The organism is Arthrobacter sp. Y3223166, from assembly GCF_059090935.1.
Map to the genome: position 1 here is coordinate 1 of NZ_JBNHGE010000013.1, position 55,392 is coordinate 55,392.

Consider the following 55,392-nt stretch of genomic DNA (forward strand, 5'->3'; position numbering starts at 1 on the left):
CCGGCACCGGCCGGCGGCGGTTTCGGCAAGGGCGGCCGCGGACGCGGCGGTACCCAGGGCGCCTTCGGCAAGGGAGGCGCCGGCCGCGGCAAGCAGCGCAAGTCCAAGCGCGCGAAGCGCCAGGAACTGGAGCAGATGAGCGCACCGTCGCTGGGCGGCGTCTCGGTACCCCGCGGCGACGGCAGCACCGTTGTCCGGCTGCGCCGCGGCTCCTCCATCACCGACTTCGCCGACAAGATCGAGGCGAATCCGGCAGCGCTGGTGACCGTGCTGTTCCACCTCGGCGAGATGGCCACCGCCACGCAGTCGCTGGACGAGGACACCTTCGAGCTGCTCGGTGTTGAACTGGGTTACAAGATCCAGGTTGTCTCCCCGGAGGACGAAGAGCGCGAACTGCTTGACTCGTTCGACATCGACCTCGACGCCGAACTCGAGGCAGAGGGCGAAGCCGACCTCGAGCGGCGCCCCGCCGTCGTGACGGTCATGGGTCACGTGGACCACGGTAAGACCCGCCTGTTGGACGCCATCCGCAACACCCGGGTGGGCGAAGGCGAACACGGCGGCATTACCCAGCACATCGGTGCCTACCAGATCGACTTCCAGCACGATGACCGGGACCGGAAGATCACCTTCATTGACACCCCGGGCCACGAGGCGTTCACCGCCATGCGTGCCCGTGGCGCGAAGGTCACCGACATCGCCATCCTGGTGGTGGCCGCGGACGACGGCGTCATGCCGCAGACCGTGGAAGCGCTGAACCACGCGCAGGCTGCCGGCGTGCCCATCGTCGTCGCCGTGAACAAGATCGACAAGGAAGGCGCCAACCCGGAGAAGATCCGCGGCCAGCTGACCGAGTACGGCCTGGTTCCGGAGGAATACGGCGGCGACACCATGTTCGTGGACGTCTCGGCACGCGAGGGCCTGCACATCGAGGATCTCCTCTCGGCCGTGCTGCTGACCGCCGACGCCGCCCTGGACCTGCGGGCCAACCCGAACAAGGACGCCCGCGGCATCGCGATCGAGGCGAACCTGGACAAGGGCCGCGGCGCAGTGGCGACCGTGCTGGTCCAGTCCGGAACGCTGCGGGTGGGCGACGCCATCGTCACCGGCAGCGCGCACGGCCGCGTCCGTGCCATGTTCGATGAAGACGGCGCATCCGTCACCGAGGCCGAACCGTCGCGTCCGGTCCAGGTGCTGGGTCTGTCCACCGTCCCGCGCGCCGGCGACACCTTCCTGGTGACCGACGATGAGCGCACCGCCCGCCAGATCGCCGAGAAGCGTGAAGCCGCGGACCGCAACGCAGCCCTGGCCAAGCGCCGCAAGCGCATCAGCCTCGAGGACTTCGACAAGGCCGTGGCCGAGGGCAAGGTCGACACCCTCAACCTCATCCTCAAGGGCGACGTGTCCGGTGCCGTGGAGGCGCTGGAAGACTCGCTGCTCAAGATCGATGTGGGCGAGGATGTGCAGCTGCGCGTTATCCACCGCGGTGTCGGTGCCATCACGCAGAACGACGTCAACCTGGCCACCGTGGACAATGCCATCATCATCGGCTTCAACGTCAAGCCGGCCGAGCGGGTGGCCGAACTGGCCGACCGCGAGGGCGTGGACATGCGCTTCTACTCGGTCATCTACGCGGCGATCGATGATATCGAACTCGCGCTGAAGGGCATGCTGAAGCCGGAGTACGAAGAGGCACAGCTGGGCACGGCCGAAATCCGCGAGATCTTCCGTTCGTCCAAGTTCGGGAACATCGCCGGCTCCATCGTCCGCTCGGGCACGATCCGCCGCAATACCAAGGCGCGCGTCACCCGCGACGGCAAGGTCATCGGCGAGAACCTCACCGTTGACTCGCTCAAGCGGTTCAAGGACGACGCGACCGAGGTCCGCGAAGGATTCGAATGTGGCATCGGACTTGGGTCGTTCAACGACCTCAAGGAAGGCGACATCATCGAGACCTTCGAAATGCGCGAAAAGCCGCGCGTCTAGCAGTCGGCCTGCAGCGGGCGTCCGGTGGCATCGCCGCCGGGCGCCCGCTGTTCCGCCATCAACACGAGAATTTGAGGAGGGGTCATGGCAGACCCAGCACGCGCCGCCAAGATGGCCGACCGGATCAAAGTAGTGGTCGCCCAGGCGCTAGAGCGCCGGGTCAAGGATCCCCGTTTGGGATTTGTGACCATCACGGACGCCCGGGTGACCAACGACCTGCAGCACGCCACCGTCTACTACACGGTGTTCGGCGACGCCGAAGAGCAGGACGGGACCCGCAAGGCACTGGAGTCCGCCAAGGGCGTCCTGCGGGCGGAAGTGGGCCGGAACATCACCGCCCGGCTCACGCCCACGCTGGAATTCGTCGCGGACGAGATTCCGGTGAACGCCAGCCACCTGGAGGAGCTGTTGCGGGCCGCGAAGGCCAAGGACGCCGAGGTCGCGGCCCTGGCCGAAGGCGCCGCCTTTGCCGGCGAAGAGGACCCGTACCGCAAGCCCGAAGACGAGGACGAGGACGAGGACGACGCCGGCCGCGGAACGCGTCCGGAATAGCGGCTAACGACCGCTGCACGGCCCGACGGCCGTTGCACCAAAGGGCGGGCCACCTGCTGTGCGCAGGTGGCCCGCCCTTTTTTCCGGTCCCGGCAGCCGCGGATCAGTGCAGCCGGATCTTGATGACCTTGCCGTCGGGAGGTGTCTTCCCGGTGAAGTCAGGGAGCGCATTCGTTGTGGCGTAGAGCCGGTCGCCGCGGATCTCCAGCGCACCCGGGGCAGTGGTCTCGAAGAACGTCCGCACCTTGTCGTGGCCCTTCTTCAGCACGGAAATCTTGTTGCCGAACATCTCGGCAATGTAGATGTCGCCGCGTGAGCTGACCGCCAGGTTGGTGGCGCCGGACAGGCCCCCCGCCAACTGCACGACCTTCCCGGTGTGGGCATGGACCTTGAAGACGCGGCCGAGCGCGCCGATGCTCCCGTCTTCGGGACCGCCCGGCAGCGAGGTGACGTACAGCCAGCCGTGCCGGCCAAACTCAACGTCCGTAGGCACCGGCTCCAGATAGTACTTCTGGCCGACCACGCAATCCGGCAGGCCCATGCCTGCCGCCAGCGCAGCGGTCACCCGGAAGGATGCCGGCGGCAGCACCGCAACCGTGCTGACCCGCTTGCTGTGCTTGTCGACCTTCAGGATGGCGTTGCCGCCGGCGTCGGCGACATAAATGCTCTGCCTGTTGGCGGCCGTGGCATAGGCGTTGGAGTCGACGTTGCCCTTGTACTTGGCCGGGATCCCCTCCGGAATCTTGTCCAGGCACTGCCGGTCCTTCACATGGCGGAAGCCGTAGGTGACGCGGCCGTCCGGGTTGTGCTTCTTCTCATAGGCCGCCACGTCGGCGATCTTCCGAGGCGCGGCCCCGTCGTCGTGCAGGTCCAACGACTTGATCCACTGCACGTTCGGCAGCCCGTCCATGCCGCCGGCACCGGTGCCCTCGGAGAAGTAGACCGTGTGCCTGTAGAGGGAGGCGGACGCGACCTGGGGTCCGCCGGAGCGGTACAGGACTTCGGGATCGCCATGGCGCTTGATCCGGTTCAGGACGCCGGCGAAGTTCTGGGTCACAAACAGGCCGTGCCGGCCGGCCGCAAGACTCAGCGGCGATTGCAGCCCCTCGGCCAGCACGGTCGCCGACGGAGGCTCCGGGCTCTCCCGGTGGGCCGATGACGGTGCCAGGCCGGTGCCGAACGCAAGTCCGAGCGCCAAGGGAAGGGCGAGATACAGCGATGGTTTTTTCACGATGAAGCTCCTGAAGAGAGCCGCGGGGCACCCCGGACGACTCGCAGGCCGGCGGAGTGGCCGGAGAACAAGGGCAAGTGATGCCGAAGAGGCGACTGTGCCGCTGGCCTGCTGAAATCCCTTGGAGGCCGCATCCACGGCACGCAGTGTGCCCAAAATATTGCAGCCCCCGGAGGCTGTCAACGATGCACGCTTTAAGCCCCGACCGGCCGTATCCCCGGGACGCCATATACTGAAAGGCGTGACTTCTGGCCTGCTCCGTTCCGGATTGATACTCGTCGACAAGCCGCAGGGGTGGACCAGCCACGACGTTGTCGGCCGCATGCGCCGCCTGGCCGGAACGCGGAAGGTCGGCCACGCCGGCACCCTGGACCCCATGGCCACGGGCGTGCTGGTGGTCGGCGTCAATAAGGCCACCCGGCTGCTGACCTACATCGTCGGCGCCCCCAAGACGTATGACGCCACCATCCGGCTCGGCCAGTCCACGGTGACCGACGACGCCGAGGGCGACGTCACGGCGGAAACCATCGCCGCTGCCGTGACGGAACAGCAGATCAGGGACGGCGTCGCCGAACTGACCGGGGAGATCCTGCAGGTACCGAGCAGCGTCTCGGCCATCAAGGTCAACGGTCAGCGGTCCTACGCGCGCGTGCGCTCCGGACAGGACGTGGTGTTGGCCGCCCGGCCGGTCACGATCCACCGGTTCGAGGTCCACGGCATTCGGCGCGGCCGCGGCGGGAAGGTGCAGGACGTGGACGTCACCGTCGAATGCTCGTCGGGAACCTACATCCGTGCGCTGGCGCGCGATCTCGGGCAGCGGTTGGGCGTCGGCGGGCACTTGACGGCCCTGCGCCGGACCCGGGTGGGTCCGTTCCGGATCGAAAACGCAGCCACGTTGGATGAACTGGCCGAAGACCTGCAGATGACGGGCCTCGACGAGGCCGCCCGCGTACTGTTCCCGGTCCGGGAACTCAGCGCCACCGAGGCCGACGACGTCTCACATGGCCGACGCATCCCGGCCGCCGGAGCACCCGGCGCGACGGCGGCGTTCGCCCCGGACGGATCGCTGGTGGCGCTGCTGGAAGACAACGATGCGCAAGCCAGGCCCCTGCTGGTGTTCGCACCGGGAAACGAGGCGGACGCACAGTGATCATCGACGGTTTTTTCATCGCCGGCACGGTGGTCACCCTGCTTGCCGCGGTCATCTGCGTGGTTGCCGCCCTCCTGAAACACGGTCCCAACGACGTCACGATTCTCTCGGTCGCCGCGGTGGAGCTGTTTCTGCTCGTCTACGGGGCGGCCGGTATCATCAGACAGGCTTCCGGTGAGCCCGTCAGCGGGGAAACCTGGGAATTTTGGGGCTACCTGATCACCGCCTTGCTGGTTCCGGTAGCAGCCTTCTGGTGGGCCATCATGGACCGCAGCCGGTGGAGCAACCTGGTGCTGGGGGCGGCGGGAATCACGGTATTCGTCATGCTGGTGAGAATGGAACAAATTTGGGACGGAGCGATCGCCGTATGAAACCCGGCCAGGAACAACAACGGGCAAGGCATACCCGGGACGTGAGCGCCGCCGCCGGCCGCGCCACCGGTCCCGGGCGGCTCCTGGTGGCGGTCTACGGGGTCTTCGCGCTCTCCGCCACCGCCCGGGCGGGCTATCAGATAGCAACCAAGTTCTCGGAAGCGCCGGTGGCCTACCTGCTGTCCGCCTTCGCCGCCGTCGTGTACATCCTGGCGACCGTTACGCTGGCCAGGTCCGGGACCCGCTCCTACTGGCTGTCGGTGGCCGCCGTGAGCATCGAACTCGTGGGAGTCCTGGCCGTCGGGCTGCTGAGCGTGCTGGATCCCCAGCTGCTTCCGCAGGACACGGTGTGGTCGGGCTTCGGCAAGGGATACGGATACGTCCCCCTGCTGCTGCCGGTCATCGGCCTGTGGTGGCTCTGGCGGCACCGGCCGGCGGCGGGCGCGAAGCCCCCCGGAGGTCGTCCATAATGGAAGGGGTCCCGGCGACGGGTCCGCACCCGCTGAAGGCCCCGATCGACGAGGAGTTTACTGTGCACTACTGGAAAGACCTGGCCGACGTACCCCGCGGCTATGGTCCGTCAGTGGTGACACTGGGAAATTTCGACGGCGTCCACCGCGGCCACCAGCAGGTGCTGCGCCGCCTGGTGGAGACCGCGTCCGCCCGCGGGACCCGCGCGGTGGCGATTTCTTTCGATCCGCATCCTTCCCAGGTCCATCGGCCGGACGCCGCCCCGCAGCTCATCATGGGACTGCAGGACCGGGTCGAGGCGCTGGAGGCCAGCGGCCTGGACGGGCTGCTGATGATGACCTACACGCTGGAACTGGCCGGCGAAACCCCTGAGGAGTTCGTCCGCAAAGTCTTCGTGGAGACCCTCGGCGCCACCGCGGTCGTGATCGGCCACGACACGCGGTTTGGGAAGAACAACGCGGGCGACCTGAACACCATGCAGGAACTGGGCCGGCAGTTCGGCTTCACCGTCGAGGTCGTCGACGAATATGAAACCGATGCGGACCTCGGCGCCGCGGGCAGCGGCCGGCGCTACTCGTCGTCCTGGGTCCGGGAAGCCCTCGCCGCGGGGGATGTCGCCACGGCGGCGGAGGTGCTCGGACGCACCCACCGGATGCGCGGCGAAGTCGTGCACGGCGACGCCCGCGGCCGGGAACTGGGTTTTCCCACCGCGAACCTGTCCAAGCATGCAACGGGCATGATCCCCGGCGACGGCGTCTACGCCGGCTGGCTGGTGGACCAGCACGGCACCAGGTGGCAGGCCGCCATCTCGGTGGGCTCGAATCCGACCTTCGAGGGCGCCAGCCGCCGGGTCGAGGCGCACGTCATCGACCGGCCGCAGGAGGACACGGACGACTTCGATCTCTACGGGCAGCAGGTGGTGGTCGAGTTCGTGGAACGCCTGCGCGGCATGGTGGCCTACACCGGCCCCGAGGCCCTGATCGCCCAAATGCGCGACGACGTGGTGCGTACCCGAAGCCTGCTTTCGACAGACCAAGCCCGCAACAGGTAAACTGGCCGATGGATTCGGCTGCGGTCCGTGGCGGCTGTATCCCTCCGTGCTCTGCTGCCGGCAAGCCTCTGGCGGCCGGCGGAGACTGCGGAGCCCCCGGCAGCGAAGTGCTGACTCGGGCCTCACGGCACAACTTCTAGGAGTTACTGTGGCATTAGACGCCGCGCTCAAGCAGGAAATCATCAAGGAATACGCCACGCACGAGGGCGACACGGGTTCTCCCGAGGTTCAGATCGCTGTTCTGTCCCGTCGCATCTCCGACCTGACGGAACACCTGAAGATGCACAAGCACGACCACCACACCCGCCGGGGCCTCATGGCACTGGTCGGCCGCCGTCGTCGCATGCTCACCTACCTGCGTGACACCGACATCACGCGCTACCGTGCGCTCATCGAGCGCCTCGGCCTGCGCCGCTAGTCAGTGACGGAGGCGGCTCTTCCGTCCACTGCGAGACGGGGACAGGAGAGCCGCCTTTTTCCTACCGCGCCGGTTTGCGGCGCGGCAGGAGCACGGCCGCCGGGAGACTGTCGGCCGATAACTACATCAACTGGAGACTTTCGGTATCGCGGCATTCGCGGTCCTCGGTAGTGGCTTCCGGGACGCCCTTAAGGGCTTGCCCGTAGGTCTCGATCGAAGACCGGGTGGCGTACAGGCAGGCTGGCCGTGAAGCGGCCTCGCAGGTTTGGGCAGATACCGGCGGCCTCCGCACTCGAAGAAACGGAGGTGGCTCTCTTGGAGGGTCCCGAAATTCAGTACTCAGAAGCTGTCATCGACAACGGCCGGTTCGGCCAGCGCGTGGTCAGGTTCGAAACCGGCCGCGTGGCCCAGCAGGCGGCCGGCTCGGCAATGGTCTACATCGACGAAGACACCGCACTGCTCTCCGCCACCACGGCGGGCAAGTCCCCGCGCGAAGGCTTCGACTTCTTCCCGCTGACCGTCGACGTGGAAGAGCGGATGTACGCCGCCGGCCGCATCCCGGGCTCGTTCTTCCGCCGCGAAGGCCGCCCGTCCACCGAAGCGATCCTGGCCTGCCGCCTGATGGACCGCCCGCTGCGCCCCGCCTTCGTCAAGGGGCTGCGCAACGAGGTCCAGGTAGTGGTGACCGTGTTGGCCATCAATCCCGACGTCATGTACGACGTCGTCGCGATCAACGCCTCCTCGATGTCCACCCAGCTGAGCGGCCTGCCGTTCTCCGGCCCGATCGGCGGCGTCCGCGTGGCGCTCGTGGACGGCCAGTGGGTGGCCTTCCCCAAGCACTCCGAACTGGAGCGCGCCGTGTTCAGCATGGTGGTGGCCGGCCGCATCGCCGCCGGCAACGACATCGCCATCATGATGGTCGAGGCCGAGGCCACCGACAACGCCTGGAACCTGATCAAGGAAGAGGGCGCCACCGCGCCCACCGAAGAGGTCGTGGCCGAGGGCCTCGAGGCCGCCAAGCCGTTCATTCGGGCGCTGTGCGAGGCTCAGTCCGACCTGGCCGCCCGCGCGGCCAAGCCGACGGTCGAATTCCCGATCTTCAAGGACTACGAGGACGATGCCTTCGCCGCCGTAGAGTCCGCCGCAGCTGCCAAGCTGACGGAAATCTTCTCGATCGGCGACAAGCAGCAGCGCAACGAGGCCGCAGACGCGTTCAAGGCCGAGATCCTGGCGCAGTTGGCCGGCACCGAGACGGCGGAATTCGCCGGTCGCGAGAAGGAAGTTTCCGCGGCATTCAACGCCGTGACCAAGAAGGTTGTCCGCCAGCGCATCCTCACCGAGCAGGTGCGCATCGACGGCCGCGGGCTGAGCGACATCCGCAAGCTGACCGCCGAGGTCGAGGTCCTGCCCCGCGTCCACGGCTCAGCCATTTTCGAGCGCGGCGAAACCCAGATCCTGGGCGTCACCACGCTGAACATGCTGAAGATGGAGCAGCAGATCGATTCGCTGTCGCCGGTGACGCGCAAGCGCTACATGCACAACTACAACTTCCCGCCGTACTCCACCGGTGAGACCGGCCGCGTGGGCTCGCCCAAGCGCCGTGAAATCGGCCACGGCGCACTGGCCGAGCGCGCCTTGGTGCCGGTGCTGCCGTCGCGTGAAGAGTTCCCGTACGCCATCCGCCAGGTCTCCGAGGCGCTGAGCTCCAACGGCTCCACCTCCATGGGCTCGGTCTGCGCCTCCACCCTGTCCCTGCTCAACGCCGGCGTGCCGCTGAAGGCCCCGGTCGCCGGCATCGCCATGGGACTTGTCTCCGACCAGGTCGACGGTGAAACCCGCTACGCGGCGCTCACCGACATCCTGGGTGCCGAGGACGCCATGGGCGACATGGACTTCAAGGTCGCCGGTACCTCGGAGTTCGTCACCGCCATCCAGCTCGATACCAAGCTCGACGGCATCCCGGCGTCCGTGCTGGCCGCCGCCCTGAAGCAGGCCCGCGAGGCACGGCTTCACATTCTCGGCGTGATCAATGCCGCGATCGACCAGCCGGACGAAATGAGCGAATTCGCCCCGCGGATCATCTCGGTCAAGATCCCGGTGGACAAGATCGGCGAGGTCATCGGCCCGAAGGGCAAGATGATCAACCAGATCCAGGAAGACACCGGCGCGGACATCTCCATCGAGGACGACGGCACCGTGCTGATCGGCGCGACCGACGGTGCGGCCGCCGAAGCCGCCCGCGCCGCCGTCAACGCGATCGCCAACCCGCAGATCCCCGAGGTGGGCGAGCGCTACCTGGGCACGGTCGTGAAGACCACCACCTTCGGTGCCTTCGTGTCGCTGACCCCGGGCAAGGACGGCCTGCTGCACATCTCCGAGCTGCGCAAGCTGGCCGGCGGCAAGCGCGTGGACAACGTCGACGACGTGGTGTCGGTGGGCCAGAAGGTCCAGGTCGAGATCACCAAGATCGACGACCGCGGCAAGCTGTCCCTCGCCCCCGTGGTGGCCGAGGACGCCGCAGCCGACGAGGCGTCGGCCGAAGAGGCCGTGGCCGAGTAAGCATGACCGTCGTCGCCCTGCCGCTGGTCGGCAGCATGCAGCATGCCGACGCCACCGAGCTCGGCGGGTCGGACCCCACACTGGTCCACGGCGAACCGGGCGGCGCCATCGTGCGCCGCTCGGTGCTGCCCGGGGGAGTGCGGGTGCTGACCGAAGCGATGCCCGGCCAGCGGTCGGCGACGATCGGATTCTGGGTCGGTGTTGGCTCGCGGGATGAAGCCGCGGGCCAACACGGCTCGACCCACTTTCTGGAGCATCTGCTCTTCAAGGGCACCAGGCGCCGGACGGCGCTGGACATCGCCTCCGCCTTCGACGAGGTCGGCGGCGAATCCAATGCGGCCACGGCCAAGGAAAGCACGTGCTACTACGCCCGCGTCCTGGATTCGGACCTGCCGATGGCCATCGACGTGATCGCCGACATGATCACCTCCGCGGTCCTTGACCCGCAGGAGCTGGAGCAGGAACGCGGAGTCATCCTCGAAGAGATCGCCATGGACAATGACGATCCCGCGGACGTGTGCCACGAAAAATTTGTTGAGGCGGTGCTCGGCGGGCACCCCCTGGGCCGGCCGATCGGCGGGACGCCGGAGGCGATCAAGGCGGTGGCCCGCGACTCGGTCTGGGCCCACTACCAGCGCTACTACCGGCCCGACGAGCTGGTGGTCACCGCGGCCGGCGGGCTGGACCACGACGCGGTGTGCGCGCAGGTGCTCGCCGCCCTGGAGTCGGCCGGCTGGCACCTCGAGGCCGGTGCGGTCCCGGTGCCGAGGCGGGAGACCGCGGCCGCGGCCATCGCCCCGGTCGCCGGCACCTACGTGCACCGCCGCCCGGTCGAGCAGGCCAACATCGTCATGGGCTGCCCGTCCATCAACGCCACCGACGAGCGCCGCTTCGTCATGAGCGTGCTCAATGCCGTGCTGGGCGGCGGCATGTCCTCCCGGCTCTTCCAGGAGATCCGGGAGAAACGGGGCCTGGCCTACGCCACCTATTCGTTCTCCGGCGCCTACGCCGATGCGGGCTACTTCGGCATGTATGCCGGTTGTTCGCCGGCCAAGACCGGCCAGGTCATCGACCTGCTCGGGGCCGAACTCGACCGGCTGGCGGCCGACGGCATCTCCGCCGACGAGCTGCGCCGCGCCGTCGGCCAGCTTTCCGGCGGCATCGTGATGGCCCTGGAAGACAGCGGCTCCCGGATGTCGCGGCTGGGCCGGGCCGAGCTGGTGTCGGGGGAGTTCTTGGACATCGACGAGTCGCTTGCCCGGATCGAGGCCGTGACCGCCGCGCAGGTCCGGGAGCTCGCCGGCGAGCTGGCCGCGGCGCCGCGCGTGGTCACCGTCGTCGGCCCCTTCGACTCGGCAGCGGACTTCGGCCGGTAGAACCGGCCCCGGCCCGCCCCGGCGGCCGGGGACCGGCCGTCGTCCGCCTCCTTGGGGATGAGGGGGGCGCGGTCAGCCGCCGGCGAACGGCGGCAGGATGTCAATCACGTCGTCTGCCGCCAGCGGTGCCTGCCGGTCCTTCCACGCCACCTCGTTGCGCAGGAAACTGCTCCGGGCGAGGACCGACTCCATGGAGGGAGCGGACGACCTGCCGGGTGCGGCAGGCATCGGACGCCCGCCTCCAGCCGAGGGGACGGCCCCGGCACCGGCGGGCACCGGTTCCTTCGCCGCCGCGGTGCTGTGCCGGGCGATGACCTCGCGCAGCACCGCCTCCAGCGTGCTGCCGTCGGGCAGCGGCAGGGATTCCTCCTCGACGCCGGCGGCGGCCTGCGCCGCCCCGAAATACCGGATGATCATCTATCCGCCTATCGCACTCATGGTCCGGTCCGGCTGGACGAAGTCCGTGCCGCCCAGACCCGCATGATCCATACCGTGGGCCTTGGGTTTGCCCCACATCGCATGCCGCCACCGTTCCGCCACTGCCTCGTCGTCCGCGCCGGAGCGCAGGAGGTCCAGCAGGTCAGTTTCCTCGTGCGAGAACAGGCAGGAGCGCACCTTGCCCTCGGCCGTGACCCGGGTGCGGCGGCAGTCGGCACAGAACGGCTCGGTTACGGAGGCGATGATTCCCACGGTGCCGGCGACGACGCCGGGGCGGTCCCGCCGCCGCACCTCCCACCGTTCAGCCGGGGCGCCGTCGCGTGAGCGCGGGTCCGGGGAGAGCAGGAAGACCGGCTCCAACAGGGCGCGGATCTCGGCGGCGGACAGCATGTTCTGCCGGGTCCAGCCATGGTCCGCGTCCAGCGGCATCTGTTCGATGAACCTCAGCTCGTAGCCCCGTTCCACCGCCCAGTCCAGCAGCGCGGGCGCCTCGGCGTCGTTGATGCCGCGCATCAGCACCGCGTTGATCTTCAGCAGGCCCAGGCCGGCCGCGTCGGCGGCTTCGATGCCGGCGAGCACCCGGTCCAGGAACGGGCGGCGGGTCAGCTGCTCAAACGTCTCCGGGTGCAGCGAGTCCAGCGAGACGTTGATCCGGGTCAGGCCGGCCGCCTTCAGGGCGGCCGCCTTCTTCTCCAGCCCGAGGGCGTTGGTGGTCAGCGACACGGGCAGGTCGGGGTGGTTATTGCGGACGGCAGCGATGATGTTCACCAGCCCTGCACGCACCAGGGGTTCGCCGCCGGTCAGGCGCAGCTCGCGCACGCCCAGCCGCCCGACGGCGATCCGGACCAGCCGGACCACCTCGTCGTCGCTGAGGACCTGTTCCTTGGCCAGCCAGTCCAAGCCTTCGGCCGGCATGCAATACGTGCAGCGGAGATTGCACTTGTCGGTCAGCGAGATCCGCAGGTCGGTGGCCACCCGGCCAAAGCGGTCCACCAGCGCCGGGCCGGTCCCTGCGGGGCGCGCCGGGGCCGCGGCGGACGCGGTCCCGCCGGGAACCTGCGGCATTCCCAGATCAACGCTCATACCTCGAGGGTACCCGGCGGAGGGCCGCGGATGCGGGATGGCCCCGGCAGGGGCGACACCGGACGCAACCCGAACCTGCCAGGTTCCGCATTTGCGGAACTATACTGCTTTCCATGACGCAGATACGCATCTCGGATGCTGCGCGCTTCCTGGGGGTCAGCGACGATACCCTGCGCCGCTGGATCGACGCCGGCGCCCTGGCCAAGCACCGGGACGCCTCCGGCCGGGCGACGGTGGAGGGCGCGGAGCTGGCCGCCCTGGCCCGGGAGCAGGCTGCCCTGCCCCAGGATCCCACCGGGATCGGCAGCTCGGCCCGCAACCGCTTCGTGGGGATCGTGACCGATGTCCGGCTGGACGCGGTGATGGCCCAGGTGGAGCTGCAGTGCGGTCCGCACCGGGTGGTGTCCTTGATGAGTGCCGAAGCCGTGCGGGACCTCGGCATCGAACCGGGGTCGGTGGCGGTGGCCTCGGTCAAGGCGACCATGGTAGCCGTCGAGACGCCGTCGGGGACGAGCTGAGGTGCGCCGCTGGCAGCGCCTGGCCGGCCCGGCGGCGGCCGCGGCCTGTATCCTCGTCGGCAGCGCGTGCGCGGCGCCGGGGCCGTCGGGAGCGGGCGCGGCCGGCCGGTCGGACGGTTCCGGGCCCGAGGGCACGGTGACCGTTTTCGCGGCGGCGTCGTTGCACTCCGTCTTCTCCGGGCTGGCCGACGAGTTCGAGGCCGGCCACCCCGGCGTGGACGTGCGCCTGAACAGCGGGGGTTCTTCCGACCTCGCCGCCCAGATCCTGGCCGGGGCCCCGGCGGACGTTTTCGCGACGGCCGACCAGGCGACCATGGACCTGGTTGCCGGCCACGGACTGAACGAGGGCCCGCCGGCGGTCTTTGCCACCAACGTGCTGCAGATCGCGGTGCCCGCCGCGAACCCCGCCGGCGTCTCGTCGCTGGACGACCTGGCCGAACCCGGGGTCAAAACCGTGCTGTGCGCACCCCAGGTTCCCTGCGGCGCCGCGGCCGCCGCCGTCCAGCGCGCCGCCGGCGTGCACATCCCGGCGGTCAGCGAAGAGCAGTCGGTCACCGACGTCCTGGGTAAGGTGCTCTCCGGCCAGGCCGACGCCGGCCTGGTGTATGCGACGGACGTGCAGGGCGCCGGAGGCAAGGCCCGCGGCATCCCCATCCCCGAAGCCGGGCAGGCGGTCAACGCCTACCCAATCGTCGGCCTGAAGGGGGCGGACAACCCGGCGGCAGCCGAGGCCTTCGTGGATCTCGTGACCGGGGACGCAGGCCGGCGGGCCCTGGCGGCGGCGGGATTCGGCCCGCCCTAAGCGCAGCGCGGCGCCCGGCCCCGGCCAGGACGCCCGGATGGGATTGCGGACAACCTTCGGAACGAACGGGAGAACATGACGACGACGACGGCGGTGCGCGCCCCGGTGCCCTACTGGGTGTATCCGCTGGCTGCGGCCGGCGCCGTCTTCGTCCTGCTGCCGCTGGCCGGGATGGCCGCGCGCGTGAACTGGCCGGAGTTCCCACGGCTCGTGACCTCCGAGCCAGCGCTGGCCGCGCTGGGACTGAGCCTGCGGACCGCCGCCGCCAGCACGGCCCTGTGCATCGTGCTGGGCGTCCCGATGGCGCTGGTGCTGGCGCGCAGCAGTTTCCCCGGCCAGCAGGTCGTCCGGTCGCTGGTGCTGTTGCCCCTGGTGCTGCCGCCCGTCGTCGGCGGCCTGGCCCTGCTGTATACGTTCGGCCGGCGCGGGCTGCTCGGCGGCACCTTCGAAATGATCGGCATCGAGATCGCGTTCTCCACCACGGCCGTGGTGCTCGCGCAGTCCTTCGTGGCGCTGCCGTTCCTCGTGTTGAGCCTGGAAGGTGCGCTGCGCACGGCGGGCACCAGGTATGAAGCGGTCGCGGCGACGTTGGGCGCCAGGCCGTCCCGCGTCCTGCGCACGGTGACCGTTCCGCTGGTGCTGCCCGGGCTGCTCTCCGGGGCGGTGCTGTCCTTTGCCCGGTGCCTGGGCGAGTTCGGAGCCACGCTGACTTTTGCCGGCAGCCTGCAGGGAGTCACGCGCACGCTCCCGCTGGAGATCTACCTGCAGCGGGAAACCGATGCGGATGCCGCGGTGGCGCTGTCGCTCGTGCTGGTGGTGGTCGCCGTCGCCGTGGTGATGCTGGTCCACCGCAGGAACGGCCCGGGCCGGGCGGCGGGTGTCCCATGAGCCTGGACCTGACCGCGCGGCTGCCGTCCCGCGGCTTCGAGGCGGACTTCAGCGTCGCGGACGGAGAAACCGTCGCCGTGCTCGGCCCGAACGGGGCCGGCAAGTCGACCCTGCTGGGTCTGGTTGCCGGGCTGCTCCGTCCCGCCTGGGGCCGGGCGGAACTGGACGGCAAGGTCCTGTTCAGCGCCGGGCAGCCACAGCCGGACCGCTGGGTGCCCGCCCATGCCCGCGGCGTCGGCCTGCTGGCGCAGGAACCGCTGTTGTTTCCGCATCTGCGCGTCGAGGCCAACGTTGCCTACGGGTTGCGCAGCCGGGGAGCCTCCCGGGCCGATGCCCGCGGGGCCGCCCGGCACTGGCTGGCGGAACTGGAAGCCTCCGGGCTGGCCGACCGCCGGCCGGGTGAGCTGTCCGGGGGCCAGGCGCAGCGCGTCGCGGTAGCCCGCGCGCTGGCGGCCGACCCCTCGCTGCTGCTGTTGGACGAGCCGATGTCCGCCCTGGATATCACGGCGGCCCCGGCCCTGCGCAGGCTGCTCCGCCGGGTGCTGGCGGGACGGAGCGCCGTCATCGTCACCCACGAGCCGCTGGATGCCCTGCTGCTGGCCGACCGGGTGGTGGTCATGGACGGCGGGCGGATTGTCGAGCAGGGGCCGGTCCGCGAGGTGTTTGCCCGGCCGCGCAGTGCCTTCGCCGCCGGGATGACCGGCCTGAACTTCGTCACCGGCACCGCCACGGAGACCGGCCTGGCCGGCGCCGACGGGACGCACTGGAGCGGCGACGCCGAAGCCGGGCTGCGTCCCGGGGACCCCGCGGCGGCGGTGTTCCGTCCTGCCTCGGTGGCGCTGTTCCCCGACCTGCCGGCCGGCAGCCCGCGCAACGCCGTGGAAGCCACCGTGACCGAACTCGTCCCGCACGGCGGCCTGGTCACGGTCAGGGCCGGCGCGCTGGCCGCCGAGGTCACGCCCGCCGCGGTTTCCGACCTGTCGCTGGCGCCGGGGGAACGCGTGCACTTTGTGGTCAAGGCGGCCGAGGTATCGATCTACCCGCGCTGACGTCCCCGTGCGGGGCCGCCCAAGGCCGTCCCCTAGGATGGCAGCAGAACATGCACGCGCGGCACCCTTTCCGGCACCCGGCCGTCGGTTCCGCCTGCGACAAGGAGGGCCAGTGGCACAGAGCGTTGCCGGGCATTGCGCCGTCGTCGAGGAATTGCTCCGTCACGCCGCACGGGACTGCCTCGCCGGGAGCGAGACGGTGGCGCTGGCGTCGGCCCTCGGGCGGGTGCTGGCCGCCGACGTGGCCGCGCCGATGAGCCTGCCGCCCTTCGCGAACTCGCAGATGGACGGCTACGCGGTCCGCAGCACGGAGACAACCGGCGGGGCGGGGTTCGCCGTGGCCCCGGCGATTCCCGCGGGCTATGCCGCCCCGGCGTTGCCGCCGAACGCGGCCGCGCCGATCATGACGGGGGCGATGCTGCCCGCGGGGGCGGACGCCGTCGTGCCGATCGAGGAAGCGGTGCCGGACTCTTTCCCGGTCGAGGGCGAGGGAGGCACGGTAACCCTGCCGGAAACCGAGGCCGGCCGGTTCGTCCGCGCCGTCGGCAGCGACATCGCCGCCGGCGACCTCGCGCTGGCGGCCGGAACGTTGCTGAAGGCGCCCCAGCTGGGCCTGCTCGCCGCGCTCGGCCTGGCCTCCGCCGACGTGAGGCCCCGGCTGCGGGTGCTGCTGCTGAGCACGGGCGACGAGGTGGTGGCCGCCGGCGCCCGGCTGCGGGCCGGGCAGATCTACGATGCCAACAACACCCTGCTGGCGGCCTCGCTGCGGGAGGCCGGCTGCGAGGTGGTCTCCAGCCGCATCCTGGCCGACTCCGCGCCCGGGTTCCGCCGCCGGCTCGACGAGGACCTGCGCCGCCACGGCGCCGACCTGGTGCTGACCTCCGGCGGGATCTCCAAGGGCGCCTTCGAAGTGGTCCGGCAGGCGCTCGAGCCCGAAGGGGTGGCCTTCGCCTCGGTGGCGATGCAGCCGGGCGGGCCGCAAGGCGCCGGCCGGATCGGCGACGCGGTCTTCCTCGCGTTTCCGGGCAACCCGGTCAGCTGCCTGGTCTCGTTCGAGATGTTCCTGCGGCCGGCGCTGACGGCGGTGCTGGGAGCCCCCGCTCCGCGGGCGGTGCTGCGCGCCCCCCTGGCGGAAGCCGCGGAGTCACCGGCGGGCAAACACCAGGTGCGGCGCGGCCGTTACGACGGCGGACGGGTGCAGCTGGTCGGCGGAGCGGGGTCCCACCTGGTGCACGCGCTGGCGCAGTCCAACGCGCTGGTCCACCTGCCCGTGGGGATGGAACGCGCCGAAGCCGGCCAGGACGTGGAAATATGGCTGCTATGAGTGAAGCAGAACGCCTGACCCATGTCCGCGAGGACGGCACGGCGCACATGGTCGATGTCAGCGGCAAGGACGAAACCACCCGGGAAGCCACGGCGCAGGCCGTGCTGACCACCCGCCCCGACGTGGTGGAACTCCTGGCCGCCGGTTCGCTGCCCAAGGGCGACGCGTTGGCCGTCAGCCGGGTCGCCGGGATCATGGCGGCCAAGCAGACGCCGCAGCTGATCCCGCTGTGCCACCCGCTGCCGATCAGCAAGGTCACGGTGGACTTTTTCCCGGCCGCGGAATCCGTGCGGATCGAGGCGACGGTGAAGACCCGCTCGGTCACCGGCGTGGAAATGGAGGCGCTGACCTCCGCCTCGGTGGCGGCACTGAGCCTGTACGACATGGTCAAGGCCGTGGACAAGCACGCGGTCATCTCCGACATCAAGGTGCTGGCAAAATCCGGAGGCAAGAGCGGGGACTGGGCGCTGTGAGCGCCAGGACCGCCGGCATCATCGTCGCCTCCACCCGCGCCGCGGCCGGCGCCTACGAGGACGAATGCGCCCCCTTGATCTCCGAGTGGCTGGCCGGACACGGCCTGGCCGCCGGCGTCCCCCAGATCGTCGCCGACGGCGAACCCGTCCGCCAGGCGCTGCGGAAGATGCTCGCCGCCGGGCCCCGGGTGATCGTCACCAGCGGAGGCACCGGGCTGGCCGCCGACGACCGCACCCCGGAAATCACCGCCGTCGCGCTGGAACGGGAATTGCCCGGCGTGATGGAAGCCATCCGCGCGTACGGGCGGACCAAGACCCCGCTGGCCGCGCTGAGCCGGGGCGTGGCCGGGACCGCCGGTTCCACCTTTGTGGTCAACCTGCCCGGCTCTCCCGGGGGAGTGCGCGACGGCCTGGCCGCCCTGGATCCGCTGATCGGGCACATCTGCGCGCAGTTGGAAGGCGACACCGACGCAGGCCATGCCGGCTGACGCCGCCCCGCGCCGGCCAAGGGATACTGGAAGCATGCAGCCGATGAGAGGACAACCATGACCAGCACGGTGCTGTACGCCGCGGTAACCGGCGAGGCGATCGACGCGGGCGAAGCTACCGCCGCGGTGGGCTCCGCCGAGTGCGGCGCCGTGGTCAGCTTCAGCGGCGTGGTCCGCAACCACGACGGCGGCCAGGCCGTGGCCGCGCTGTCCTACTCCGCCCACCCCAGCGCCCAGCGCGTGATCGCCGAGGTCGCGGGGCGCATCGCCGCGGACCACGACGGCGTGCGCATCTGGGTGGCACACCGCACCGGCCCGCTGGCGATCGGCGACCCGGCCCTGGTCGCCGCCGTCGCGTCGGCGCACCGCGCCGAAGCCTTCGCGGCCTGCTCGGAGCTGGTGGACCGGATCAAGGAAGAGGTGCCGGTCTGGAAGGAACAGCACTTCGCCGACGGCAGCACCGAATGGGTCGGCGTCGGCCAGTAGCGATACGCTGGAGGGCATGACTGAGCAACTTGCGGTGGCCGTGCTGGGCGCCGGCGGACGGATGGGCAGCGAGGCCGTCGCGGCCATCCAGAGCGCCCCTGACCTGGACCTGGTGGCCGCGCTGAAGCGTGGCGACGCGCTGGAAGAGCTGGTGGCCGCGGGGACGCAGGTCGTGGTCGACCTGACCACCCCGGACAACACCGAGGCCAACGTCCGCTTCGCCGTCGAGCACGGCATGCACGCGGTGGTCGGCACCACCGGCTGGGACCAGGCCAGGCGCGACTCGCTGGCGGAACTGCTGGAACAGCATCCCGGAACGGGCGTGCTGATCGCCCCCAACTTCGCGCTCGGTTCCGTGCTGGCCTCGGCCTTCGCCGCCACCGCCGCCAAGTACTTCGAATCGGTGGAGATCATCGAACTGCACCACCCGGACAAGGTGGACGCGCCCTCCGGCACCGCGGTCCGCACGGCGCAGCTGGTGGCCGCCGCCCGCATGGACGCCGGCGTTCCCGCCGGCCCCGACGCCACCACCACGACGCTGGACGGTGCCCGCGGCGCCGACGTGGACGGCGTGCGCGTGCACAGCGTGAGGCTGCGCGGCCTGGTGGCGCACCAGGAGGTGCTGCTCGGCGGGCCGGGCGAACAACTGACCATCCGGCACGATTCCTTCGACCGCGCCTCCTTCATGCCCGGCGTCCTGCTGGGCGTCCGGACCGTCGCCGGGCGGCCCGGACTGACCTACGGACTCGACGGGTACCTGGAACTTTCATGAGCAACGCCGAACACACGGGTCCCGCAGCGGACGGCGGCAACGGCCGCATCGGCTGGTATGCCCGGCACGGAGCCAAGATCTGGGTCGGCGTGATTATCGTGCTGCTGGTGGGCTACCTGGGAGCCACGCTGCAGCGGGCCTGGCTGATGCTCAGCGAACCCGACCCCGTAGCCAAGGGCTTGGGCATTGCGCTGGTGGTCCTGCCGATCATCGGGGGCTGGGCGCTCAGCCGGGAATTGCTGTTCGGCGCGCGGATGTCCAGGCTGGCCCGGACCCTGGAAGCCGAAGGCGGGCTGCCCGTGGACGACCTGCCGCGCACGCCGGGCGGGCGCATCGTGCGGGAGGCGGCCGACCGGGAGTTCCTGGTGTACCAGGCCGAGGCCGAAGCTGCGCCGGAGGACTGGCGCAGCTGGTTCCGCCTCTCGTGCGCCTATGACGCCGCGGGGGACCGCAAGCGTGCCCGCGAGTCGATGCGCCACGCCATCAGCCTCAGCCGCTCCTAGACCGCTCAGCGGCCGCGGCTGCCCGCCGGCCGCAGCGCCTCCCGGGTCAGCCGGGCCGCGGTGGAGGTCACCAGCTCGAACGGTCCCCGCCACCCCAGGGCCAGGAAGGCCATGCCCACCGCCACCGCTGCCGCTGCCTGCCACAGATAGGTTGGAAGTTCGGGAGCAGCCGGCGGCAACGCGCTGAGCACCCAGACATGGGCAGAATAGAGCGTCAGCGTCATGGCCCCGGCGCCCGCCAGCGGCAGCAGCAGCCACGGCAGCCGGGACGTCAGCAGCAGGCACACCGCCAGGACCACGGCCGACGTGCCCACCGTGTGCAGCAGGTCAAAGGTCGTACCGGCATGCGGCGACGAGCCGCCCAGCCACCACCACGAGCCGCGCTGCTCGATCCAGCTCATGTTCACCTGGTACACGAGATCGAAGTCCGGCCGCCGTGCCGCCTCGGTCGCCGCGACCTCCGCGTATCCGCCGAGCCGCTCCATCAGGAACCAGGAACCCGCCTTGGCCGCCACGGCCAGCACCGCGCCGGCCGCTAGCAGCACCAGTTGCACGCCGGTGCGCTGCAGCTCCAGCCGCCCGATCAGCAGGCCCGCCAGCAGATACCCCAGCCACTGCACCACGGGATAGTAGCCGGTGAGGAAAACATCGCTGAGCAGCGTGGCCGGCGTCAGCAGGTCGTAGACCATGGGGTTGTGGCCCAGCCCGGCCGGCTGCACCGCAGCTTCCGCCCAAGGCCGCAGCACGTGGGCCAGCACCGGCGAGACGACGATCCAGCCGGCCGCCCACAGCGCCAGCACACCGCGGCGGAGCTGCAGGAACGGCAGCGCGCACAGGAACAGCACGCCGTAGTGGACCAGTATCACCGCGACGTTGACTTCCAGCGCACCCAGCATCATGCCGACCGTGGCAATGAGCAGCGCACGCACGGCTATGCCCCCGCGGTCCGCGGCGAGGCTCCCGCCCCGGTGGCCGCGGCTGCCGCCGGTGAGCAGCGCCAGCCCGACCCCGGCCAGGACCGCGAACAGCGCCGAAGAGCGCCCGGAGAGGACCAGGCCCACGAAGTTCGGCTGCGGGTCCGTGCCGGAGGTCCACGGCGCAAAGATGTGGGTCGCCATCATGCCCAGCAAGGCGATGCCGCGGGCGGCATCAATCCCGGCGATCCGCGGGCGGGTGGAACCTGGGCGCATGCACCGATAATCTCACAGCGGGCGTGGAGGCGGCTGTGAGACCGGCGACCGGCACGCGATACCGTGAGGGAATGAACAGGTTGGAGAACGCGGCTGCCGCACCCCTGGAGCGGCCATGATGGGATTTGCCGTCAACGGGGACGACGGCGTGCGGCTGGCCTTCGAGGACACCGGCACCGGGGAGCCGCTGCTGCTGGTCCATGGAACCGCCCTGTCCAAGGCCACCTGGCGGGGGCTGGGCTACCAGCGTGCCCTCAAGCCGCGGCACCGGGTGATTTCGCTGGACATGCGCGGGCACGGCCGCAGCGACAAGCCACACGACGTGGGCGCCTACACGATGGAGCGTTTCATGGGCGACGTCGAAGCGGTGCTGGACGCCTGCGGGCTGGACAGCGTCAACTACTTCGGCTATTCCTTCGGCGCGCGGGTAGGACTCGCGATGGCGGTGTACCGGCGGCAGCGCCTGCGTTCGCTGACCATGCTGGGCGGAACCCACCGGAGCATGGCCGGCCAGGTGGGCAAGCTCTTCTTCCCCGACTACCTGGACGCGCTGGAGACGGGCGGGATGGAAGAGTTCCTCCGCCGCTGGAACGGGCGCCGGGCCGTGCCGGTGGACGCGGCCACCCGGCAGGCCTTTTTGGCCAACGACCCGGCGGCGCTTGCCGCCTACTTCCGCGCCGGCGAAGAGCTGCCCGGTCTCGATCCCCGCCAGGTCCAGCGGATCCCGTTGCCCGTCCTGCTGATTGCCGGCAGCGAGGACCACCCGCGCGCCGCGGAGTCGCGCCAGGCCGCGGCCTTGCTGCCGGACGGACACTTTGCCGAGCTGCCGGGCCTGGACCACGCCGGCTGCCTGGCCGCCCAGGACGAAGTGACCGCCTTGCTGACCGGTTTCCTGGGCCGCCTCCCCGCGCCCCGCTGACATGCCCGCCTGCTCCGGCCGCCGGGCCCGGCCGCTACGGCGGCGGGAGCCGCGGCACGTGACGTGAAGCTCTGTGTCGCGCCTTGTACGCCATTGCCGATAGGACCCGCGGACACGGTAACGTTTTCCCTATGGTTGAGTCTGACGTTCGTGAGTATCCCTTTGGCACCATGGTCACCGCAATGGTCACCCCCTTCACCGAGGAGGGCGAGGTCGACTACGGGAAGGCAGCGGAACTGGCGGACAAGCTGGTCCAGGACGGATGCGACGGGCTTGTCGTCACCGGCACCACCGGCGAGACCTCGACGCTCACCGACGACGAGAACGAGGGCATGTTCCGGGCCGTCGTCGAGGCTGTGGGGGGACGGGCCAAGGTCATTGCCGGGTCCACCACCAACGACACCCGCCACTCGGTCAGTCTCTCCCGGCGCGCCGCCAGCGCCGGCGTGGACGGACTGCTCATCACCGCCCCCTACTACAACAAGCCGAGCCAGGCCGGCGTGCAGGCCCACATCGAGACCATCGCTTCGGCCATCGGCCTGCCCGTCATGGTCTATGACATCCCCGGCCGCGCCGGCATCAACATCGAGACGGAAACCCTGATCCGGCTGGCCGAGCATCCGCTCGTCGTCGCGCTCAAGGACGCCAAGGCGGACTACGCCGCGACCACCCGCGTCCTGGCCGCCACGGACCTCGACGTCTACGCCGGCGACGACGGCCTGACCCTGCCGCTGATGGCGGCCGGCGCGGTCGGCGTGGTCAGCGTGACCGCGCACGTGGCCACCCGCCAGTTCCGGGAACTCGTCGATGCGGCACTGGCGGGGGACTTCGCCACCGCACGCCGGCTGCACTTCGAACTGGACCCGGTCATCCGGGCGGTGATGACACACATCCAGGGTGCGGTCGCCGCCAAGCAGATTTTGAAGTGGCAGGGCGTCCTGCCCAATTCGGTGGTCCGGCTCCCGCTGGTGGAACCGACCGAGGCCGAGCTCGCGCCGGTCCGCGCCGACCTGGCCGAGGCCGGCCTGGCGCTGGGGGTCTGACCGCCCGATGAGCGAGTCCACCATCACCCAGTTGCGCACGCCGCCGCTGCTTGAACCGGGGACGCTCCGGATCGTTCCTCTCGGCGGGCTCGGGGAAATCGGCCGCAACATGGCGGTCTTCGAGATCGACTCCAGGCTGCTGGTGGTTGACTGCGGCGTGCTGTTCCCGGAAGAGCACCAGCCGGGGGTGGACCTGATCCTGCCGGACTTCTCGTACATCGAGGACCGGCTCGACGACGTCGTCGGGGTGGTCCTGACCCACGGGCACGAAGACCACATCGGCGCCGTCCCGTACCTGCTGCGGATGCGGCAGGACATCCCGCTGATCGGTTCCCAGCTGACCCTGGCCCTGGTCGAGGCGAAGCTGGCCGAGCACCGGATCAAACCGCAGACCCTCACCGTCGCGGAGGGCCAGATCGAGCAGTTCGGTCCCTTCGAATGCGAATTCGTGGCGGTCAACCACTCGATCCCGGACGCCTTGGCGGTCTTCATCCGCACCGCGGCCGGCACCGTGCTGCACACCGGCGACTTCAAGATGGACCAGTTGCCGCTGGACGGACGCATCACGGACCTGCGCGCGTTCGCCCGGCTGGGGGAGGAGGGCGTGGATCTCTTCATGGCCGACTCCACGAACGCCGACGTCCCCGGCTTCACCACGGCCGAGAAGGAAATCGGCCCGGTGCTGGAGCGCCTGTTCGGGCAGGTGCAAAAACGCATCATCGTCGCCTCCTTCGCGTCCCACGTGCACCGCGTGCAGCAGGTGCTCGACGCCGCCGCGGCCCACGGCCGGCATGTGGCGTTCGTCGGCCGCTCCATGGTGCGGAACATGGGCATCGCCGCCAAACTGGGCTACCTGAACGTTCCCGAGGGCATCCTCGTGGACCTGAAAAACGTTGAGGACTTCCCGGACGACCGGATCGTGCTGATGTCCACCGGGTCGCAAGGCGAGCCGATGGCGGCGCTGTCGCGGATGGCCAACGGCGACCACCGTGTGCAGGTCGGCGCGGGGGACACGGTGATCCTGGCGTCGTCGTTGATCCCGGGCAACGAGAACGCCGTCTTCCGGGTGATCAACGGCCTGCTCAAGCTTGGCGCCGACGTCATCCACAAGGGCAACGCCAAGGTACATGTGTCCGGCCACGCCGCGGCCGGGGAACTGCTGTACTGCTACAACATCCTGCGGCCCAAAAACGCCCTCCCGGTGCACGGCGAGACCCGCCACCTGATTGCAAACGGGCGGCTGGCCGAGCAAACCGGCGTGCCCGCCGGGAACGTGCTGCTCGCGGACGACGGATCGGTGATCGACCTGAAGGACGGCACGGCCCGGATTGTCGGCCAGATCGAATGCGGCTACGTGTATGTGGACGGATCCAGCATCGGTGAAATCACCGACGCCGACCTCAAGGACCGCCGGATCCTGGGCGAGGAGGGCTTCATCTCCGTCATCACCGTGGTCAACCGCAGCACCGGCCAGATCGTCTCCGGTCCCGAAATCCATGCGCGCGGGTTCGCCGAGGACGATTCGGTGTTCGACGACATCAAACCCAGGATCATCGCCGCCCTCGAAGAAGCCGTGGTCACCAACATGGACCACACGACCTACCAGCTGCAGCAGGTCGTGCGCCGGGTGATCGGCACGTGGGTGAACAAACGGCACCGCCGCCGGCCAATGATCGTTCCCGTGGTCCTGGAGGCCTGATCCCGCACCCGGCGCAGCCGATCCGCCGGAGCCAAATCCCGCGGATCACGCCGGGCAGCCGGTAACCTAGCCACTATGGCGACTCGTACTTCCCCTGCCCGAAAAGGCACCCAGCAGTCGCGCGGTAAGGCTACAGGCACCACTGCGCGCTCCTCCTCGGGGCGTTCCAGCAAGACCAAGGTGCTCGAGGTGCAGCCCCAGGAAGAGCAACTGCCGCTGCTGGCCCGGCTGATCCAGGGGCTGTGGATGGCCGTGGCGCGTCCGGTGGCCGCGGGCGTCCGGAAGCTGGGCCCCGATGTGCGGCCCGACCCCGCACTGCGCCGCGACGGCACCGGCTTCTTCCTGCTGCTGCTGGCCGGCTGCGTGGCCACCGTCGAGTGGTGGGCGCTCGACGGCTGGTTCGGAGACGCCGTGCACGCCATGGCCGGCGGGACCTTCGGCTGGATGGCGCTGGTGCTGCCCGTGCTGCTGGTGATCATGGCCGTGCGCCTGATGCGCTGCCCGGAGGACTCTCCCGCCAACAGCCGCATCTCCATCGGCCTTATCCTGGCGCTGGCGTCCGGTTCCGGGCTGGCCCACGTGATCGGCGGCCAGCCCGCCCTCGCCGACGGCTTCGATGCCTTGTGGGCGGCCGGCGGCATGGCCGGGTTCCTGCTTGCCGCGCCGCTTGCAGCGGTCAACACCTGGCTGGCGGTGGCCTTCTACGCACTGCTGGCCTTCACCAGCATCCTGATCGTGACCGCCACGCCGTTCCGCCACATACCCATGCGCCTGCGGATGCTCTACGAACACCTGATGGGCCAGGACCCGTCGGCAGAAGCCGGGTACCGGCCGGCCGCCGACGGGCATGACCAGAGCTACCTCTACGCCGACGACGCCCCGGCCAAGGAACCCAAGCCGCGGCGCAAGCTCTTCGGCAAGCGCAAGGCCGAAGAGACCGACGGCGGCGAGGACGAGGGTTTCTTCTTCGACGAGGCGTTCGAAACACCGGTGATCGAGGCCGGGGAGCCGGAGGAAGAATCCGGAACGGAGCAGGCGGCACCGGCCGTGCCGCCGGGAGTTCGCAGGCCCACCCAGGCCGAGCTCGCCGTCGAAAAAATCAAGCGCAACCAGGGGCTGGTACCGGAAGGCGCCACCGAGGCGCTGCCGGTGCTGCCTGCCGCCGCGCCGGCGGCAGCGGCCCCCATCGTCCCGTCCACCCCGGTCCAGCCGCAGCCGCCGACCACCCCGATCCCGCAGCGCACCGAGCAGTTGCAGCTGGCCGGCGACGTCGCCTACACCCTGCCGCCCTCGGATTTCCTCCCGCCGGGCCCGCCCTCGAAGGAACGCTCGGAGGCCAACGACGCCGTCGTCAAGGCGCTGACCGAGACGCTGGACCAGTTCAAGGTGGACGCGAAGGTCACCGGCTTCTCCCGCGGTCCCACGGTGACCCGCTACGAAATCGAGCTGGCGCCGGGCACCAAGGTCGAACGTGTCACCGCGCTGTCCAAGAACATCTCCTACGCCGTGGCCAGTTCGGACGTGCGCATCCTCTCGCCGATCCCCGGCAAATCGGCCATCGGCATCGAGATCCCGAATACCGACCGCGAAACGGTCTCCCTGGGCGACGTGCTCAGGTCCAACAACGCCCGCAAGACCGAGCACCCAATGGTCATGGGCGTGGGCAAGGACGTGGAGGGCGGCTTCGTGCTGGCCAACCTGGCCAAGATGCCGCACCTGCTCGTCGCCGGCGCTACCGGCGCGGGCAAGTCTTCGTTCGTGAACTCGATGATCACCTCCATTCTGATGCGCTCGACGCCGGACGAGGTGCGGATGGTCATGGTGGACCCCAAGCGCGTGGAACTGACCGCGTACGAGGGCGTGCCGCACCTGATCACGCCGATCATCACCAATCCGAAGAAGGCGGCCGAGGCGCTGCAGTGGGTGGTTCGGGAGATGGACACCCGCTACGACGACCTCGCCAACTTCGGCTACAAGCACATCGATGATTTCAACAAGGCCGTGCGCAACGGGAAGGTTGTGCCGCCGGCCGGGTCCAAGCGCGTGATCAAGCCCTACCCGTATCTGCTGGTGATCGTGGACGAGCTCGCCGACCTGATGATGGTCGCCCCGCGGGACGTCGAGGACTCCATCGTCCGTATCACGCAGCTCGCCCGCGCCGCCGGCATCCACCTGGTGCTGGCCACGCAGCGGCCGTCGGTGGACGTGGTGACCGGCCTGATCAAGGCCAACGTGCCGTCACGGATGGCGTTCGCCACCTCGTCGGTGACCGACTCCCGCGTGGTGCTCGACCAGCCCGGCGCGGAGAAGCTCATCGGCCAGGGCGACGCCTTGTTCCTGCCGATGGGCGCCAACAAGCCCATCCGCGTCCAGGGCGCCTGGGTCTCCGAATCGGAAATCCACAAGGTCGTGGAACACGTCAAGGGACAGCTGCAGGCCGTCTACCGGGACGACGTCGCCGTCGAGGCGCCGAAGAAGCAGATCGACGACGACATCGGTGACGACCTGGACGTGTTGCTGCAGGCGACCGAACTCGTGGTCACCACGCAGTTCGGCTCGACGTCGATGCTGCAGCGGAAGCTGCGCGTGGGCTTCGCCAAGGCCGGCCGCCTGATGGACCTGCTGGAGTCCAGGGGCGTGGTCGGCCCGTCCGAGGGCTCGAAGGCACGCGACGTGCTGGTCAAGCCGGACGACCTGGCCGCGACGCTTGCCGCCATCCGTGGCGATGAGCCGCCGGCGGCCGCCCCGGCCGCGGCGGGCGAGGCCGATCCGCTGACGGAGGCGCTGGCGGAGAACGCCAACGCGAACCACGGCTTCGAGGGCCCGCGTGACCTGGTCGCCGAAGACCTGGACTCCCGGCCGCAGGCGGAGGACTACTACGACGACGACGATTCAGGGTCCGAGGACGCCTGGAGCCTGACCGGGCGCTGAGGCGGGTGTCGCGTGCCCGCCGGCGGCGGCCGAAGGGCCACGGCGGGCGGGTAGCCTTGAAACCGTGACTGATTCAGTGTCCCGCCCCGTGCCCCTGCTCAATATCGCCAACGTCCTCACCACCGTGCGGATCCTGCTGGTCCCGTTTTTCATCTGGTTCCTGCTGGCCGACGCCGGAGCAGGGCAGGTGTTCCGCTGGCTGGCCGTGGCGGTGTTTGCCGTCGCGATCTACACCGACAAGCTTGACGGCGACCTGGCGCGGTCCCGGGGCCTGATCACCAACTTCGGCAAGATAGCCGACCCGATCGCCGACAAACTCCTGATCGGTGCGGCCCTGATCCTCCTGTCGGTGCTGGGCGACCTGCCGTGGTGGATCACCGTCGTCATCCTGGTCCGGGAGCTGGGCATCACCCTGCTGCGTTTCGTTGTCATCCGCTACGGCGTCATGCCGGCCTCGCGCGGCGGCAAGTTGAAGACCGTGCTGCAAACCCTGGCGATCTTCCTGTACCTCCTGCCGCTGGAGGCGTGGCTCGGATCCTGGGCCGTCTGGGTCGCCTTTGCCGTCATGGCGGTCGCCGTCGTCGTCACCGTCGCAACAGGCATCGACTACGTGGTCAAGGCAGTGGCGCTGCGCCGTGCCGCCCTCGCGAAGCCGCAGGGCCGGCCGTGAGCACGTCCGCATCCGTGGTCGTAGGGGCCGCCATCGCCCGGAAGGTGACCTTGGCCACGGCCGAATCACTGACGGCGGGAATGGTGGCGGCGGAACTGGCCACCGTTCCGGGAGCTTCGGGCGCGCTCCGCGGCGGCGTGGTGTCCTACCAGAGCCGGATCAAGACGGCGGTGCTCGGCGTCGACGCGGGCCTGCTCGAGCGCGAGGGCGCGGTCACGGAAGCGGTCGCCTGCCAGATGGCCGACGGCGCCAGGCGCGTGTTGCAGGCTGACATCGCGGTATCCACGACCGGGGTGGCGGGACCGGAACCGCACGGGGGACGGGACGTGGGAACCGTGTGGATCGGCGTAGCCTCTCCGGAGGGCACGCGCGCCGTCGGATACCGTTTCGAGGGGGACCGCGCCCGCATCCGGCGGCTGGCGTGTGACGCGGCCATCGAACAACTGGGCCTCGCGATCGACGCCGCTCCCGGTCCCGCCGGCACCGGAGATTCGGGCCCGGGAACAAAAACTTTGATTCAGTAGTTATCAAAGGGTGTCAGCAACTGTTACGTTGTTGGCCTAGGCTTGGAAGACAGCGGCGCAAGCCGCATACCTCATGAGGGAGCAAGGCGATACAGATGGTAAAGCAGCCCGTGTCCGTAAACGGTGTAGTCCGTTGGCGTGATGTGGGATTGGCCGAAGAACCGCGTACGGAGCAGAAGGAGCGCAAGATGGTGGTGCTACGACACGAGATTGGCGACGTCCTCCGCGATGTCCGGCAGCGTCAGGGACGCACCCTTCGAGAAGTGTCGCACAGCGCCCGCGTCTCCCTCGGATACCTGAGCGAAGTCGAACGCGGCCAGAAGGAAGCATCGTCGGAACTCCTGTCCTCGATCTGCTCTGCCCTGGACGTTCCCCTGTCGCACATGCTCCGCGAAGTCAGCGACCGGGTCGCGGACGCCGAGGGCGTCGTCATTCCCGACACCGTTCCGCAGGAACTGTCCCGGGAGTTTGTCGGGGCCATTCCCGACGAGCTGCCCGACGAGCTGCGCGGGCTGGCTTCCGCCCGCTACTGACCCGAAAACCTGAACCGGCCGGTTCCGCCCCGTGGCGGACCGGCCGGTTTTTGTTGTGCCCGCCGGTGCCACGCCGCGCCTCTCGTCCCGGAGGTTGTGCCGCTAGTGGACGGGCGGCTCGTTGGCGTACGAAGCGTTCAGCCGGTCCAGCAGTTGTCCCAGCGTGGACAGGTCCTCGACGGACCAGTCGCCAAGCCGCTCGTGGAAGGCGACTTTGCGGGCGGCCTGTGCCTCGGCCAGCTTTTCCAGCCCGGCCGGAGTCAAGGTGATGGATTGGGCCCGTCCGTCCAGTGGATCAGCCTCCTTGCCAACCAGTCCCAACTGCTCCAGCATGGCGATCTGGCGGCTCACGGAGGGTTTGCCCACCCCGATGGCGGCCGCCAGTTCGGTCAGGCGCATGGAGCGCTCCCGCTGCAGGATCAACAGCAGTCCGTAAGCGGCAGGTTCCATGTCCGGGTGGACGTTTCGTGCCACCCGGTGCGAATTCGCCCTGGCCCGGCGCCAGAGCAGGCTCAGCTGCCGTTCCAGTGCTTCGATGGCCGCATCGAACCCTGCATCTGCGCTGCCTGTGGCGTGGTCTGTCATGGGCTCATTGTAATGAGCAGCATGCACACGCAGGGCAACGGCGGCCTGACGCGCCGTACCCATATTCCGACGGCGCCGAATCTCCGTCCGGCCCGGTTGAGGCCGGACGGACACGTGAGAAGATGGACGCGTGCGAACCAGTGACTTCTGGCGGTTGATGGACGATGAATTCGGTCCCGCATACTCGCATGTCCTGGCTGCCGACCTGGTGCTGGGTCAACTCGGGGGCCGTACCGCGGCCGAAGCGCTGGCCGCGGGAATCCCGCCCAAAACCGTGTGGCTGGCCCTCTGCGATGTCCAGGACGTTCCGCCCGAGCGGCGCTGGGGCAAGGACCGCGAGCCGCGCGGCTGAACAGACACGCCGCGCCCAACGCCGATATGTTCGAAAGTGTGTTCGGATCCCGCTAAGCTTCTACACAGACCCCCGAGTGGACGGATCATCCACACGCTCCGCTGCCGATCCCATTTTGTCCGAACCGGCGGTTACGGTCGGAAGACGTCAAGACAAAAAATGGCCCGAGGGCCGCAAGAGACTGAGGTGAACAATGGCCGCACCAGCTGACCGCGAGAAGGCACTGGAAGCTGCGCTGGCGCAGATCGACAAGCAGTTCGGCAAGGGGTCGGTGATGCGGCTCGGCGACGACACGCGCGCCCCGATCGAAACGATCTCCACCAGCTCGATCGCCTTGGACGCTGCCCTGGGGATCGGCGGCCTGCCGCGGGGCCGCGTGGTGGAAATCTACGGTCCGGAATCTTCCGGCAAGACCACCGTGGCGCTCCATGCCGTGGCCAGCGCCCAGCGCAACGGCGGCATCGCAGCCTTCATCGACGCCGAGCACGCGCTGGACCCGGAATACGCCAAGAAGCTCGGGGTGGACACCGACGCCCTGCTGGTGTCGCAGCCGGATACCGGCGAGCAGGCCCTGGAAATCATGGACATGCTGATCGGCTCCGGCTCGCTGGACATCATCGTGATCGACTCCGTCGCAGCCCTCGTGCCCCGCGCGGAGATCGAGGGCGAAATGGGCGACAGCCACGTGGGCCTCCAGGCGCGCCTCATGAGCCAGGCCCTGCGAAAGATCACCGGGCGGCTCAACCAGTCCAAGACCACGGCCATCTTCATCAACCAGCTGCGCGAAAAGATCGGCGTGTTCTTCGGCAGCCCGGAGACCACCACCGGCGGTAAGGCGCTGAAGTTCTATGCCTCCGTGCGCATCGACGTGCGCCGCATCGAGACCCTGAAAGACGGCGCCAACCCGGTGGGCAACCGTACCCGCGCCAAGATCGTCAAGAACAAGATGGCTCCGCCCTTCAAGCAGGCCGAGTTCGACATTCTGTACGGTCACGGCATTTCCCGCGAGGGCGGCCTGATCGACATGGGCGTGGAACATGCGCTGGTCAAGAAGTCGGGCGCCTGGTTCACCTACGACGGCGACCAGCTGGGCCAAGGCAAGGAAAACGCCCGCAAGTTCCTGATCGACAACCCGGACCTGGCCGATGAGCTGGAGCGCAAAATCCGGCAGAAGCTCGGGATCGACCCCGTTCCGGACAGCGGAGAAGAAGGCGGACCGAAGCTCAAGGCAGTCGACGGATTCTAGGTGGCCCGCAGGCACGGTCCGGCCGCCGGGCCAACGCCGGGCAGTCCGGCCGACCTGGCGCCCGAGGCGGATCCTCATGCGGTGGCACGCTCGATTGTGCTGGGCGCGCTGACACGGTCCCCGAAAAGCCGCGCGCAGCTGGCCGCAAAGCTGGCTGAGCGCGGCGTCCCGGACGACGTCGCCGAGGCGGTGCTCGACCGATTCGAAGAGGTCAATCTCATTGACGACGCCGGGTTCGCCGAAATGTGGGTGCGCAGCCGCTCCCAGACCCGCTCCTTGGCGCGCGCTGCCCTCAAGCGGGAACTCGGGGAGAAGGGCATTTCCGGCGACATCGCCGAGCAGGCACTTGACCAGCTATCGCCCGACGACGAGCTGGAAGCCGCGCGGGGACTCGTTCGCCGCAAGATCCGTCCCGACTGGGAACTGAACGACAGGTCGGCCAGGGATAAGCATCTGCGGCGGTTGGTTTCGATGCTGGCCCGGAAGGGCTATCCGCCCTCGCTGGCCTACCGGGTCGCCGACGAGGAACTCGGCACCGCCGCCAACCCCGAGTTCTAAGCGGCTCCGTTATGCAATTGAGACTTTCCGCGGTTTGGTCGGTATCATTGTGCGACTGTGAGCCCCTCGCAGAATCAACGACGCAAATCCACCCAGCTACGCAGGATCAACCGCAGGCGGCGCCGCCTCCGGATCGCGGCGGGGTTGACTCTCGGCTCTGTGGCCGCCCTCGGCGCAACCGGGGCAGCGGGCGCCCTCCACAACGGCCATAGCCCGTCCGCAGCGGTGGGATTCATCGCAGCCCCGGTGAAGCAGCTGATGGGGTGGAGCGACCCGGACGAGGGGCAGCGGCCGTTGGCGCGTGCGGCCCAGCGGCAGCAAACGGAGGAAGCGTCCACCGACGCAACCGCTCCGAAGGCCGCCCGGGCTCCGGAGGCGCGCACGGAAGAAAAGGAAACTGCCGCCGCACCGGCGCCCGAAACCCCTGCGGCAGAGCCCGCGGAGAAGGAAGCCTCCGGCCCGACGGATCCGGGGCAACACGGCGACGCCGGAGCGCAGGCGGGCGCGGCACGGGAGGGCGCGGCGACAGACCCAGCCGGTAAGGCAGCTGCCGGACGCACGGCCGAAGAGCAAACCGCACCGGGGGCAAGTGATCAGCAGGCCGCAGCCGGCGCGGCCGAAGAACAGGCACCGGCGGCCGGCGCGGCGGCAGACCAGGGCGGCTCCTCGGCTCCTGCCGAGGCGCCCGCGAACGCCCCGGAGCCAGCCGACACCCACACCGGAGCAGCAAGCCCGGTCCCCGGCTGGGGTGCCGGGGAATTGGCCTGCCTCGAAGAACTCTGGAACCAGGAGTCGGAAGGCAACGCCAGCGTTGAGAAATCGACCGACGGCGGGTATGTTTTCCGGATCCGGCTCGACCGCGGCCTGGATTACATCGAGTCCCGGTACGGTTCGCCGTGCCTGGCCCTGGACTTCCAGCTGGCCAATAACTGGTACTGATTTGCCGGCCGTGCGAATTGTGGCCGGTCCCGCCGCAGGCCGTACCCTTGTAAGGTGAGTTTGACTGCCCCAGCCCCGCCCATCGAGACGCAGCACGAAGCCCGCACCTACCAAGTGCGCACGTTCGGCTGCCAGATGAACGTACACGATTCCGAGCGGCTTGCCGGGCTCCTCGAGGCGGCCGGCATGGTCGAGTCCCAAGGCGGGCAGGCCGACGTCGTGGTGTTCAATACCTGTGCGGTGCGGGAGAACGCCGACAACAAGCTGTACGGCAACCTTGGCCAGCTCGCCCCCGTGAAGGAACGCAACCCCGGCATGCAGATCGCCGTCGGCGGCTGCCTGGCGCAGAAGGACCGGGAGACGATCCTCCGGAAGGCGCCCTGGGTCGACGTCGTGTTCGGCACCCACAACGTGGGTTCGCTTCCCGCCCTGCTGGAACGTGCCCGGCACAACAACGAGGCGCAGCTGGAAATCCTCGAGTCGCTCGATGTCTTCCCCTCGACGCTGCCCACCAAGCGCGACGCGGTGTACTCCGGGTGGGTTTCCATCTCGGTCGGCTGCAACAACACCTGCACGTTCTGCATCGTGCCCTCGCTGCGCGGCAAGGAACGCGACCGCCGGCCGGGGGACATCCTGGCGGAGGTCCAGGCCCTGGTCGACGACGGCGCCATCGAGGTCACCCTGCTGGGGCAGAACGTGAACTCCTACGGCGTTGAATTCGGCGACCGCGGCGCCTTCGCGAAGCTGCTGCGGGCCTGCGGCAGCATTAACGGCCTCGAACGGGTCCGGTTCACCAGCCCGCACCCGGCGGCGTTTACCGATGACGTCATCGAGGCCATGGCCGAAACACCCAACGTCATGCCGCAGCTGCACATGCCGCTGCAGTCCGGGTCGGACAAGGTCCTGAAGGACATGCGCCGGTCCTACCGGTCCACGAAATTCCTCGGCATCCTCGAGAAGGTCCGGGAACGGATTCCGCACGCGGCCATCTCCACCGACATCATCGTCGGATTTCCCGGGGAGACGGAGGAGGACTTCCAAGCCACGCTGGAGGTGGTGGAACGGGCCCGCTTCGCCAGTGCCTTCACCTTCCAGTACTCCAAGCGGCCCGGCACGCCGGCCGCGGAACTGCCGGACCAGCTGCCCAAGGCCGTGGTGCAGGAACGCTACGAGCGCCTGATTGCCCTGCAGGACCGGATTGCCGCCGAAGAGAACGCCAAACAATTGGGCAGCCGGCTCGAGGTCATGGTGACCGCGCAGCAGGGACGCAAGGCGGAAGCGACCCACCGGCTCTCCGGGCGGGCCCGGGATCAGCGGCTGGTGCACTTTTCCGTGCCCGCGGGTGCGCCGGCGCCGCGGCCCGGCGATCTGGTCACGGTGACCGTCACCGAGGCGGCACCGTTCCACCTGATCGCCGACCCGGCATCCGAAGCGGACTACCAGCTGCGCCGCTCGCGCGCCGGGGACGCGTGGGACCGCTCCCAGGCGGATTCCTGTGCGGTACCGGCCGCCGCGGGCAAGCCGTCCCAGGTGTCGCTGGGCATGCCCGCGCTGCCGGGCCGAACCGCCTGACGGCGATGCCGGTCCACCCCCAAGCGCCGCGCGGCCCGGCGGTCATCGCCGTCGTCGGTCCCACCGGCTCCGGAAAATCGGATCTCGCCGTCGCGCTGGCCCGGCGGCTGGGCGGGGAAGTGATCAACGCCGACGCCATGCAGTTTTACCGCGGCATGGACATCGGCACGGCCAAAATCGATCCGGCCGAGCGGCAAGGAATCGAGCACCACCTGCTGGACATCCTCGACGTGACGGAAGAGGCGAGTGTCTCTGCCTACCAACACCAGGCCAGGGAAGCGATCGACGCCGTGCACGGGCGGGGGCGCCGGGCCATCCTCGTCGGTGGTTCCGGACTGTATGTACGGGCCGCCCTGGATGCGATCGAGTTTCCGGGTACCGATCCGGCCCTGCGCCGCGGCCTCGAAGAGGAGCTGGAAAGCCTCGGCCTCGCAGCGATGCGGGAGCGGTTGCGGCAGGTCGACCCGGTGTCCGCCGGGCGGCTGGCCGACGCCCGCCGGGTTATCCGGGCGCTGGAAGTGCGGCAACTGACCGGGCGTCCGTTCAGCTCCTACATGCCGGAGCGGGAGTATGTCCGCCCGACCGTTCAGATCGGCCTCCGGGTGGACCGCGAGCGGCTCAAGCACCGCCTGGCCGGCCGCGTCCATACGATGGTGGAACGCGGGCTGCTGGAGGAAGTCGCGGCACTGGACCGGCAGGGCCTGCGCCAAGGCCGGACTGCCTCGCGCGCGCTCGGCTACGCCCAGTTCCTGAAGGTGGTCGACGGTGAATGGACCCGGGACGAGGCCGCCGAGGACACCATCGCCGCCACCCGCAAGTTCGCCAGGCGCCAGCTGACCTGGTTCCGCGCCGATCCGAGGATTCACTGGCTGGACTGGGAGGATCCGCTGGCGGCGGACAAGGCGGCAGCGCTCATCGCTAAGCTTGAGCCGTGAACAACCCCATGCCTGATCATCTGTCGGCCCTTGCCGGGCTGCCCTTTGCCAAGGGACACGGCACCGGCAACGACTTTGTGCTCATTGCCGATCCCGACGGGGCCAAGCGCCTCGGGGCCGAGGCGGTCGCCGGCCTCTGCCACCGCCACCTCGGCATCGGCGCCGACGGGCTCATCCGTGCGGTCCGGTCCCGGCACCTGCCCGAGGGCCGCGAGCTGCTGGAGAGCGCGCCGGAGGCCGAGTGGTTCATGGACTACTACAACGCCGACGGCTCGACCTCGGAAATGTGCGGCAACGGGGTCCGCGTCTTCGTGCATTTTCTGCTCGCCGAAGGACTCGTCCAGCTGCCGGCCGGTGAGTCGCTGACCATCGGGACCCGGGCGGGAACCAAAACGGTCAGCCGGTCCGCCAACGGCTACGCCGTGGACATGGGGCCGTGGGAGTTCATCTATCCGGCGGAGGCTGCCGCCAGGGCGATGGATTCGACGGTCACCGCAGGCGGCCTCCAGGTGCCGCGGCCGGCACTGTCGGTGAGTCTGGGGAACCCGCACACAGTGGTCGCCCTCGCCGGGCTCGAAGAACTGGCCGCCACCGAGTTGTTCCACGCGCCGGCGGTAGACCCGGTCCCGGAGAACGGAACGAATGTTGAGTTTGTCGTGCCGGCGGAGCCCCTCGTCGCCGACGGCGCCGGGCACATCAGCATGCGCGTGCACGAGCGCGGGGTGGGGGAGACCCAGTCCTGCGGGACCGGCGCCTGCGCTGCCGCCGCCGCCATCCGCTACTGGGCGGGTGCGGGCGCACCCGACGACTGGCAGGTCGGCGTGCCGGGCGGCGTTGTCCGGGTCCGGTTCATCCCTGCGGCCGACGGGCGGGAACATGTGGAGCTGAGCGGCCCCGCCGTGCTCGTGTCCCGAGGCGTGGTGGCCTGACCGAAGCGGCTCAGCCGGCCCGCCGTATGCAGAGCACCCGGAACGTCTTTGCGGTGCTTTCCCGGCTGACCGCGAAATCCGACGGCAGTTCGGCCGCGAGCCAGCGTTGCAGCGAGTCCGATCCCAGGTTCTTCTGGACGACCAGCCAGGCGGTGCCCCCGGGTGCGAGGCGGGGCAGCCACATCAGCAACAGTGCGTGAAGCTCGCTCTTGCCGATCCGAATCGGAGGATTGGACCAGATGGTGTGGAACTGCAGGGCCGGGTCAACGTCTTCCGGGCGGCAGGCACGGACGTTGGCCAGCCCCAGCGACGCGGCGTTGTCGTTGGTCAGGGCGATGCTGCGTTCATTGACATCCACGGCCAGCACCGTGGCATCGGGGGACTTCAGCCCCATGGTGAGCGCGAGCGGTCCCCACCCGCAGCCGACGTCGAGCAGGTTGCCTTCCGGAGCAGGCGGAGGGACCTCGTCCAAAAGCACCGCCGTGCCCTTGTCGAGGCCGTCCGGACTGAAGATGCCTCCAGCTGTTTGCAGCTGCCGCATGCGGCCATCCAGCTCGACGGCGAGGGTGCGGCGAACCTCGGGATTGCCTGGTTGCGCGCTGAAGTAGTGCTCTGTTCCCATAATCGGCCAGATTAGTGCGCCGACCGCGGAATCGGTATCTAGGCCCACCTAAGCAACGTCCGCTCTGATACCGTGGGAGGCATGAAAAACCTGTGATTGCGCCGTAACCTGCTGTCCCCGCTCGTAGCCGGACAGCGCGTGCCGATGGTTGAGGCCTTGACCTCCCCGGCCGCCGGGCAATCACCGTTCCCGAAGGCTCACTCGAGTCCCTTCTGATCCGGTGCCGCAGCCGCCGCAAGGGCTGCGGCGGTCCCCGGCACCCGCTGCTTGCCCTGCCGCCCGGCCGGGCGGCAGCCCCGCCTTTCCCGCCCGGCAGCGCCCGGGCCCATGCCAGGAGGACTTTTGGCGAATCATCCACAAACTGCATCTTCGGGCTCTGCCGGCCGCATCCCGGAGGACTACGATAAGACCACGGACATTTCGAAGGAGAGCATGACCACCAACAACCCCCAGCCGACACCGGAACCGGAAATGACGCCTGACGAGATCCAGGCGGTCATCGACCGAATCCTGGCCCGCGACACCGCGGCGCGAGGCAAACAGGGCGTCGGCGGCAGAGCCCAGGCACTCTCCGAACTTGATGCCGAGCATTCCGAATTCGACGGCGACCAGCAGGACCTCGCGGAACGCCGCGCCCTGCGGCGCGTAGCCGGCCTGTCCACCGAGCTTGAGGACGTCACCGAGGTTGAGTACCGGCAGCTGCGCCTGGAGCGCGTTGTCCTCGCCGGTCTCTGGACCGAAGGCACGGCCGACGACGCCGACAATTCCTTGCGGGAGCTGGCAGCGCTGGCCGAGACAGCCGGCTCCGAGGTGCTGGACGGTATTGTCCAGCGCCGGTTGAAGCCGGATCCGGGGACTTTCCTGGGCTCCGGCAAGGCCCAGGAACTGCGCGACATTGTGATGTCCACCGGCGCCGACACTGTCATTGTCGACGGCGAGCTGTCGCCGTCGCAGCGCCGCGGTTTGGAAGACATCGTGAAGGTCAAGGTCATTGACCGCACCGCGCTCATCCTGGACATTTTCGCGCAGCATGCCAAGAGCCGCGAAGGCAAGGCCCAGGTAGAGCTGGCCCAGCTTGAGTATCTGCTGCCCAGGCTCCGAGGCTGGGGCGAGTCCATGTCCCGGCAGGCCGGCGGCCGGGTGGGGGCGGCCGGCGGCGGCATTGGTTCCCGCGGGCCCGGTGAGACGAAGATCGAGCTGGACCGCCGGCGCATCCGTACCCGGATGGCGAAGCTGCGCCGGGAGATCACCGCCATGAAGCCCGCACGGGAAACCAAGCGCGCCAACCGCCGCCGCAATGCCGTGCCGTCGGTGGCAATCGCCGGCTACACCAATGCCGGCAAGTCGTCGCTGCTCAACCGCCTGACCGATGCGGGTGTGCTGGTCGAGAACGCGCTCTTCGCCACCTTGGATCCGACCGTCCGCCGGGCGGAAACACCGGACGGTATCGGTTACACGCTCGCCGACACGGTAGGGTTCGTCCGGTCGTTGCCGACGCAGCTGGTGGAAGCCTTCCGCTCCACCCTGGAGGAGGTTGCCGACGCCGACGTCATCCTGCACGTCGTCGACGTCTCGCATCCCGACCCGGAGGGCCAGATCGCCGCGGTGCGCGAGGTGCTGACCGAAATCGAAGCACGGCACATTCCGGAAATCGTCGTCTTGAACAAGGCCGATGCCGCCGATCCGTTCGTGGTCGAGCGACTGCGCCAGCGTGAACCGCGGCACGTCGTGGTTTCGGCGCGGACCGGGCAGGGCATCGATGAGCTGCTTCGGCTCGTCAGCGAGACAATCCCGCGGCCCAGTGTGAAGCTGCAGCTGCTGGTGCCCTACGACCGCGGCGAAGTGATTAGCCGCCTGCACAATGAAGACGCCGAGATCCTCTCCATGGAGCATGGCGGGGACGGCACGCGGCTCGACGTGATGGTGCGCGAGGGCCTGGCATCGGAGCTGGAACAGTTCCTCCGGCATGACTGACCTCCAGGTTCCCGCCGGTGAGGCGCTGCGGCTGCTTGACGTCGCCGTACAGGAGATGGGCGGGCAGCACCGTGCCGGCCAGCACGAGATGGCGGCGAAAGTAGCCGAGGCCTTCGAGCGCCGGCAACACCTGCTGGTGCAGGCGGGCACAGGCACCGGCAAGTCGCTGGCCTACTTAGTGCCGCTCATGGTCCAGGCGCTGGAGGGGGAGAAGCCGGCGATCGTCTCCACGGCAACGTTGGCGCTGCAATCGCAGATCGTCAAGCGGGACCTGCCCCGGCTGTTGGAGGCCGTCGCCGACGAGCTGCCCAGGCCGCTGGACGTCGCTTTGCTCAAGGGCAGGAACAATTACCTCTGCCTGCACAAGCTCGCGGGCGGCTTTCCGGACGAGGACGCGCCGGCGGCGCTGTTCAGCCTCGGCGAGGACGCGGTGCCGCATCCTTCTCCGGCCGGCGCAGCGTCGGCTTCCGGCGCCTCGGGCGCGCTGGGCAAGGAAGTCGTGCGCCTGCGCGAGTGGGCGCACGAGACCGAAACCGGGGATCGGGATGAACTGGTGCCCGGTGTCAGCGATCGGGCCTGGCGGCAGGTCTCCGTCGGCTCCATGGAGTGCCTGGGCGCCCAGAAGTGTCCCCTGGCCGCCGAGTGCTTCAGCGAACTGGCACGGGGCCGCGCGGCGGAGGCAGACATCGTGATCACGAACCATGCCATGCTGGCCATCAACGCCTTCGAGGGCGTCGCGGTACTCCCGGACTATGACGTGGTGGTCATCGACGAGGCCCATGAGCTGCAGGACCGCGTCACCAGCGCCGTCGCGGGGCAACTCTCCGCCGCCATGGTGCGTACCGCCGCCTCGACGGCACGCAAACACACGGGGATCAGCGTGGAGCCTTTGAACTCCGCCGCCGATGCGCTGGAGGACGTCCTGCAGTCGGTGCCCACCGGCCTGCTGGCGGCCGGCCTACGCGAGGAGCATGAGCTGGTTCTCGCGCAGGTACGGGAAGCGGCCCGCGCGGCGCTCTCCGACTCGAAGCCCGAGGGTGCGGGGGCAGCGGACGGCGGACGGCAGATGGCGCGCTCACGGCTCGCGGCCGTGCTGGAACTGGCCGAACGGCTGCTGTCCGCTCCGGACTCCCGGGAGGTCATCTGGGCGACCCGTCCCAGCACCTATGGCGAGGCCGGCGACTACGCCGCCAATGACGACCAGCCGGCAACGTTGAACATAGCGCCGCTCTCGGTGGCGTCCCGGCTGCGTGAGGGCTTGTTCGACGACCATACCGTTGTGCTGACATCGGCGACGTTGTCGGTCGGGGGGACCTTCGATGCCGTCGCCGGGTCGCTCGGACTGCTCGGAGCCGGCGCGCCCGCCTATTCCAGCGTGGACGTGGGCAGCCCCTTCGATTACCCCAGGCAGGGCGTGCTCTACGTGGCGTCGCATCTGCCGAAGCCGGGCCGGGGCACCAGCCCGGAACAGCTCGATGAACTCGAGGAGCTGCTGCTGGCCTCGCGCGGCGGCGCCCTGGGCCTGTTCTCCTCGCGGCGTGCGGCAGAAGAAGCCGCGGCCGAGTTGCGCGGGCGCACCGACCTGACCATCCTGTGCCAGGGCGAATCGTCGATGGGCGCGCTGGTCCGCCAATTCGCCGAAGAGCCCGACACCTGCCTGTTCGGCACCATGACGCTCTGGCAGGGCGTCGACGTTCCCGGTTCCGCGTGCCGGCTCGTGGTCATCGACCGGATTCCGTTCCCCCGGCCGGATGACCCGCTCACGACTGCCCGAACCCGGTCCGTGGCGCAGTCCGGGGGAAACGGTTTCATGACGGTCTCGGCGACCCATGCGGCCGTGCGGCTGGCCCAGGGAGCCGGCAGGCTGATCCGCGCGTCAAACGACCGTGGAGTGGTGGCCGTGTTGGACTCCCGGCTGGCGACGGCGCGCTACGGGAGTTTCCTCCGCAGCGCCCTGCCGCCCTTCTGGAGTACCAAGGACGGCGCCACGGCCCGCCAGGTCTTGGAAAGGCTGGCTACGGCCTCAGCCTGAACGGGTTGGGGGCACGCCCGTTCCGGAGCGAGCGGGGCCCTGCGCGGGGACCGCCCGTGCGGGCAGGGGATCCCGGGGTGGCTGCAGCGCGGACCGGGGAGACCGGGCGCGTCAGAGGGCCCGCATCACCGAGACAACCTTGCCCATGATGGTTGCGTGGTCGCCAAGAATCGGTTCGTACTGGGTATTCTGCGGCAACAGCCAGGTGTGGCCGTCGCGCTGCCGGAAGGTCTTGACCGTTGCTTCGTCGTCGAGCAGTGCCGCCACGATGTCGCCGTTCTCGGCCGTGTGCTGCTGGCGGACCACGACCCAGTCGCCGTCACAGATGGCCGCATCGATCATGGAATCGCCCGAGACCCTGAGCATGAACAACTCGCCGTGTCCCACCAGTTGCCGCGGCAGGGGCATGACGTCCTCGACCGCCTGGTCCGCCAGGATCGGCCCGCCCGCTGCGATCCTTCCCACCAGCGGCACCATCGCCGTGTCGGATGACGTGGTCAGCTCGGATACGGCGACGCCGCTGGAGCTGCGCAGCTGTTGCGGTTCATCAACTCCGACGATTTCCACACCCCCGTGCTCGAGTGTCAGCGGGGTCAGGATTTCCATGGCACGGGGACGCTTGGGGTCGCGCCTGATGTAGCCCATCTTCTCCAGTTGGGCCAACTGGTGCGTGACGCTGGACAGGCTTGCCAGACCGACCGTGTCACCGATCTCGCGCATGGACGGAGGGTATCCGTGGGACATGACGGAGCGCTGGATGGTTTCCAGGATCTTCTTCTGCCTCGGCGTCAGGCTGCGCCCCACTTTGACGGGCCGGCCGCGTCGCTTCGCTCCGGCAGTGGTGGTGGTCTCTTCCGACATGTCCGGCCCCGGTCTCCCCGTAGTGGTCCCTGCGCCGGCGCCGTAGCGGAACCGCACATGGACTGTTGTCTCAACTGTTTTGTCGGTGGCGGCTGATGCACTGCTCTTACTGCCGCCCGACGCTTACAACGCTAGGCGAGGCGGTAGCGAATTTCAAACATTTGTTCGACTGAGTCTCGACAATGTTCGATCACCAGTGCTAAAACTGTAGAAGACGTATTCGAAGATACGTTCGAATACCGTTGCAAGACGATCGAAACCAGCCGAAATAGATCGAATATCGGAAAGGTGGCACCATGTCCGCCCAGCTCGCACCGCAGCCCGCCGGCCTTCGTACCAGCACAGGCCTGCGGCTGACCCGCCGCGGCCGTTTGTTGCTGATCGGCCTGCCGCTGATGCTCGCCGCGGCCGCAGCCCTGACCCTGATCGGTTTCTTCACTGCTCCGGCAATGGCCGCCGCCGGGGGGCTGGGGCCGGGGCCGGCGGCGACCGTCACGGTCGGCAGCGGCCAGTCACTGTGGGACATAGCAGTGCAGTCCGCGCCGGACCGCAACCCCCACGATGTCATTTTCGAGATCGCGCAATTGAACGGCCTGCAGGGGGACATCGTCCACGCCGGGCAGCAGCTGCTGGTCCCGTCCGCGCGCTGAGGCAGCCGTAATATGAGCTGCTTCGGCCCGCCCGATTCCTGCCCCGGGCGGGCCGAAGCTTAAACTGGATCGGTGAGTGAGCAGTTAGAACGCCTGAACCGCCTGCCGTTGCGGGAAAATCTCCGGGGCCTGGAGCCCTATGGTGCGCCCCAGCTGGAGGTTCCCGTCCTCCTGAACGTCAACGAAAACACCCATGGCCTGCCCGATGCTGTCCGTCAGGCCATCGTCTCGGCCGTCAGCGAGGCTGCCGCGGGTCTGAACCGGTATCCGGATCGCGAGTTCACGAAGCTGAGGACGGCGCTGGCCCGCTACTTGGGGCACGGCCTCACCGCAGAGAACATTTGGGCCGCCAACGGATCGAACGAGGTCCTGCAGCAAATCCTCCAGGCCTTCGGCGGCCCCGGCCGCACCCTGCTGAGCTTCCCGCCCACCTATTCCATGTACCCGCTGCTGGCCAGCGGGACGGACACGGATTATGTGGCCGTTCCGCGGGGGGCAGACTTCACGCTGTCCCCGGACGCTGCCGCCGCCGCTGTGGCCGGCTCCGCGGCAAACGTGGTCGTTCTTTGCTCCCCGAACAACCCGACGGGCACCGCCCTGGGCCTTGAGGTCGTGGAGGCGGCGTATGAAGCGGGGGAAGCCTCCAAGGCCATCGTGATCGTGGACGAGGCCTACGCCGAGTTCGCCCACGCCGGAACGCCGAGCGCGCTGACACTGTTGCCGGGGCGGGAGCGGCTCATCGTTTCCCGCACCATGAGCAAGGCCTTCGCGCTGGCAGGCGCCAGGGTCGGGTACCTCGCCGCCGCACCGCAGATTACCGATGCGCTGCGACTGGTCCGCCTGCCCTACCACCTCTCCGCCGTTACGCAGGCAACGGCCCTGGCCGCGTTGGACCATGCCGATGCGCTGCTGGCCAACGTCGAAGACATCAAGGCGCAACGGGACCGCATTGTCGACGGGCTGGCCGAGCTGGGACTCGACCCGGCGCCGTCCGACTCAAACTTCGTGTTTTTCGGCGGGCTGGAGGACCCCCGCTCGGTGTGGCAGGGACTGCTGGAAGCCGGCGTGCTGATCCGCGACGTCGGGATCCCGGGCCATCTGCGGGTAACCGCCGGCACTGAGGCCGAGACCACAGCCTTCCTCAACGGCATCAAGGCCCTCGTGGCGAGCCCCGTCTCCTAAACTAGTAAGAGCGAACCGGCTCGTGCCGGTCGACCAATTCGTCAAAGGACTCCCATGACCGTGGAAACCACCACCGGACGTACCGCACGCCTCGAACGCATCACCAGCGAGTCGTCCGTGCTGGTTGAACTGGACCTCGACGGCACCGGCCGTTCCGAGATCAGCACCACCGTGCCGTTCTACGACCACATGCTCACCGCCCTGGCGAAGCACTCGCTCGTCGACCTGACCGTGAAGGCCAGCGGGGACACGCACATCGACGCGCACCACACCGTCGAAGATGTCGCCATCACCATCGGCGACGCCCTGAAGGAAGCGCTGGGCAACAAAGCCGGGATCCGCCGTTTCGGCGAAGCCACGGTGCCCCTGGACGAGGCGCTGGCCCACGCCGTCGTGGACATCTCCGGCCGGCCCTACCTGGTGCACACGGGAGAACCGGCAGGCCAGGAGTACCACTTGATCGGCGGACACTTCACCGGATCGCTGACCCGCCACGTGTTCGAATCGATCACACTGCACGCCCAGATCTGCCTGCACATGCGCGTGCTGGGCGGCAGGGACCCCCACCACATCGTCGAGGCCCAGTTCAAGGCCTTCGCCCGGGCACTCCGCGCCGCCGTCGAAGCCGATCCACGTGTCGAGGGCATTCCCTCGACGAAGGGAGCCCTGTGACGGCTGCGCCCAAGGTCACCGTACTGGACTACGGTTCCGGGAACGTCCGCTCGGCAGTCCGCGCGCTGGAGCACGTGGGTGCCGACGTCACGCTGAGCCATGCCTCCGACGACGTCCTCGACGCAGACGGCCTGCTGGTTCCCGGCGTCGGCGCCTTCGCCACGGTCATGCAGGGGCTCAAGTCCGTGGACGCGCTTCGCTGGATCGGGCGCCGGGTGGCCGGCGGCCGGCCCGTGCTGGGAATCTGCGTTGGCCTGCAGGTCATGTTCGAAGAAGGCGTGGAACATGGCGTCCGCACGCAGGGCGTCGGGGAATGGCCGGGAACCGTGGAAGCGCTGCCGGCGGAGGTCGTGCCCCACATGGGGTGGAACACCGTGGACGCCGCAGAGGGCAGCCGGCTGTTTGCCGGGATCGAAGACGAGCGCTTCTACTTTGTGCACTCCTACGGTGTGCAGCACTGGAACTTCGACGTCACCCAACCCGCGATGACGCCGCCGCTGGTGACCTGGTCCACGCACGGCGCCCCGTTCATAGCGGCCGTTGAAAACGGTCCGCTGAGTGCTACCCAGTTCCATCCGGAAAAGTCCGGAGACGCCGGCGCGGAGCTGCTGCGCAACTGGTTGAAGACGCTGAGGTAGCCATGGGCAGCATCCTCCTGATGGGCCTGGCCGGGCTGCTGGCCGGCGGCGCCATCTCGTTCCGGCAGCAGCGGCTGCCCAAGTGGTTGGTGATCGTCTTCTGGATCCTGGCCGGCCTGTCGCTGCTGGCTGCCTACTTGCTCACCCTCGGACCGGCCGAGTAACCACACCCATCCCGCGCCCGCTGACGGCGCGCAGAAAGCGGAAGAACCATGACGAACCAAACCTCCATCCTTGAACTTTTGCCCGCGGTCGACGTTGCCGACGGCCAGGCCGTCCGGCTGGTCCAAGGCGAAGCCGGCAGCGAGACCGGCTACGGGGATCCGCTGGAGGCTGCGCTGGCGTGGCAGAACGACGGGGCGGAATGGGTGCACTTGGTGGACCTCGATGCGGCGTTCGGCCGGGGCAACAATACGGAAGTGCTGCGCCGCGTCGCCGACGAGCTGAAAATCAAGGTGGAGCTGTCCGGCGGCATCCGCGACGACGCGTCATTGGAGCGCGCGCTTGAATTCGGGGCCGCGCGTGTCAACCTGGGCACCGCCGCGCTGGAAAACCCGGAATGGACAGCACGCGCCATTGCCCGGCACGGTGACGCCATCGCCGTCGGCCTCGATGTCCGCGGCACCACGCTCGCGGCCCGCGGCTGGACGCAGGATGGCGGCGACCTCTGGGAGGTGCTGGCCCGCCTCGAAGACGCCGGCTGCTCGAGGTACGTGGTCACCGATGTGACCAAGGACGGGACGCTGCGCGGACCCAACGTGGATCTGCTCCGGCAGATGTGCGAGCGGACCGACAAGCCGGTGGTTGCCTCGGGCGGAATCTCCAGCCTGGATGACCTGCGGACGCTGCGCGGCCTGGTTCCGGCCGGAGTCGAGGGAGCGATTGTGGGCAAGGCACTGTACGCGGGCAAGTTCACGCTGCCCGAAGCCCTCGATGTTGCGGGACGGCGCTGAGGGACCAGCATGGGCAAGAAGCAACTGCCCGCCCATATCGCCGCCGCGCTGGCGGGAGCCGGCGGGGCGGGGGACTCGGCCGGCCAAAGCTGGGCCGGACGGGACCTGAGCGGTGAAGGAAACCCGCTCCACCAGTTCGACCACGATGACGGCAGCGCGGATCCCGGCTACGAGGCGGCGCTGCAATGGCTTGCCGCCGGGACCGGCGGCGAAGCGGAAGTAGTGGCTGCCCTGGCGAACGCCCGCGTTTTCGTGCCCATCGTGGCGACGCTGGGAGAAGAGGCCGAGGGCAGCCACGGCCTGACAGCGGATAAACAGGCCGACATGGCCGTGGTGACGTTGCAGGCGCCGGATGGGCGCCGGGCGCTGCCGGTGTTCAGTAACACGGCCGCCCTGGAAGCCTGGCATCCCCAGGCCCGGCCGGTCGCCGTGGAGGCGCCGCGGGCGGCCTTGGCGGCCGTGTCCGAAGACGCCGAACTGATGGTTATGGATCCGGGCGCCGCCCTGACGTTCGTTGTCCGGCGGCCGGCAGTGTGGGCGTTGGCCAAACAGCACGAGTGGGTGCCCTCCTACCGCGATCCGGCGCTCTTGGAGTGGGTGGCCGAGGCCACGGGCGGCGAGGAGGCGGTTATGGCCTCGTTCGTGGAGCCCGGGACCGGGATCGCGGTCCGGGCGGCAGATGGAGCCGTCGTGGCCGGCGGCGGCCACGGCCCGGAGCTGCGCCTGGTCCTGCAGGTGCGGGACGGGCTGGGGCGCGAGGAGTTGGGCGCCCTGGCGGGACGGATCCAACAGCGGCTCCAGTCCCGGCAAGAGTTTGCCGAGCGGGTTGATTCGCTGGAGCTGAAGTTCACCCGCTGAACCCCGCCGGCGAACGCCGCAACCAGAAGCGCAAAGACAAAGGACGACGCCGGTGCGTGGCACCGGCGTCGTCCTTGTTCAGTTCTGGGAGCCCGGGCCGGTCAGTTGACCGGACCCGTGAACTTCTCGCCCGGGCCCTTGCCCGGATCGTCCTGGATGACCGATGCTTCGCGGAAGGCGAGCTGCAGGGACCGGAGGCCATCGCGCAACGGGCCGGCATGCTGGCTGCCGATTTCCGGCGCGGCAGCGGTGACGAACCCCGCCAAGGCGGTGATCAGCTTGCGGGCTTCGTCCAGGTCCTTGAGCTCTTCGGCGTCGTCTCCGGCGGCCAGGCCGCACTTAACCGCGGCGGCGCTCATCAGATGGACTGCCGCGGTGGTGATGACTTCCACGGCCGGTACTTCGGCGATGTCGCGCATCTGGCCCAGGACTTCCTGTTCCTGGCTGGAGGCAGGACCGGCGTCGGGCGCGAAGCTGTGGCGGTGGCCGTCGGTCTGCGGATTGTTATCTGAGCTGCTCATACTGGTAAGCTTGTCACAGACCAATTGGATCCCGTTACTTATGTGCCTCACAGCACGTGCGGAGCAGGATCCGATCTGCAAGCGGAGTCCTCTCCCACCCGTCGGTATGGCTAGCCAGAGCTGCCGGGTCCAGGTCGGCAGGCTGTAGCCGGAAACCCTCGCGTGAGGTGCCCGGGCCAGCCGGTGGAACCCTAGCTTGTTTCCGCCTGCCGCCACTTCGAGGCCTTCGATTGCGTTTGCAATGGGGGGCCTTCTTTCATTGCAAGCGGCAGCCGATATTAGTGACAGGAGCCACACATTAGCGAGCCAAGAATCAATGATCGTATCCGCGTTCCCGAGGTGCGGTTAGTCGGACCGAACGGCGAACAGGTTGGGATCGTCCGTATTGAGGATGCCCTGCGCCTGGCCACGGAATCGGATCTTGACCTGGTTGAGGTCGCACCGCAGGCAAAGCCTCCGGTGTGCAAGCTTATGGATTTTGGCAAGTACAAGTACGAGGCTGCGGTCAAGGCCCGTGAGGCGCGCAAGAACCAGACGAACACTGTGCTCAAGGAGATCCGGTTCCGCCTGAAGATCGACAAGCACGACTACGAGACCAAGCGCGGCCACGCGCTGCGGTTCCTCGCAGCCGGCGACAAGGTCAAGGCCATGATCCAGTTCCGCGGCCGCGAACAGCAGCGCCCCGAAATGGGCATCCGCCTTCTGCAGAAGTTCGCCGAGGACGTCGCCGAGGTCGGCGTGATCGAATCGACTCCCCGCATTGACGGCCGCAACATGGTCATGGTGATCGGCCCGACCAAGAACAAGGCCGAAGCCAAGGCGGAAGCCCGCAGGGCCGCGCAGAAGGCCGACGCGAAGGCAACGAACGAGGCCAAGAAGCAGAAGGTGGACACCTCCGCCGACCAGGACCCGCTGACGCAGAGCCTGGGCGACCTTATGCCGGAAGGCCTTGCCGCAATGGCAAACCAGCCGGAGGAAACCGCCGAAGCACCTGCGCCGGCCGATGCCTCGCCTGCGGTTGAGGTTGAGGTTGTGCCCGAGGCCGAGCCCGCGGAGCAGCCGGAAGCCGAGGCTGCGGCCGCGGCCGAGCCCGAGGTTGAGGTCGAGGCCACGCCTGCGGTCGAGCCGGAAGCCGAGGCCAAGCCTGCCGCCCAGGCCAAGCCGGCCGCCCAAGCGAAGCCAGCCGCCCAGGTGAAGCCAGCGGCTCAGGTGAAGCCTGCCGCGCAGGCTAAGCCGGCGGCCGAGGCCAAGCCATCGGTTCCGGCGAAGCCCGCGGCGCCCGCCACGGAGGCCAAGCCCGCAGCACCCAAGCCCGCCGCCCGGCCCAAGCCGGCAGCGCGGCCCGCAGCACCCAAACCTGCTGGCCGGTCCGGTTCCAAGAACTAAGACCGTACAGAGAGCATCCGGCAACCGCCGGGCACCGTTCAGTGTCCGGCGCCGGTAGACAAGTAAACCGCCGGTGCCCGTTTTGCGGCACCGCACGAGCCGACGGTCGGCAGCGACCCGAGGAGACGTAAGGAGAACGGCAGCCATGCCGAAGCAGAAGACCCACAGCGGCGCCAAGAAGCGCTTCAAGCTCACCGGCAGCGGCAAGCTCAAGCGCCAGCAGGCCAACCGCCGCCACTACCTGGAGCACAAGCCTTCCACGCTGACCCGACGCCTTGCCAGTGACAAGATCGTTGCTCCGGCCGACGTGCGCAACATCAAGAAGATGCTCGGCATCTGATTTTCCCCCCTCTGGTCCGCGCGGCGACGCCGCAAGGGCCATCCAGCTAGTTTTGCCCCCGGCCGCCGATCGCGGCGGCCGAGCACCGGGCACCAATCATCAAAAGGAGTACGCACGTGGCACGTGTGAAGCGGGCGGTCAACGCCCACAAGAAGCGCCGGGTCATCCTGGACCGGGCTGCCGGATACCGCGGACAGCGGTCCCGCCTGTACCGCAAGGCCAAGGAACAGCTGCTGCACTCGTTCGTGTACAGCTACGGCGACCGCCGCAAGCGCAAGGGTGATTTCCGCCGCCTGTGGATCCAGCGCATCAACGCTGCCTCCCGCGCCAACGGCCTGACCTACAACCGCCTCATCCAGGGCCTGAAGGCCGCCGAGGTCCAGGTCGACCGCCGCATGCTGGCCGAGCTGGCCGTGTCCGACGCCGGCGCCTTCGCCGCTCTGGTGCAGGTAGCCAAGGACGCCCTGCCGGCCGACACTTCGGCTCCGGCAGAGCGCCAGACCGCCGCCGCCAAGCCTGTCGCCGCCGCCAAGACCGCTCCGGCCGCCGCCAAGACCGCTCCGGCCGCCGCCAAGGCTGCCGCGCCCGCCGCTGAAGGCGGAGAAGTTGCCGGCGCCGTGAAGGCTGTTGACGGCGAGGACGCTCCCGCCGGCTACACCATCAAGGGCAACCAGTCCAAGAAGTACCACGTCCCGGGCTCTACCTGGTACGAGAACACCACTCCCGTGTACTGGTTCGAGTCCGTGGAGGCCGCCAAGGCTGCCGGTTTCGAGCCCGCCGGCGGCGAGGCCCGCCAGAAGGTTGCCGAATAAGCACCGGATGCATAAACGCTTATGTGGCGACGTTATAGTCGCTGTATGAGCACTACCGGGCGCCCGCAAGCCATCATGTCCAACCCCCGAGCCGATCGGGTCAGGGATGTGGCAAAGCTTGCCGGGCGCTCGGTGCGTTTAAAGCGCCGCCAATTCCTGGCCGAAGGCCCGCAGGCTGTCCGCGAGGCCCTGTCCGCCCACCGGGCGCATCGAGGCGCCGGAAACAGCGGCATCGTGGCCGAGGTCTTCGCCACCGAAGCCTGCCTGGACCGGTCGCCTGAACTGGCGGACCTCGCCGACGGCGTGCCGCTGCGGCTGGCCACCGATGCGGTGCTGGCGGCAATGGCAGACACGGTCAACCCGCAGGGGATCGTGGCCGTCTGCCACTACCTGGACCGGCCGCTGAACGAGGTCCTGCAAAGCAAACCCCGGCTGCTGGCGGTCATGGTCCGGGTGCAGGACCCGGGCAACGCCGGCACCATCCTGCGGGCGGCCGATTCCGCCGGCGCCGATGCCGTGATCCTGACCAACTCCAGCGTGGACATCTACAATCCCAAGGCCGTCCGTTCCACGGCCGGATCACTCTTCCACCTTCCGGTGGTGAACGGTCACGATTTCGGTGACGTGGCGGCGGCCGTGCGCGCCGCCGGCGCAACCATGCTGGCAGCTGACGGCTACGGCACCATCGATCTGGACGATTTGCAGGACCGCAGCGCCCTGGCCCGGCTGGGAGAAACTCCCGCGGCCGGGGACGAGGGCGTGGCCGGCAGCCTGCCGGATCTCGCGGCGCCTACCGCCTGGCTCTTTGGGAACGAAGCCCAAGGGTTGTCGTCGGAAGAACTGGCCGCCGCGGACCATCGGGTCGCCGTGCCGGTTTACGGCCAGGCCGAAAGCTTGAACGTCGGCACGGCGGCCACCGTCTGCCTGTACGCCTCCGCGAGGTCCCAGCGTCGACGCGGGCCTGCAGGGTAGCTGTTGGCCGGCCGGCCCGCCGCAAGATGCGCCTCAGGCGAGGCTGCGCCGTTTCTCGAGCGCCCCGCTGAGAGCGGCGATGACCAGCCCCAAGGATGCCAGCCCGGCGCCGACCAGCGCCGGCGCGGCATATCCCCAGCCCCAGGAGATCACGAGGCCGCCCAGGAAAGCGCCGAGGGCATTGGCCATGTTCAACGCCGAATGGTTCAGCGAGGCGGCCAGGGTCTGGGCGTTGGGGGAGGCGTCCATCAGGCGTGTCTGCAGGGCCGGGATCAGGCTCGATCCTGCGGCCCCCAGGAGGAACACGAGGGGAATCGCCAGGGCGGCAATGGATGAGGCCGCCCAAAAGAACACCAGAATCACGATGATCGCCGCCATCACCTGGTAGATGGTCCCCATCACCGAGCGGTCCGCCAACTTGCCGCCGATGAAGGTGCCGACGACCATGCCCAGGCCGTAGAGGCCGACAATCAGCGGCAGGGCGGCCGGGGCCAGGCCTGTCACTTCGGTCATGGTCGGGCTGATGTAGGAATACACCGCGAAAAATCCGCCGAAGCCGACCACGCCGATCAACAGCGCCAACCAGACCTGGATCCGTTTCAGGGCGCCGAGTTCCCGACGGATGCCGGCCTCCGCGTGCGCGGGGGTGAAGGGAACCAGGCGCTGGAGCATCAGTATCGTCACCGCGCCGACGATGCCCACGGCCACGAACATCAGCCGCCAGCCGTACTGTTGGCCCAGCCAGGTGACCAACGGGACGCCGACGACGTTGGCCACCGAGAGCCCGAGCATGACCATGGCGACCGCCTGCGCGCGGCGGGTCGGCGAGACCAGCGAGGCGGCCAGGACGGCGGCCACGCCGAAATAGGCGCCGTGCGGAAGGCCGGAAATGAACCGGGTGGCCAGCATCGTGGCGTAGTCGGGCGCGAACACCGACGAGAGGTTCCCGAGCGTGAACAGGACCATCAGCCCCAGGACCATGTACTTGTGCGGAAGCTTGGCTCCGAGGGCTGCGAGCAGCGGCGCGCCGACCACCACGCCCAGGGCATAGGCGGAAATCAGGTGCCCGCTCTCCGGGATGGAGACGTCCAGGCCGGCCGCCACATTCTGCAGCAGGCCCATGATGGCAAATTCCGTCGTGCCGATGCCGAAGCCGCCCATGGCCAAGGCGACGATGGCCCACGCCGTCCGGCGGTTTTCGGTCTGCCTCCGTGCGGTGACGAGTGTCGGGGAATTCATGATCGGCTTTCGGTCGGACGGACAACTGGGCGCCGGCGCAAGCCTGCATGCCGGGGCCTGGGCACGGGCGGCAGTTGCGGGCACCGGCTGCCACTGTACGGCAACGCGACGGCACGGCATCCCATTCCGGACCCGTGTGGCCTGTGGTCTGCGGCATAGTCCGGGGCCGTGGGAACCGGGCCGGACCCGCCCCGTAGACTGAACCGCGTGCAAACGAGCCTGAAACAGATTGTCGGCGCAGCCATCCTCGACGCCCGCGACGCCCCGAACAGATTACTGGCCGCCCGGCGCACCGCGCCGGAGGCGCTGGCCGGCCTGTGGGAGTTTCCCGGCGGCAAGGTGGAGCCGGGGGAGAGCTGCGAAGACGCCCTGCGCCGCGAAATCCGCGAGGAACTGGGGGTCGGAATAGAGCTGGGAGTCGAAGTCTCCGGTCCGCTCCCGCAGGGCTGGCCGCTGAATGAGGCGGCGGCCATGCGCGTATGGTGTGCCTACATTACCGACGGGCTGCCGAAGCCGCTGCAAGACCACGACGAATTGCGCTGGGTCCGGCTGGAGGCGGCAGAAGCCGCGGCCCTGCCGTGGATTCCCGCCGATTTTCCGATCCTCGAAGCCGTGCTGACCGCTGCAGGCCGCACCGCCGCCCGTCCCGCGTAACGGCTCCCGCCGGAACCCGTCGTCCTGCCGGGGCCGAAGCGTTGCCCGGACACTTAGAACAACGTCGCCTGTCCCGCTGCGGCCGGCGTGCCCGACGGCGCTGCCGGACTTTCCGCCGGTGGCCGCACGGGCACGTCGCGCAGCCGGGCAGCGTTTTCCAATCCGTGCCGGCGCTTGGCTTCCCGGACCCGGTCCGCCAGCCAGACCCGATAGTCCTTGGCGGCATACGTGCCGCCGTCGTAGAGGCGGCGGTACTTGCCCACAAGTTGCGGGTATTCCTTGGCCAGCCATTGCAGATACCATTCCCTGGCGCCGGGACGAAGGTGCAGCGCGCCCGCCGTCATGCTGGTGGCCCCGGCTGCCGCAACGGCCGCGCACAGCCCGTCGAGCGCGTCCTCCGAGTCCGTCAGCCAGGGCAGGATCGGCATGGCCATCACCGAACACGGCAGGCCGGCGTCGCTGAGCTTGGCGATCAGCTCGAGCCGGGCACGCGGCGTGGGTGTTCCCGGCTCCACACGGCGCGCCAGTCCGGCGTCGGTCATGGCGAGCGAAATCCCCATGCCGACCTCGACGTCCCCGGCCGCCGCACGCAGCAGCGGCAGGTCACGGGCCAGCAAGGTGCCCTTGGTCAGGATCGAAAACGGGGTTCCTGACCCGGCCAGGGCCTTGATGATCTCCGGCATCAGCTTGTAGCGGCCCTCGGCCCGCTGGTAAGGATCGGTGTTGGTGCCCATGGCCACGTGTTCGCGCTTCCACGACGGTTTGGCAAGCTCGCGGCGGAGGACCTCGCCCACGTTCACCTTGACCACCAACTGGCTGTCAAAATCCAGCCCGGTGTCCAAATCGAGGTAGCTGTGCGTCTTGCGGGCGAAGCAATACACGCACGCGTGGCTGCAGCCACGGTAGGGGTTGATGGTCCATTCGAACGGCATCCGCGAGCCGGCGCCCACGCGGTTCAGCGCCGACTTGGCCATGACCTCATGGAATGTGATGCCGGCGAAACCGGGGGTCTGGACGCTCCGGACGAGTCCGGACAACGGGAGCAGTGCGCCTGGTTCCGCTTGCTGGGAGGACCACCTCATGCTTTAAGTAGAACACATCTTCGAACCAGGCGACAGGGGCAGGAGGGGTCTTCCGCAGGAAATTCAGCCGGCCGTCCGTACGGGCCGCGAGCCGCGCCGCCCAGGCCTCCGCCGCACCGGCCGCTCCTTGTAGCCGCCCGACTGCAGCCCGGCCAGCCGCTCGAAGATGTTCCGGGACGCCGGGTCGCCGGTCCGCCACCACGACCAGGCGGCAGCGAAGCCGTACAGCGGCAGGAACGGCAGGCCCAGGCACCAGGCATATTGGCTGCTGTGGCGGGATTCGTGGCCCAGCAGCACCGGATTGCCGGCCAGCCCGGCCGCAGCGTCGCGGAACAGCACCACGTTGCCCACGGTAAAGGCAGCGGCCTTCGGCAGCCCGGGCCGAAAGCCGTGGGCCAGGATCAGGCCATGGGGTCCGGGATGAAGGCTGCAGCGGACCGCGGCGGCGAGGGCCAGCCCCAACAGGGTGGAGCCGTTGAGCAGGTTCCAGGCGGCACGCAGCTTCTCGGACGGCGTCATGGGCCCATCGTAAGCGTTTCGGGTCGGTGCCGGCCCGTGAACTAGACTGGACTGGTTGCCCGTACGCGGGCGGAATCCCTTTAACCTATTCCGAGGTCCCCACAGCACATGTCTGACGTGACACCCCCAGCCCAGGAGCCACCCGTGCCGAGCCCCCTCGACGAAGCCGCGGTAGCCGCCGCCGTCGAGCAGGCGGTGATGGCTTTCAAGGCTGCCTCCGACCTGGACGGGCTCAAGACTGCCCGGCTCGCCCACGCCGGCGAGAAGTCCCCGCTTAGCCTGGCCAACCGCGAAATCGGCAAGCTGGCCAAGGAGGACAAGGCGGCTGCCGGCAAGATCGTGGGTCCGGCCCGCGGGCGCATCAACCAGGCGCTGGCCGCCCGCACCGCCGAACTGGAGGCCGAACGGGAGGCGCAGATCCTCGTCGAGGAGGCAGTGGACGTTACCGCGGCTCCGCGCCGCCGCCGCGCCGGTGCCCGGCACCCGCTATCCACGCTGCAGGAACGGGTCAGCGACATCTTCGTCGGCATGGGCTGGGAGATCGCCGAGGGGCCGGAGGTGGAATCCGAGTGGTTCAACTTCGACGCCTTGAACTTCAAGCCGGACCACCCCGCACGGGAGATGCAGGACACCTTCTTCGTGGAACCGCCCGAGGCGCACCTGGTGCTGCGGACCCACACATCGCCGGTGCAGGTCCGCTCCATGCTGGAACGAGACCTGCCGGTGTACGTGCTGTGCCCGGGCCGGACGTTCCGCACCGATGAACTGGACGCGACCCATACGCCTGTTTTCCACCAGTTTGAAGGTCTGG

The 55,392-nt window shown here is 69.0% G+C and carries 59 protein-coding genes (1 of these 59 only partly in view); 48 read left to right on the forward strand and 11 right to left on the reverse strand.

Annotated features, from left to right (window positions below):
* Positions 1-1,986 (forward strand): translation initiation factor IF-2 (gene infB, locus AC5RUH_RS08140; RefSeq protein ID WP_494128323.1); only part of this gene is annotated, 1,986 nt, incomplete at its 5' end.
* Between the two features lie 84 nt (positions 1,987-2,070).
* On the forward strand, positions 2,071-2,538 hold the full coding sequence (gene rbfA, locus AC5RUH_RS08145; RefSeq protein ID WP_494023807.1) for a 30S ribosome-binding factor RbfA: 468 nt from the start codon (positions 2,071-2,073) through the stop codon (positions 2,536-2,538).
* A gap of 103 nt (positions 2,539-2,641) precedes the next feature.
* Here rbfA and AC5RUH_RS08150 read toward each other — a convergent pair whose 3' ends face one another.
* Positions 2,642-3,769, reverse strand: coding sequence for a ScyD/ScyE family protein (locus AC5RUH_RS08150; RefSeq protein WP_494023808.1), 1,128 nt, complete (start codon positions 3,767-3,769; stop codon positions 2,642-2,644).
* 241 nt (positions 3,770-4,010) lie between these two features.
* On the opposite strand from AC5RUH_RS08150, the gene truB reads away from it, so the two are divergent.
* The 7 genes from truB (at position 4,011) to AC5RUH_RS08185 (ending at position 11,165) form a co-directional block, all read left to right on the forward strand.
* Positions 4,011-4,919, forward strand: a complete 909-nt coding sequence (gene truB, locus AC5RUH_RS08155) for a tRNA pseudouridine(55) synthase TruB (protein WP_494023809.1) — start codon at positions 4,011-4,013, stop codon at positions 4,917-4,919.
* Positions 4,920-4,921: 2 nt separating this feature from the next.
* On the forward strand, positions 4,922-5,290 hold the full coding sequence (locus AC5RUH_RS08160) for a hypothetical protein (protein WP_494014384.1): 369 nt from the start codon (positions 4,922-4,924) through the stop codon (positions 5,288-5,290).
* A complete protein-coding gene (locus AC5RUH_RS08165; RefSeq protein WP_494050264.1) occupies positions 5,287-5,760 on the forward strand; it encodes a hypothetical protein in 474 nt (157 codons plus the stop codon). The genes AC5RUH_RS08160 and AC5RUH_RS08165 overlap by 4 nt, the downstream gene beginning before the upstream one ends.
* A 62-nt stretch (positions 5,761-5,822) precedes the next feature.
* Positions 5,823-6,812, forward strand: coding sequence for a bifunctional riboflavin kinase/FAD synthetase (locus AC5RUH_RS08170; RefSeq protein ID WP_494076294.1), 990 nt, complete (start codon positions 5,823-5,825; stop codon positions 6,810-6,812).
* Between the two features lie 148 nt (positions 6,813-6,960).
* Complete coding sequence (rpsO, locus tag AC5RUH_RS08175; RefSeq protein ID WP_494002421.1) at positions 6,961-7,230, forward strand: 30S ribosomal protein S15; 270 nt, start codon at positions 6,961-6,963, stop codon at positions 7,228-7,230.
* 315 nt (positions 7,231-7,545) lie between these two features.
* Positions 7,546-9,789 (forward strand): polyribonucleotide nucleotidyltransferase, encoded by a 2,244-nt coding sequence (locus AC5RUH_RS08180; RefSeq protein ID WP_494014383.1) that lies wholly within the window; start codon positions 7,546-7,548, stop codon positions 9,787-9,789.
* A gap of 2 nt (positions 9,790-9,791) precedes the next feature.
* Positions 9,792-11,165: a M16 family metallopeptidase gene (locus tag AC5RUH_RS08185; RefSeq protein WP_494076125.1), complete on the forward strand. Its 1,374-nt coding sequence runs from the start codon at positions 9,792-9,794 to the stop codon at positions 11,163-11,165.
* Positions 11,166-11,237: 72 nt separating this feature from the next.
* Here AC5RUH_RS08185 and AC5RUH_RS08190 read toward each other — a convergent pair whose 3' ends face one another.
* Positions 11,238-11,582, reverse strand: a complete 345-nt coding sequence (locus tag AC5RUH_RS08190; RefSeq protein ID WP_494050265.1) for a MoaD/ThiS family protein — start codon at positions 11,580-11,582, stop codon at positions 11,238-11,240.
* Entirely contained in the window at positions 11,583-12,686 is a 1,104-nt protein-coding gene (moaA, locus tag AC5RUH_RS08195; protein WP_494128324.1) for a GTP 3',8-cyclase MoaA, read from the reverse strand.
* A gap of 113 nt (positions 12,687-12,799) precedes the next feature.
* Between moaA and AC5RUH_RS08200 the strand changes: the two genes are divergently transcribed.
* From AC5RUH_RS08200 to AC5RUH_RS08245, 10 genes are all read left to right on the forward strand, one after another.
* Positions 12,800-13,204 (forward strand): TOBE domain-containing protein, encoded by a 405-nt coding sequence (locus tag AC5RUH_RS08200; RefSeq protein WP_494128325.1) that lies wholly within the window; start codon positions 12,800-12,802, stop codon positions 13,202-13,204.
* Position 13,205: 1 nt separating this feature from the next.
* Positions 13,206-14,006 (forward strand): molybdate ABC transporter substrate-binding protein, encoded by an 801-nt coding sequence (gene modA, locus AC5RUH_RS08205; protein WP_494128326.1) that lies wholly within the window; start codon positions 13,206-13,208, stop codon positions 14,004-14,006.
* 75 nt (positions 14,007-14,081) lie between these two features.
* On the forward strand, positions 14,082-14,894 hold the full coding sequence (locus tag AC5RUH_RS08210; RefSeq protein WP_494128327.1) for an ABC transporter permease: 813 nt from the start codon (positions 14,082-14,084) through the stop codon (positions 14,892-14,894).
* The gene (locus AC5RUH_RS08215) at positions 14,891-15,943 is read left to right on the forward strand and encodes a sulfate/molybdate ABC transporter ATP-binding protein (RefSeq protein ID WP_494076122.1); all 1,053 of its coding nucleotides are present in this window, start codon (positions 14,891-14,893) and stop codon (positions 15,941-15,943) included. Before AC5RUH_RS08210 ends, AC5RUH_RS08215 begins: the two co-directional genes overlap by 4 nt.
* A 112-nt stretch (positions 15,944-16,055) precedes the next feature.
* Positions 16,056-17,267, forward strand: coding sequence for a molybdopterin molybdotransferase MoeA (locus AC5RUH_RS08220; RefSeq protein ID WP_494128328.1), 1,212 nt, complete (start codon positions 16,056-16,058; stop codon positions 17,265-17,267).
* Positions 17,264-17,740, forward strand: coding sequence for a cyclic pyranopterin monophosphate synthase MoaC (moaC, locus tag AC5RUH_RS08225; RefSeq protein ID WP_494014178.1), 477 nt, complete (start codon positions 17,264-17,266; stop codon positions 17,738-17,740). The genes AC5RUH_RS08220 and moaC overlap by 4 nt, the downstream gene beginning before the upstream one ends.
* Complete coding sequence (locus AC5RUH_RS08230; RefSeq protein ID WP_494002411.1) at positions 17,737-18,228, forward strand: MogA/MoaB family molybdenum cofactor biosynthesis protein; 492 nt, start codon at positions 17,737-17,739, stop codon at positions 18,226-18,228. Before moaC ends, AC5RUH_RS08230 begins: the two co-directional genes overlap by 4 nt.
* A gap of 57 nt (positions 18,229-18,285) precedes the next feature.
* Complete coding sequence (locus AC5RUH_RS08235; protein ID WP_494128329.1) at positions 18,286-18,714, forward strand: molybdenum cofactor biosynthesis protein MoaE; 429 nt, start codon at positions 18,286-18,288, stop codon at positions 18,712-18,714.
* A 16-nt stretch (positions 18,715-18,730) separates the two neighbouring features.
* Positions 18,731-19,486, forward strand: coding sequence for a 4-hydroxy-tetrahydrodipicolinate reductase (gene dapB / locus AC5RUH_RS08240; RefSeq protein ID WP_494128330.1), 756 nt, complete (start codon positions 18,731-18,733; stop codon positions 19,484-19,486).
* Positions 19,483-19,989, forward strand: a complete 507-nt coding sequence (locus AC5RUH_RS08245; protein WP_494128331.1) for a tetratricopeptide repeat protein — start codon at positions 19,483-19,485, stop codon at positions 19,987-19,989. Before dapB ends, AC5RUH_RS08245 begins: the two co-directional genes overlap by 4 nt.
* 5 nt (positions 19,990-19,994) lie before the next feature.
* Here the strand turns inward: AC5RUH_RS08245 and AC5RUH_RS08250 are convergent, their stop codons facing one another.
* A complete protein-coding gene (locus AC5RUH_RS08250) occupies positions 19,995-21,179 on the reverse strand; it encodes a heparan-alpha-glucosaminide N-acetyltransferase domain-containing protein (protein ID WP_494128332.1) in 1,185 nt (394 codons plus the stop codon).
* Positions 21,180-21,294: 115 nt separating this feature from the next.
* On the opposite strand from AC5RUH_RS08250, the gene AC5RUH_RS08255 reads away from it, so the two are divergent.
* The 7 genes from AC5RUH_RS08255 (at position 21,295) to AC5RUH_RS08285 (ending at position 29,498) form a co-directional block, all read left to right on the forward strand.
* Complete coding sequence (locus AC5RUH_RS08255; protein WP_494128333.1) at positions 21,295-22,098, forward strand: alpha/beta fold hydrolase; 804 nt, start codon at positions 21,295-21,297, stop codon at positions 22,096-22,098.
* 131 nt (positions 22,099-22,229) lie between these two features.
* Positions 22,230-23,141 (forward strand): 4-hydroxy-tetrahydrodipicolinate synthase, encoded by a 912-nt coding sequence (gene dapA, locus AC5RUH_RS08260; RefSeq protein ID WP_494023818.1) that lies wholly within the window; start codon positions 22,230-22,232, stop codon positions 23,139-23,141.
* A gap of 7 nt (positions 23,142-23,148) precedes the next feature.
* Positions 23,149-24,840, forward strand: coding sequence for a ribonuclease J (locus tag AC5RUH_RS08265; RefSeq protein ID WP_494026356.1), 1,692 nt, complete (start codon positions 23,149-23,151; stop codon positions 24,838-24,840).
* 75 nt (positions 24,841-24,915) lie between these two features.
* The gene (locus AC5RUH_RS08270; RefSeq protein WP_494014171.1) at positions 24,916-27,771 is read left to right on the forward strand and encodes an FtsK/SpoIIIE family DNA translocase; all 2,856 of its coding nucleotides are present in this window, start codon (positions 24,916-24,918) and stop codon (positions 27,769-27,771) included.
* A 64-nt stretch (positions 27,772-27,835) separates the two neighbouring features.
* Entirely contained in the window at positions 27,836-28,441 is a 606-nt protein-coding gene (gene pgsA / locus AC5RUH_RS08275; protein ID WP_494002402.1) for a CDP-diacylglycerol--glycerol-3-phosphate 3-phosphatidyltransferase, read from the forward strand.
* Complete coding sequence (locus AC5RUH_RS08280) at positions 28,438-28,965, forward strand: CinA family protein (RefSeq protein WP_494014170.1); 528 nt, start codon at positions 28,438-28,440, stop codon at positions 28,963-28,965. The genes pgsA and AC5RUH_RS08280 overlap by 4 nt, the downstream gene beginning before the upstream one ends.
* A gap of 95 nt (positions 28,966-29,060) precedes the next feature.
* Positions 29,061-29,498, forward strand: coding sequence for a helix-turn-helix domain-containing protein (locus AC5RUH_RS08285; protein ID WP_493977754.1), 438 nt, complete (start codon positions 29,061-29,063; stop codon positions 29,496-29,498).
* A gap of 102 nt (positions 29,499-29,600) precedes the next feature.
* Here AC5RUH_RS08285 and AC5RUH_RS08290 read toward each other — a convergent pair whose 3' ends face one another.
* Entirely contained in the window at positions 29,601-30,083 is a 483-nt protein-coding gene (locus AC5RUH_RS08290) for a MarR family winged helix-turn-helix transcriptional regulator (RefSeq protein WP_493977755.1), read from the reverse strand.
* A 130-nt stretch (positions 30,084-30,213) separates the two neighbouring features.
* On the opposite strand from AC5RUH_RS08290, the gene AC5RUH_RS08295 reads away from it, so the two are divergent.
* The 7 genes from AC5RUH_RS08295 to dapF all read left to right on the forward strand — a co-directional run bounded on the left by AC5RUH_RS08295 (position 30,214) and on the right by dapF (position 36,614).
* Entirely contained in the window at positions 30,214-30,435 is a 222-nt protein-coding gene (locus AC5RUH_RS08295) for a DUF3046 domain-containing protein (RefSeq protein WP_494002400.1), read from the forward strand.
* A 193-nt stretch (positions 30,436-30,628) separates the two neighbouring features.
* Positions 30,629-31,681: a recombinase RecA gene (gene recA, locus AC5RUH_RS08300; protein WP_494002399.1), complete on the forward strand. Its 1,053-nt coding sequence runs from the start codon at positions 30,629-30,631 to the stop codon at positions 31,679-31,681.
* Between the two features lie 81 nt (positions 31,682-31,762).
* Positions 31,763-32,239, forward strand: a complete 477-nt coding sequence (locus AC5RUH_RS08305) for a regulatory protein RecX (RefSeq protein ID WP_494014169.1) — start codon at positions 31,763-31,765, stop codon at positions 32,237-32,239.
* Between the two features lie 246 nt (positions 32,240-32,485).
* The gene (locus AC5RUH_RS08310; RefSeq protein WP_494128334.1) at positions 32,486-33,178 is read left to right on the forward strand and encodes a hypothetical protein; all 693 of its coding nucleotides are present in this window, start codon (positions 32,486-32,488) and stop codon (positions 33,176-33,178) included.
* Between the two features lie 54 nt (positions 33,179-33,232).
* Entirely contained in the window at positions 33,233-34,750 is a 1,518-nt protein-coding gene (gene miaB, locus AC5RUH_RS08315) for a tRNA (N6-isopentenyl adenosine(37)-C2)-methylthiotransferase MiaB (protein WP_494014167.1), read from the forward strand.
* Positions 34,751-34,755: 5 nt separating this feature from the next.
* Positions 34,756-35,685 (forward strand): tRNA (adenosine(37)-N6)-dimethylallyltransferase MiaA, encoded by a 930-nt coding sequence (gene miaA, locus AC5RUH_RS08320; RefSeq protein WP_494014166.1) that lies wholly within the window; start codon positions 34,756-34,758, stop codon positions 35,683-35,685.
* A gap of 8 nt (positions 35,686-35,693) precedes the next feature.
* On the forward strand, positions 35,694-36,614 hold the full coding sequence (gene dapF, locus AC5RUH_RS08325; RefSeq protein ID WP_494014382.1) for a diaminopimelate epimerase: 921 nt from the start codon (positions 35,694-35,696) through the stop codon (positions 36,612-36,614).
* Positions 36,615-36,624: 10 nt separating this feature from the next.
* Here dapF and AC5RUH_RS08330 read toward each other — a convergent pair whose 3' ends face one another.
* Entirely contained in the window at positions 36,625-37,236 is a 612-nt protein-coding gene (locus tag AC5RUH_RS08330) for a class I SAM-dependent methyltransferase (protein ID WP_494014165.1), read from the reverse strand.
* A 432-nt stretch (positions 37,237-37,668) separates the two neighbouring features.
* Here AC5RUH_RS08330 and hflX point away from each other — a divergent pair, with 432 nt between their 5' ends.
* Positions 37,669-39,210, forward strand: a complete 1,542-nt coding sequence (hflX, locus tag AC5RUH_RS08335) for a GTPase HflX (protein ID WP_494014164.1) — start codon at positions 37,669-37,671, stop codon at positions 39,208-39,210.
* The gene (locus tag AC5RUH_RS08340; protein ID WP_494014163.1) at positions 39,203-41,242 is read left to right on the forward strand and encodes an ATP-dependent DNA helicase; all 2,040 of its coding nucleotides are present in this window, start codon (positions 39,203-39,205) and stop codon (positions 41,240-41,242) included. The genes hflX and AC5RUH_RS08340 overlap by 8 nt, the downstream gene beginning before the upstream one ends.
* Positions 41,243-41,353: 111 nt before the next feature.
* Here AC5RUH_RS08340 and lexA read toward each other — a convergent pair whose 3' ends face one another.
* Positions 41,354-42,103, reverse strand: coding sequence for a transcriptional repressor LexA (gene lexA, locus AC5RUH_RS08345; protein WP_493977762.1), 750 nt, complete (start codon positions 42,101-42,103; stop codon positions 41,354-41,356).
* Between the two features lie 296 nt (positions 42,104-42,399).
* Here lexA and AC5RUH_RS08350 point away from each other — a divergent pair, with 296 nt between their 5' ends.
* The 7 genes from AC5RUH_RS08350 (at position 42,400) to AC5RUH_RS08380 (ending at position 47,056) form a co-directional block, all read left to right on the forward strand.
* Entirely contained in the window at positions 42,400-42,753 is a 354-nt protein-coding gene (locus AC5RUH_RS08350; protein WP_494014162.1) for a LysM peptidoglycan-binding domain-containing protein, read from the forward strand.
* Positions 42,754-42,825: 72 nt separating this feature from the next.
* Positions 42,826-43,935 (forward strand): histidinol-phosphate transaminase, encoded by a 1,110-nt coding sequence (locus tag AC5RUH_RS08355; protein WP_494014161.1) that lies wholly within the window; start codon positions 42,826-42,828, stop codon positions 43,933-43,935.
* Positions 43,936-43,989: 54 nt separating this feature from the next.
* Positions 43,990-44,607: an imidazoleglycerol-phosphate dehydratase HisB gene (hisB, locus tag AC5RUH_RS08360; protein ID WP_494002389.1), complete on the forward strand. Its 618-nt coding sequence runs from the start codon at positions 43,990-43,992 to the stop codon at positions 44,605-44,607.
* Positions 44,604-45,245 (forward strand): imidazole glycerol phosphate synthase subunit HisH, encoded by a 642-nt coding sequence (hisH, locus tag AC5RUH_RS08365; RefSeq protein WP_494002388.1) that lies wholly within the window; start codon positions 44,604-44,606, stop codon positions 45,243-45,245. Before hisB ends, hisH begins: the two co-directional genes overlap by 4 nt.
* A gap of 2 nt (positions 45,246-45,247) precedes the next feature.
* Positions 45,248-45,409, forward strand: a complete 162-nt coding sequence (locus AC5RUH_RS08370) for a hypothetical protein (RefSeq protein ID WP_494002387.1) — start codon at positions 45,248-45,250, stop codon at positions 45,407-45,409.
* Positions 45,410-45,457: 48 nt separating this feature from the next.
* Positions 45,458-46,198, forward strand: coding sequence for a bifunctional 1-(5-phosphoribosyl)-5-((5-phosphoribosylamino)methylideneamino)imidazole-4-carboxamide isomerase/phosphoribosylanthranilate isomerase PriA (gene priA / locus AC5RUH_RS08375; RefSeq protein WP_494014160.1), 741 nt, complete (start codon positions 45,458-45,460; stop codon positions 46,196-46,198).
* A gap of 9 nt (positions 46,199-46,207) precedes the next feature.
* Positions 46,208-47,056: an SseB family protein gene (locus AC5RUH_RS08380; RefSeq protein WP_494002385.1), complete on the forward strand. Its 849-nt coding sequence runs from the start codon at positions 46,208-46,210 to the stop codon at positions 47,054-47,056.
* Between the two features lie 101 nt (positions 47,057-47,157).
* Here the strand turns inward: AC5RUH_RS08380 and AC5RUH_RS08385 are convergent, their stop codons facing one another.
* Entirely contained in the window at positions 47,158-47,577 is a 420-nt protein-coding gene (locus AC5RUH_RS08385) for a DUF1844 domain-containing protein (protein WP_494002384.1), read from the reverse strand.
* A gap of 339 nt (positions 47,578-47,916) precedes the next feature.
* Between AC5RUH_RS08385 and infC the strand changes: the two genes are divergently transcribed.
* The 4 genes from infC to AC5RUH_RS08405 all read left to right on the forward strand — a co-directional run bounded on the left by infC (position 47,917) and on the right by AC5RUH_RS08405 (position 51,087).
* The gene (infC, locus tag AC5RUH_RS08390; RefSeq protein WP_494014159.1) at positions 47,917-48,963 is read left to right on the forward strand and encodes a translation initiation factor IF-3; all 1,047 of its coding nucleotides are present in this window, start codon (positions 47,917-47,919) and stop codon (positions 48,961-48,963) included.
* A gap of 145 nt (positions 48,964-49,108) precedes the next feature.
* Positions 49,109-49,303: a 50S ribosomal protein L35 gene (rpmI, locus tag AC5RUH_RS08395; protein ID WP_493977772.1), complete on the forward strand. Its 195-nt coding sequence runs from the start codon at positions 49,109-49,111 to the stop codon at positions 49,301-49,303.
* Positions 49,304-49,419: 116 nt separating this feature from the next.
* Positions 49,420-50,115: a 50S ribosomal protein L20, sunset domain variant gene (gene rplT / locus AC5RUH_RS08400; RefSeq protein ID WP_494014158.1), complete on the forward strand. Its 696-nt coding sequence runs from the start codon at positions 49,420-49,422 to the stop codon at positions 50,113-50,115.
* A 45-nt stretch (positions 50,116-50,160) separates the two neighbouring features.
* Entirely contained in the window at positions 50,161-51,087 is a 927-nt protein-coding gene (locus AC5RUH_RS08405; RefSeq protein WP_494014157.1) for a TrmH family RNA methyltransferase, read from the forward strand.
* 33 nt (positions 51,088-51,120) lie between these two features.
* Here the strand turns inward: AC5RUH_RS08405 and AC5RUH_RS08410 are convergent, their stop codons facing one another.
* Positions 51,121-52,326, reverse strand: a complete 1,206-nt coding sequence (locus AC5RUH_RS08410; RefSeq protein ID WP_494014156.1) for an MFS transporter — start codon at positions 52,324-52,326, stop codon at positions 51,121-51,123.
* 207 nt (positions 52,327-52,533) lie between these two features.
* Between AC5RUH_RS08410 and AC5RUH_RS08415 the strand changes: the two genes are divergently transcribed.
* Entirely contained in the window at positions 52,534-52,980 is a 447-nt protein-coding gene (locus tag AC5RUH_RS08415; protein ID WP_494002379.1) for a (deoxy)nucleoside triphosphate pyrophosphohydrolase, read from the forward strand.
* 53 nt (positions 52,981-53,033) lie between these two features.
* Here the strand turns inward: AC5RUH_RS08415 and AC5RUH_RS08420 are convergent, their stop codons facing one another.
* Together AC5RUH_RS08420 and AC5RUH_RS08425 are read right to left on the reverse strand one after the other, a co-directional pair.
* Positions 53,034-54,062, reverse strand: coding sequence for an Rv2578c family radical SAM protein (locus tag AC5RUH_RS08420; protein ID WP_494014155.1), 1,029 nt, complete (start codon positions 54,060-54,062; stop codon positions 53,034-53,036).
* Between the two features lie 63 nt (positions 54,063-54,125).
* On the reverse strand, positions 54,126-54,581 hold the full coding sequence (locus AC5RUH_RS08425; protein WP_494101474.1) for a hypothetical protein: 456 nt from the start codon (positions 54,579-54,581) through the stop codon (positions 54,126-54,128).
* A gap of 108 nt (positions 54,582-54,689) precedes the next feature.
* On the opposite strand from AC5RUH_RS08425, the gene pheS reads away from it, so the two are divergent.
* Positions 54,690-55,392 carry the 5' portion of a phenylalanine--tRNA ligase subunit alpha gene (gene pheS / locus AC5RUH_RS08430; RefSeq protein ID WP_494023835.1) on the forward strand. Its footprint extends 368 nt past the window's final position, so 703 of the gene's 1,071 nt are visible here — the first part of the coding sequence; the start codon lies at positions 54,690-54,692; the stop codon falls past the right edge of the window.

Coding starts and splice junctions, on each gene's coding strand:
- rbfA (WP_494023807.1), top strand. CDS start 2,071: ATGGCAGACCCAGCACGCGCCGCCAAGATGGCCGACCGGATCAAAGTA.
- AC5RUH_RS08165 (WP_494050264.1), top strand. CDS start 5,287: ATGAAACCCGGCCAGGAACAACAACGGGCAAGGCATACCCGGGACGTG.
- AC5RUH_RS08185 (WP_494076125.1), top strand. CDS start 9,792: ATGACCGTCGTCGCCCTGCCGCTGGTCGGCAGCATGCAGCATGCCGAC.
- AC5RUH_RS08190 (WP_494050265.1), bottom strand. CDS start 11,582: ATGATCATCCGGTATTTCGGGGCGGCGCAGGCCGCCGCCGGCGTCGAG.
- moaA (WP_494128324.1), bottom strand. CDS start 12,686: ATGAGCGTTGATCTGGGAATGCCGCAGGTTCCCGGCGGGACCGCGTCC.
- AC5RUH_RS08200 (WP_494128325.1), top strand. CDS start 12,800: ATGACGCAGATACGCATCTCGGATGCTGCGCGCTTCCTGGGGGTCAGC.
- AC5RUH_RS08210 (WP_494128327.1), top strand. CDS start 14,082: ATGACGACGACGACGGCGGTGCGCGCCCCGGTGCCCTACTGGGTGTAT.
- AC5RUH_RS08215 (WP_494076122.1), top strand. CDS start 14,891: ATGAGCCTGGACCTGACCGCGCGGCTGCCGTCCCGCGGCTTCGAGGCG.
- moaC (WP_494014178.1), top strand. CDS start 17,264: ATGAGTGAAGCAGAACGCCTGACCCATGTCCGCGAGGACGGCACGGCG.
- AC5RUH_RS08235 (WP_494128329.1), top strand. CDS start 18,286: ATGACCAGCACGGTGCTGTACGCCGCGGTAACCGGCGAGGCGATCGAC.
- dapB (WP_494128330.1), top strand. CDS start 18,731: ATGACTGAGCAACTTGCGGTGGCCGTGCTGGGCGCCGGCGGACGGATG.
- AC5RUH_RS08245 (WP_494128331.1), top strand. CDS start 19,483: ATGAGCAACGCCGAACACACGGGTCCCGCAGCGGACGGCGGCAACGGC.
- AC5RUH_RS08250 (WP_494128332.1), bottom strand. CDS start 21,179: ATGCGCCCAGGTTCCACCCGCCCGCGGATCGCCGGGATTGATGCCGCC.
- AC5RUH_RS08255 (WP_494128333.1), top strand. CDS start 21,295: ATGATGGGATTTGCCGTCAACGGGGACGACGGCGTGCGGCTGGCCTTC.
- dapA (WP_494023818.1), top strand. CDS start 22,230: ATGGTTGAGTCTGACGTTCGTGAGTATCCCTTTGGCACCATGGTCACC.
- AC5RUH_RS08265 (WP_494026356.1), top strand. CDS start 23,149: ATGAGCGAGTCCACCATCACCCAGTTGCGCACGCCGCCGCTGCTTGAA.
- AC5RUH_RS08270 (WP_494014171.1), top strand. CDS start 24,916: ATGGCGACTCGTACTTCCCCTGCCCGAAAAGGCACCCAGCAGTCGCGC.
- AC5RUH_RS08285 (WP_493977754.1), top strand. CDS start 29,061: ATGGTAAAGCAGCCCGTGTCCGTAAACGGTGTAGTCCGTTGGCGTGAT.
- AC5RUH_RS08290 (WP_493977755.1), bottom strand. CDS start 30,083: ATGACAGACCACGCCACAGGCAGCGCAGATGCAGGGTTCGATGCGGCC.
- recA (WP_494002399.1), top strand. CDS start 30,629: ATGGCCGCACCAGCTGACCGCGAGAAGGCACTGGAAGCTGCGCTGGCG.
- miaA (WP_494014166.1), top strand. CDS start 34,756: ATGCCGGTCCACCCCCAAGCGCCGCGCGGCCCGGCGGTCATCGCCGTC.
- dapF (WP_494014382.1), top strand. CDS start 35,694: ATGCCTGATCATCTGTCGGCCCTTGCCGGGCTGCCCTTTGCCAAGGGA.
- AC5RUH_RS08330 (WP_494014165.1), bottom strand. CDS start 37,236: ATGGGAACAGAGCACTACTTCAGCGCGCAACCAGGCAATCCCGAGGTT.
- hflX (WP_494014164.1), top strand. CDS start 37,669: ATGACCACCAACAACCCCCAGCCGACACCGGAACCGGAAATGACGCCT.
- AC5RUH_RS08340 (WP_494014163.1), top strand. CDS start 39,203: ATGACTGACCTCCAGGTTCCCGCCGGTGAGGCGCTGCGGCTGCTTGAC.
- lexA (WP_493977762.1), bottom strand. CDS start 42,103: ATGTCGGAAGAGACCACCACCACTGCCGGAGCGAAGCGACGCGGCCGG.
- AC5RUH_RS08350 (WP_494014162.1), top strand. CDS start 42,400: ATGTCCGCCCAGCTCGCACCGCAGCCCGCCGGCCTTCGTACCAGCACA.
- hisB (WP_494002389.1), top strand. CDS start 43,990: ATGACCGTGGAAACCACCACCGGACGTACCGCACGCCTCGAACGCATC.
- AC5RUH_RS08370 (WP_494002387.1), top strand. CDS start 45,248: ATGGGCAGCATCCTCCTGATGGGCCTGGCCGGGCTGCTGGCCGGCGGC.
- priA (WP_494014160.1), top strand. CDS start 45,458: ATGACGAACCAAACCTCCATCCTTGAACTTTTGCCCGCGGTCGACGTT.
- AC5RUH_RS08380 (WP_494002385.1), top strand. CDS start 46,208: ATGGGCAAGAAGCAACTGCCCGCCCATATCGCCGCCGCGCTGGCGGGA.
- AC5RUH_RS08385 (WP_494002384.1), bottom strand. CDS start 47,577: ATGAGCAGCTCAGATAACAATCCGCAGACCGACGGCCACCGCCACAGC.
- rpmI (WP_493977772.1), top strand. CDS start 49,109: ATGCCGAAGCAGAAGACCCACAGCGGCGCCAAGAAGCGCTTCAAGCTC.
- AC5RUH_RS08405 (WP_494014157.1), top strand. CDS start 50,161: ATGAGCACTACCGGGCGCCCGCAAGCCATCATGTCCAACCCCCGAGCC.
- AC5RUH_RS08410 (WP_494014156.1), bottom strand. CDS start 52,326: ATGAATTCCCCGACACTCGTCACCGCACGGAGGCAGACCGAAAACCGC.
- AC5RUH_RS08420 (WP_494014155.1), bottom strand. CDS start 54,062: ATGAGGTGGTCCTCCCAGCAAGCGGAACCAGGCGCACTGCTCCCGTTG.
- AC5RUH_RS08425 (WP_494101474.1), bottom strand. CDS start 54,581: ATGACGCCGTCCGAGAAGCTGCGTGCCGCCTGGAACCTGCTCAACGGC.